This window comes from Chthoniobacter flavus Ellin428 (genome assembly GCF_000173075.1).
Taxonomy (GTDB): domain Bacteria; phylum Verrucomicrobiota; class Verrucomicrobiia; order Chthoniobacterales; family Chthoniobacteraceae; genus Chthoniobacter; species Chthoniobacter flavus.
In genome coordinates this window covers 1-57,671 of record NZ_ABVL01000016.1, presented here as the reverse complement: position 1 = coordinate 57,671, position 57,671 = coordinate 1, and the positions used below count along the sequence as shown (strand labels likewise).

Here is a 57,671-nt window from a genome sequence, read left to right as displayed (position 1 = left end):
TGGCATGATCCACGACGCGGTTCTTGTAACCGCCACACCGTGAGTACATTTCATTGGCATTCCCGGCGAATTCAGCGCTCATTTGACCGGGTTCACCGAACCCGGCTACAGCTACCCACTGCGCCACGTCCGTATTCTCGCCAATCATTCGCAATGAGTCTGCAGCTGTCTTCACATTTCTTTCACAACGGTTTGAGGAACACCGTGGCCAACAGAAAGTTGGCGCGTGACGAAGTTCCGGGGAGCGCACCCGTCCCGAGTGCTGGTTTCGGTGTCCCGCCGAAACGAACTTTTTCCCCGCAACGTACCCAAGAGAGCAGTTGAACAATTTTTCTAAGTTCGCGAAGGCGAGACGCCTTCGCCAGCACCCGGGACGGGTGCGCTCCCCGGAACTCCGCTACCACGCTTTTTACTGTGACTCCCGTTTTATCTGACCTCTCTAATGGACGCCACGCTTGATCGTATCGCCGCGATTCGCGCGGCGTTTCCGCCGGAAGGACTTTTTGCCGACAAGGACTGGCTGATCTCGCCCGAGCCGTTCGTGATCGATGCCAAACTCGCCGAGCAACTCAACAAGCTCGGGCATCGGCTGAATCTCTTCAACCGCGCCTGCAACGAACTCTACCAGCGGAGCGTCTCCGGCAAGCAACCACCGTGGATCGCCGATTACCTCGATCGCGGCAAGCCGCCGGAGCTCGTGGAGTTTTCGCGCCGCAAGCAATTCCGCGCCGACCTGCCGCGCGTCATCCGGCCCGATCTCGTTCTCACCGAGGAAGGTTTCACCATCGCCGAGCTCGACACCGTCCCCGGCGGGATCGGCCTCACAGCGTGGCTGAATACGACTTACGCGAGCTTCGGCACGCACGATCTGCTCGGTGGCGCGAACGGCATGGTGGCAGGTTTCCGCACGCTCGTCGGCGATCGCGCGGACATTCTGGTCTCGAAGGAGGCCGCAACTTACCGGCCGGAGATGGAATATCTGGCGCGGGAAATGCGGAGTGCGGAAGGCGGAGTGCGGAATGACGGAGACACTTTCCGGGTTTGCGAAGCGGAGTCCTACATTCCGAATTCCGAATTCCCAACTCCGCATTCCCTGTATCGTTTCTTCGAACACTTTGATCTGCCCAATATCCCCACCGCACCGGCGATCATGCAAGCGGTGGCCGATGGCCGGGCGCAGATCACCCCGCCCTTCAAGCCGTACCTCGAAGAGAAAATGTGGTTCGCCCTTTTCTGGCTGCGGCCGCTACGCGAATTCTGGCGGCGCGAACTGAGCGAGCAGCACTTCCTCGAGCTGCAAAAGGTCATTCCCTACACGTGGATCCTCGATCCGCAGGCGCTGCCGCAACACGCGGTCATTCCCGGCCTGGAGATCCAGTCCTTCGAAGAGCTGAAACATTTCTCGCAGAAACAACGCGAGCTCATCCTCAAGATCAGCGGCTTTCACGAAACCGCCTGGGGCAGCCGCAGCGTGGTCCTCGGTTCGGACGCCTCGCAGCATGAGTGGGAGACGGCGCTCACCGAAGCGCTCACCGAATTTTCCGCGCATCCCTACATCCTCCAGCGTTTCCACAAGGGCCGCCTCGTGGACCAGCGTTTCCTCAACGCCTCAGGGCAGATCGAGACGATGCGGGGCCGCGTGCGGTTGTGTCCGTACTATTTCGTCATCGATGGCAAAGCCGCATTGCGCGGCGCCCTCGCCACCGTCTGTCCTCCCGACAAAAAACTGCTCCACGGGATGAAAGACGCGATCATGGTGCCGACAGCGGTGATGCCGTAGGGGGAATGCGGAATGCTGGAATGGCGGAATGCGGAATGAAAGCGGCGGCGTCCAGATGCGGAGCGCTCGATATTCCGAATTCAGCACTCCACACTCCGCATTCCGCACTCCGCATTCCCCCATTCCGCATTCCGCATCCCGGAATTCCCCCAATTGCCATAGTTACACTCAAAATGTGATTGCCGGGTAGGAGGCGAAAGACCACGCTTTCGATTATTCCGTTCCGCGCCTCCCGTCCCCCCAGACTTGGGAGTAACCCGCTTAAAGGGATTACTGACATGAAATTCCATTTGCCGCTCCCCACGGCCGCTTTCTTCACCTGTACTTTCGCGCTCCTGATCGTTTCGGGCCAACTCCACGCCGAAAGCGGGAAGGCCTTAAAGCCAGCGCGGAAGACCGACCTCAACGCCGATTCCACGATGCTCCCCCAACCCGGTCCATGGCTGCTCGCGGCGGGTGCGCTGGCCCTGTGCGCCTCCAACGTGCGCTGGCGCGGGAAGCGGCACGCGGAGTAGCGGGGAGGCGGTGCGAAGCCTCCCCTCTCCAAAACGACAAAACGCCGGACCGCTGCGGAAGAGCGGCCCGGCGAGAGTCGAGGAACGAGTAACTTTCCTAGTTATCCGTCCGGTAATAACCGTCCGGATTGAAGAGGTAATAGCAATCGATCGGGTTCAGATGCGGGAGCACCATGTAAGGGTGGCCCTTGGCGTCGACCTTTTCCGAACTCGTCGCGCTGTGATCCGCGGTGGCTACCTGCTGGCCGGTGCTGGCAGTTGCGCTGTCCGGGTTCTTGCGCCACGCGGTCTCGCGGCAACGGCCCACGACCATGTCGATCCACTTCAGCTTCACCGCTTCGTCGCCAAACTCCTGCCAGTCGCCCGAGGCGGCGTGCGTATACATCTGCTTCACAAAATCGTCGGTGGAGATGCCCATCTTGGCCGCAATCGGCGTGGCCATCCGCTTCCACCATTGCTCGAGGTTCTTCAGGCCTTCGCGCTGCTCGGTGAGATTGCCCATCATGCCGTTCGAGATCTGGTGATGGAGGATGACCGCATTCGGATACGCATAGGAACGCGGGGCTAGCGTAGCGATGGTCGCCGCCATGCTCGCGGCAAAGGTCTTCACCACCACATACACCGGCGCGGTGCTGCTGTGCATCGACTCGAGAATCTTATTCCCGGCCATCACGGAGCCGCCCGGCGAGTCGTCGATGACGATGAAGATCGGCCAATCTTTGTTCTTGTTGTTGAAATAATCGATGCGCGAGCAAACGAAATCCGCGGTCGCGGGTGAGATGAGCCCATTGAGTGGAATGCGCCGATCGGTCAGCACCAACTCGCCATCGTCCGTGACCGGGTTCTTGAGATAGACGGGCTTTTCGTCGGCGTAGGAATCGGCTTCCTCTTCCTTCTCGCGTTGCGCGAGCTTGGCGCGCAATTCCGAAGTCTTGGCGTTCCATTCGAGCTCGGTAGCCTTGAAGGCGCTCTGGCGTTTGGTGAGTTCCGCGGTGGCGAGTTCGGCCTCGATTTCCGCGCGGTCGCGCTGGGCGCGCAGGGCGATGAGTTGGGCCTGCGTTTCGGCCTGCTTGCGCGCGTTCTCCAGCGCGGCATTGCTGCTCAGCACTTCCATTTCGACCTTGGCGGCGTCGATCTCGATCTTCCTCTTCGCGAGCACCTGGTCGGCCTTCGCTTTCTGCAGATCGTTCTGCATTTTCAGCCGCGCCAATTCTTCCTGGGAAGAGGCGAGCTCCTCATGCAGTTTCTCATCGCGCAACGAGTTTTCCAGCTGCAGGTGATCGCGTTGCCGCGTCAATTCAGCAGTATCGTCCGTCTTGTCGGTGGTGCTGGGTGGGGGCGGCTCAGCGTGGCCGGAGATGATCAAGGTGGCGAGCAATGTGACCACCGAGAATCCCATGTGCGGTTTGCGAATCATGGGACCGAATAGAAAGCAGGTTTGCTGCCATGCAACTGAAAGTCCGTGTTTACGCAGATCGCACAATACCCTGCAACGTGGCGCGAATCATAACATCGTATTTATTACAAACTGCTGTGCGTTTCTCTGTGGTGCGGGCCGCTCTACGTAGTTAGCTCCAGGCGACAAGCGGGAGGTCCGTCCGCAAAAAAAATTCGGTTCCCGGTTCCTCGATACCCACGAGGCCAGCATTTTTCTCCTGCGCTGCTAATACCCGAACAGGATGGGCAATTTGCGCCACCCCATCGCATCGGTTGTTAGCTTAAAAGTTAACGCTCGGTGCAGATAAGCAGGCGATTGCTATCCGCACCGAGCGTCACCACCTAACTAAACCGAACAGCAAGAGTAAACGGTGTTCCTCGTTACGCGGTATCCGACATCCTTTCAGCGACCCTTTCAACCGGAGAATGCGTCGAGAGCTCAGACTTCTCTGGTGGCGAGCGTCGAGGGCGTCGTCGCCATGGCGGACGCTACCTTGTGGATGTTTGGGAAACAGGACCATGGCCGATAGGCGCGGCGAATCCTTGGTATGAAGATGCGCCATCTCACCACCGTGGCGTTTGGGCTCGCCGTCATCACCACGCCGATCTGTCAGGCTTCCACCGGCCACTCCGGGACGCCCGGCAAGTGGCTCCCGCAAGCCGACGCCAATCCGCCGCCGCCACCTCCGCCTCCGCCGCCACCCAAGCCACCCGAACCGCCTAAACCACAGCCGCCCGATCCTCCAAAGCCGCCACCCCCCATCCCACCCGCTCCACCGCAGCCACCAAAGGCCCCCGACCCTCCCACTCCACCCGCTCCTCCTTTACAGCCCGCTCCAGAACCAATTCCTCCCAAACCACCATCCGCCCCCCCGCCAGCGCCAATGTCCGTCGGCGATTAAGCCGGGCCATCGACAGCCGGCATACCCATGCGTTTGGGCCGCCGTCTCGTGGCGCCCCGTGAAAGGATGAGCTTGCCCACTTTGCCGAGGCCAAAGGGTGGCATGTTGGCGTAGATGCTTTCGTATTGCCCCTCCGAGACAGGATAGGTCTCGTGCCAGATCCCCACATCGCCACTGGTGCCGACTCGCTGACGAAATCGTCCCCACGCCGGCAGGTGTTGCAAATCCGGCCGCCGCGCGTACGCGGTGAGCGCTTCGAACGAGCGCCAGTACTGCAGCAGGATGATCGTGCGCCCAAACCATAAGTGCCCGCCGAGCATCCCCAGTTCGGGCTGGCGCTTGAGCTCGGCCAGCATTCGCGGCATCTCGAAAAATACCGGCAGCCATCGATGCACTTTCCACGGCCGATTGATCCGCATCCCAATGAGGAAAACACAAAACGGCCCATCCATCTGCGCGCTCATGCGATCGGTGATGATCATACGCGAACTAAAAACGCGGTGGCGCCGCGGGGCAATGCACAAACTTGTCACAACTCGACGCACCACGAGGGAAGCGGCAACGTCGCGACGCCAGCCTTGGTTCAATCAATCGCGTAGCGATGCCTGCCGGTAGCCAGGGCTTTCAAGCCCTGGAACTCCTCCCTCTACGGAAATCGTCGCGTAGCGACGTTTGCCAGGATCGGCGCTGTTCCAAGCAAACGTCGCTACGCGACGGACTTCCTTCAAACAAATCCAGGGCTTGAAAGCCCTGGCTACCGGCACGGATCGCTACGCGATCAAAGGAGGGGCCTCACGAAAGCCATGCGAATCCTGACGATCCGGTTTCCATTTCGTTGCGGCAAAAAGCCGCCCCGGTTTCCCGAGGCGGCTTTGTTGATTTGTTGCGTTGCGCGGCGGACACAGACCGCCGCTACGAGTAGCGCCTTACTTCTTCTTCGAAGCAGCGGCGGCGCGCTTTTCCTCGATCGCGGCCTGGGCGGCAGCGAGGCGCGCGACCGGCACGCGGCGCGGGGAGCAGCTCACGTAGTTCAGGCCCACCTTGTGGAAGAACTTCACGCTGTCCGGATCGCCACCGTGCTCACCGCAGATGCCGAGCTTGATGTCGGGACGCGTGCTGCGGCCCTTCTCCACGGCGATCTTCACGAGCTGGCCGACGCCCGTCTGGTCGAGACTGGCGAAGGGGTTCTTCTTGAAGATTTCGTTCTCGGTGTAGGCGTTGAGGAAGTTGCCCATGTCGTCACGGCTGATGCCGAGGCCGGTCTGGGTGAGGTCGTTCGTGCCGAAGCTGAAGAACTCCGCGGTCTGCGCGATCTCGTCAGCGGTCAAAGCGCCACGCGGCACTTCGATCATCGTGCCGACCTGGTAGTTCAGCTTCACCTTCTTCTCCTTCTGCACTTCCGCCGCGACCTGATGGACGATGGCGACTTGCAGATCGAGCTCCTTCTTGAAGCCGACGAGCGGGATCATGACTTCGGGCTTCACTTTGATGCCCTTCTTCTGGACCTCCGCGGCGGCCTCGAAGATGGCGCGCGCCTGGGTCTCGGTGATTTCGGGATAGGCGATGCCGAGGCGGCAGCCACGGTGACCGAGCATCGGGTTGAACTCATGCAACGCGTGCACGCGAGCGGCGACCTTCTCGGCGCTGATGCCGAGCTTCTTGGCGAGGTCGGCCTGCGCGGCGGGCTCGTGCGGGACGAACTCGTGGAGCGGCGGGTCGAGCAGGCGGATGGTGGCCGGGAAGCCCTTGAGGGCCTTGAAGATGCCGATGAAGTCTTCCTTCTGGTAAGGCAGGATTTTCTTCAGCGCGGCGCGGCGGCCTTCTTCGGTCTCGGCGAGGATCATTTCGCGGACGGCGTCGATGCGGTCGCCCTCGAAGAACATGTGCTCGGTGCGGGTCAGGCCGATGCCGGTGGCGCCAAAGGCGACGGCTTCTTCGGTCTGCTCCGGATTATCGGCATTCGTGCGCACCGCGAGGCGGGTGGCCTGCGAGCACCACTTCATGAGCTGCTGGAAACTCTTGAACTTTTCCGTCTTCTGCGCGGCTTTGTCGCCGTTGACCATGCCAGTGATGATCTCGCTGGGCGAGGTCTTGAGCTGGCCGCCGTAAACGGTGCCGCTGGTGCCGTCGATGGAGAGGTAATCGCCTTCGTTGAAGACTTCGCCGGAGATGGTCACGGTCTTCTTGTCGTAGTCGATGAGCACCGCGGAAGCACCGCAGATGCAGACCTTGCCCATTTGGCGGGCGACGAGTGCGGCGTGCGAGGAGACGCCACCCTTGGCCGTGAGGATGCCTTCGGCGGCGATCATGCCGCGGAGGTCTTCGGGCGAAGTTTCATTGCGGACGAGCAACACGCGCTCGCCCTTGTCGGCGGCGGCGGCGGCACGGTCGGCATTGAGATAAATCTTGCCGGAAGCGGCGCCGGGGCCGGCGGGCAGGCCCTTGGCGAGTTCCTTGGCCTTCTTCATCTCGGCGAGGTCGAAGATCGGGGCGAGGAGCTGCTCGAGCTGATCGGCCGGGTTGCGCAGGATGGCAGTTTCCCAGTCGATGAGCTTCTCCTTGTGCATGTCCATGGAGAACTTCAGAGCGGCGGCGGCGGTGCGCTTGCCGTTCCGCGTCTGGAGCATGAACAGCTTGCCGTCCTGAATGGTGAACTCGACGTCCTGCACATCCTTGAAGTGCTTCTCGAGGGTCGCGCGAACCTTCAGCAACTCGGCGTAGCTCTTCGGCATCTCCTTCTTGAGATTGGCCACGGGCTCGGGCGTGCGAACGCCGGCGACGACGTCTTCACCCTGCGCGTTGATGAGGAATTCGCCGTAGAATTCGTTGGCGCCGTTCGCCGGGTTGCGGGTGAAGGCCACGCCGGAACCAGAGTTCTCGCCGGTGTTGCCGTAGACCATCGCCTGGACGTTCACAGCCGTGCCCCACTCGCTGGGAATGTTGTACTTGCGGCGATAGACGATCGCGCGATCATTCATCCACGAACCGAACACCGCACCCGCGGCGCCGCGGAGCTGGTCCCACGGATCGTTCGGGAAGCTCTTGCCGGTGCGCTCCTTGACGAGCTTCTTGAAACGCGAGACGAGCTCCTTGTAGTCCTCCACGGTGAGGTGGGCGTCATCGACGTTTTCCTCGTGGTGCTCGTGTTTGACCTCTTCGATAACGACTTCGAAGGGTTCGTGCTCTTCACCGGCGCGCTTCTGCACACCCATGACGACATCGCCATACATCTGGATGAAGCGGCGATAGCAGTCCCACGCGAAACGCTCATTCTTGGTGGCGTTGACCAGGGCGATAACGGTCTGGTCGTTGAGGCCGAGGTTGAGAATCGTGTCCATCATGCCCGGCATGGAGTCGCGGGCGCCCGAGCGGACGGCCACGAGGAGGGGCATGCCCTTGGCGTCGCCGAACTTGCAGCCCATGATCTTTTCCATGTTGCGGATGCCCGCTTCCATCTGGCTCTGGAGCTCGGTCGGATAGGACCGCTTGTGCGCGTAGAAGTAGGTGCAGACGTCGGTCGTGATGGTGAAGCCGGGAGGCACGGGCAGGCCGATGCGGGTCATTTCCGCGAGGTTCGCGCCCTTGCCGCCGAGGAGCGGCTTCATGCTGCCGTCGCCATCCGCCTTTCCGGCGCCCCAGGTGTAGACGTACTTGGCGGCTTTGCCGGCTCCTTTACCGGCCGATTTGGCGGCCGAGCCGTTGCTGCTGACTTTGGCCCGCGAGGGCGGGAGTTTTGCGGATTTGGTTTTGGTAGGCATGTAGAGGTGGTGGTGAAGTGTGCTCGCGCCGCAATTTTAGTTGGCGGGCGTGGCGTTGTTCGATGCGTTGGCCGCGACGATCACCGCGTCGACGGCTGCGTTAAATTCGTTCAGGCCCGTGCTCGGCACGATCACCGTATTGCGCCGGCCGTGGGCTTCCTCGGTGATGCGCAAGAACCGCCCGCGCTCATTTTCGCGGAACTCAATATAGTAATGCTTGCGCTCCACCTGGAGCTCTCGACTGGCAATGATGTTATCCATAGGGGCCCTTGGACTGGGTAAAATTTGGTCTGGGGAAAAGAGCCGCGTTTTATGCCACACCCGACGCGTGGGCGAAAGCGATTTTTTGGCACGGTGGAAAAAGGAAGCCACCGGGCGGCAGCGAGACCCAAAAACACCGTCTCAGCGAGGCCGCCAACCCATGGGTCCCATGCGCCTCATAGACCCTATTCCCCGCTCACTTCATGAACTTCCAAAGCACCAACCCAACGATGACGAGGACCAGCAGGATCACGAGCAACACGACCCGCAACCCGCCTCGGGATTTTTTTCCTCGCGGCACGGGAGATTGCGGCGGCGGCGCCGTCTCCTGTGGTTTTTCCACGGCGCTGCCTGGCCCATTCGCCCCGCTCACCGGCGGGGGTGTCACCTTCGGCATAAAGGAATAATGGCTGATCTCGCTCGTGCCGTGTGCCGAGAGCATGAGCGAGGTCTTCCGGATCCGGTCGACCTCGCTCTTCATCTCCGAGGTCCGTTGAAAACGGCGTTCCGGTAGTTGCTGCATCGCTTTCTTGACCACTTCATCGATGCTCGGATCGACGCCGATCCGTTTGCTCGGCGGCTCGAAAAAGCCGCGCGGCACTTCCTTGCAAAGCATCTCGTACAACACCACGCCGAGACTGTAGACATCCGCGCGATGGTCCACCCCGATGCCCCGCATCTGCTCCGGCGCCATGTAGTCCGGCGTGCCCAGCACGGTGCCGACCGTGGTATGTCCGTGCGCATTCGACGCCGCATCGAGCCGGCGCGCCAGCCCGAAATCGGCGACCTTCACGCAGCCCTCGGTATTCACCATCACATTGGCCGGCTTGATATCGCGGTGCACCACGCCCTTGCTGTGCGCATACTCCAGCGCGTCGCATACTCCGGCGATGATCTCCAGCGCCTGCGTCGGCGAGATGCCCGGCCCGTGGATCATCTGGTGGAGGTTGACTCCATCGACGAATTCCATGGCGAAATACAGGTGCCCCTCCATGGTCTTGCCGAAATCGTAGACTGCGATGATGTGCGGATGATTGAGCCGCGCCATCGTCTGCGCCTCGCGCACGAAACGATCCGAGAACTCGCGATCCACACTCACCTCCAGCGGCAGGAGCTTGATCGCCACAAAGCGATCCAGCGAGATCTGTCGCGCCTTGTAAACCGCGCCCATCCCGCCACGTCCGATCATGCCCAGCATCTCGTATTGCGGGAAGAGGCGCGCGACTTCTTCGTCCGTCGGAGGAACCCACAGGCCCCCTCCGCTGCCGGTCATGCGCACGCTGCGCATGGCGCGCACGAGCATTTCATCCGGCTTGAGCTCGCCAATCTGCGTCGGGAGCGGACCCGCGGCCACGCCAGCGGCGCCGGTCTCGTCGCAGGCACAAAGCATCGCGGTGATTTCCGTATCGATGGAAGCCGGATCGAGCACGGTGTCCGCCACCAGGCCAAGCAGGATCTCGCGGTGACGGTAGCGAAAATCGAAGACCGCCTTGCGAGCCGCCCCGGTGGTGACTTTCAAGCGCATGGCGAGATCGCTGTAACGCTCCTCCTCGCCGCGATCAAAGCCGACAAAGGGCGCGAGTTCGTCAAACAACGCCTGGCTCGCCGACGCCGCATATTCCGTCCGCAGCGTCTCCAGCGTGAATTCGATCATCGTCAGGGCCCAGCGCCGCTGGAAGATCGCTTCCGCTGACCCTTCGGGCTCCTTCGCATAGCGTTCCTCGGCCCACGCCGCGTCCACTTCGATCGCCGGTTGCCCCTCGAATTCCACGCCCCGCTCGGCCATCCCCGCAAGATGCGCGAGCAACCATTCCCGCATGCGGGCGGCCTTCGGATGCGAAGCATCCAGCGCCGGAGCACCAGCGCTACGCGTAAACGCGGCAATCGTCGCGGCTGCGGCCTGAGCCGATTCGAGTCCAGAGCGCCGCCACCAGGCATACGCGGGATACCAATAGCTGCCACCCAGTTCGCTGTAGGCCACGTTGTCCCCCTGGATCGCCCGAGCCCAGCGGCTCGGCGGAGCCACAATGGTAATGGGTTCGGTTGATCGGGCGTTGCTCATTGCAGATGGTGGAGGGATTCCGGACCAGCACAGCAAGCCCGAAGGCCACGGTCAAGGTTACGCCGTGGAACCATTGAGTAAAAACGCGGGCCTGGGAATAGCCACAAAAAGGCACAAGAGGCACAAAAGAAATATGTTCCTCGGGCAAGTGGGGGGGCGCTCATCGCCCCCCGCGAGTGAAACTGCCGTGTCTGCAAGGCCTGTTTTTGCGCCTTTTGTGCCTCTTTGCGGCCATTCCTACTCCCGCTTTTGAGGTAAACTGAAGTTTATCGCCAGTTAACACGCCTCTCAAAAAATTCTCCAAAAACCCGTTGCAGACCTCTCGGCGTCGGCGACAATGCAAGTAAGCACTTGCATGCAAGCCGAACTCACCAGCCCTACCCGTCAGCGTCTTCTCGATGCCGCCTTCCGTGTCTGCTCCGAACAGGGAATTCACGGTGCTACCACTCGGGAAATCGCCGACGTCGCCGGGGTCAATGAGGTCACCCTCTTCCGCCACTTCGGCAACAAGGAGAAGCTCATCGCCGCCCTCTTCGAGCATGTCCTGGCCAACCTTACCGAATCGCTGAACATCACCGAAGTCGACGCCCACGATCTCGAGCGCGACATCTTCCGCTATGCGCTGCGTTACCATGAAATGCTCACGGCCAACGAGGCCTTGATTCGCACCATTCTCGGGGAAGCCAAGCGCCATCCCGAGCAGGCACGGCAGGTCATGTGCGAAGCCGGACGTTCCCTGCGCGAACGCCTGATCGACTATCTGCGCGCCGCACAAAATGCCGGCTCTGTCCGCGAAGACGTCGACCTCGGCCCCGCTCTCGATGCCTTCACCGGCATGTTGCTCGCCGGGATGCTGCGCCGCACCAGCTTCAAGAGCTACATCGACTACTCCGCCGACGAATATCTTCACACCGTCGTCGACCTCTTTCTCCGCGGCATCGCCGCCACCCCCTCCCCGGACAAGCCGCTTTCCAAGGCCCAGTCCGCATGAGCTCCGCCCTCGCCCATCTTCGTTACAGTTCACCGCTCGCCGAGCGCGCCGCCCAGCAGGGTTGGATCAAATGGGCCATCGCCATCACCGTGGCGCTGGGCGCGATCCTCGAAGTCATCGACGTGAGCATCGTAAACGTCGCGCTGCCGCACATGCAGGGCAACCTCGGCGCCACGCTCTCGGAAATCGGCTGGGTCATCACCGGCTACAGCATGGCGAACGTCGTCATCATCCCGCTCACCGCATGGCTCGACGATCGTTTCGGCCGGAAGAACTACTTCATCTTCTCCCTCATCGCCTTCGTCCTCGCGTCGATCCTCTGCGGTCTGGCGACCAGCCTGCCCATGCTCATCTTTGCCCGCGTGCTCCAGGGTCTCGGCGGCGGCAGTATGCTTGGCAAGGCGCAGTCCATTCTCTTCCAAACCTTCTCCAAGGCGGAGCAAGGCGCCGCGCAAGCCGCCTTCGGTCTCGCCGTCATCATGGGCCCGGCTATCGGCCCCACGCTCGGTGGCTATCTCACCGACGCGCTGAACTGGCGCTGGATTTTCTTCATCAATATCCCCTTCGGCATCATTGCCGTGATCCTCGCGGTGACCTTTCTGCCGCTCGACGATCAGACTCCGCACCAGCACAAGTCCGTGGACTGGATCGGTATCGCGCTCATGACCGCCGGCCTCGCCTCACTGCAGGTCATCCTCGAGGAAGGCCAGCAGGACGATTGGTTCGCGTCGCGTTTCATCTGCATCATGGCGGCGACCAGCGTGCTCTCGCTCATCGCCTTCACCTTCTGGGAATTACATATCGAGCACCCGGCGGTCGACTTGCGCGTGCTCCGCTATCAATCCGTCGCCGCGGGCAGCGCCTACTCCATCATCCTCGGCGCCGGCCTTTACGGCGCGCTCTTTGCCATCCCGATCTTTGCGCAGAACAATCTGCGTTTTACCGCCCAACAAACCGGCGAGCTCATGATTCCCAGCGCCATCGCCTCCGGCGTGGCCATGATCCTGACCGGCAAGTTGATCGGTCGCTTTGGCCCTCGCCTGCTCATCGCCGCCGGCAGCGTCGTCACCGCCGGGGTGATGTTTTCGCTCGCCACGATCAATCCCGATACCGGCGCGGGCGATCTTTTCTGGCCACTCGTTTTCCGCGGACTCGGCAGCGCCATGATGTTCCTGCCGCTGAGTATCGCCACGCTGGGTTCGGTGCCGAAACACGAAGTGCCCGCGGCTTCCGGCTTCTACAATCTCACCCGCCAACTCGGGCGGCAGCCTCGGCATCGCCATTCTCACCACCATGCTTTTCACGTCGCGAGGCCGTCCACCGCGCGTCTCTCGTCGAGCGCGTCTCGCCGCTCAGCAACGAAGCCATGCACCGCATCGATGCGCTCACCGGCTTTTTCCAGCGGCTCGGCGCCAGCGCCCACGATGCCAAGTATCGCGCCTTCAGCGCCATCGACATGATTCTCACGGCCAGGCCGCGTTGAAAATCGTTCGACGATCTCTTCGCCTACGTGGGCATCGCTTTCCTCATCACCCTGCCTCTCATCCTCTTCCTCGGTCGCGGCGAAAACAAAGCCGCCGCCGCTGAGGCGCACTGAGGGGAGTTACGGCCATTAGTAATCAGTAATCAGTTATCAGTAATCAGTTATCAGTAATCAGTTATCAGTAATTAGTTTTCAGGAATTAGTTTTCAGTCTTCACAGCCATGAGTTCAGCCGCCAAAACCGCCACCATTGATAGTGACACCGCTTCCGCGCTCGACCCCGATGCGCTGGTGGACCTTCCCACGACCAGGACGCCCCGGCGCAACCCGCTGCGCATGATCATCGTCATCCTGCTGCTCATCGCCGGCGCAGTGTGGGCCGTGCGCTATGCCTCGCACATGCTTACCCACGCCGAGACCGATGATGCCTACATCACCGGTTACGTCCACCAGGTCACCCCCCACATCGGTGGCACCATCTCCGAAGTGCTCGCAGAGGAAAACAAAGACGTGAAAGCCGGCGACGTGCTCTTCAAGCTCGATCCGCGCGACAACCAGGCCAAGGTCGACCAGGCCGAGGCGCAGCTCGCGCAGTCGAATGCCCTGATGGATTACGCTACCGCCGAGATTGCCGACGCGAAGGCGAAAATCGACCAGGCCCAGGCGCAATACACCAAGGCCGAAGCGGACTTCACCCGCGTGCAGGAACTGACCAAGACCAAGGTGGTATCGAAACAGGAATTCGACAGCTCCAGGGCGGCGTATGAATCCGCCAAGGCGAGTCTCGTTTCGGCCAGGGCTTCGGCAGAAGCCATGCGCTCCGGCATGCTCGTCGCCGAGGCACAGCGCCAGAATTCCAGGACCCAGCTCGACAACGCGAAGCTGCAGCTCTCCTACGCCACGATCGTGGCTCCATCCACCGGCCACACCAGTAAGCGCACCGCGGAAAAAGGCGCCTATGTGCAGCCTGGCCAGACGCTGATTTCGGTGGTCGAACCGGATGTGTGGATCGAGGCAAACTTCAAGGAAACGCAGCTGGCGAAGATGAAAGTCGGCCAGACCGCCGAGATCACCGTCGACGCGTTGCCCGGCCACGTTTTCACCGGCACCGTCGAGAGTTTTTCGCCGGCGAGCGGCGCGCAATTCGCCATGCTGCCCGCCGACAACGCGACGGGCAATTTCACCAAGGTCGTGCAACGCCTGCCGGTGAAGATCCACCTCGACCCGGAAAGCATCCGCGGATTTGAAGACCGCCTGCGTCCGGGGTTGAGCACGGTAGTTTCCGTCCGGCTGAAGTAAAATCGCGCTCGCCGGTTCGAATTCGTAAGCACGGCCTGGAGGGGACCCGTGGGGAGACAAACATTCCCATAACCTTCCGCCATGAGCGGGGTTGTCTGGGTTACCCCCAGTATGAATCGCCAATTCCTTCTCGCGCTCGTCCCACTCGTCTGCTCGGCGACCCTCCTCCGCGCCGCCGACTCCAACCTGAAGCACGAAAACTTCGACCACGATCCGGGCTGGGAGGAGATCGGCAATCGCGTGGTCCTCGAGCATCCGCGCACCACAGTGCAGGATTTCGGCTTCAGCCCCACGACCAGTTTCGCCGGCGGCAAGCCGGGTGAAATCGGCGGCAAGATCACCCGCACCAGCCGCCTCGCCTACTACGGCGCGAAGATCCCCACCCACACGCTGAACGAGCCCTTCTCCGCCTCGGGGGCGTTTACCTTCACCGAGACCATGGCCAGCGCGGGCGTCTTCATCGGCTTCTTCAACGACACGCAAAACGATACCGCGCGCCCGATGAATTCCCTCGGCATGGATTTCGACTGCGAGAAATCCGGCGCCCGACTGGCCGTGCGGATGATCAACGCCAAGAACGAAAGCTGCGGCCATTTCGTCACGCACTTCATCCCCGGAAAATTCCGCCCGACGCCCCTGGTCAAAGGCAAGCGCTACGAATGGACGCTGAAATACGATCCGCAGGCGAACAACGGCGGCGGACAATTCACCTACGCGCTGTCCGGCTACGATCGCGAAAAGGATCCGATCGACAGCCCGATCACCGTCGATCTCCCGCCGGGCTTCAAACAAACGGGCGCCACGTTTAATCGCTTCGGCATGATGAACATGCGCAAAGCCGGCGGCACCCTCGCCGTCTATATGGATGACCTGGCCGTCGACGCCCAGAAATGGGATTTCTCCTCCGACCCGCAATGGGACGGCGTCGGCAATCGCACGACTTTCACCGAAACCGAGGGCCGCGGCGCACAGGATTTCGGCTACACGCGGACCAACTTCGCCGGCGGCCAGAATGGCGAGATCGGGGGGATTGTCTGGCGCTCGCCTTTCGCCAGTTACGCCGATCGAATCGGCCCGGTCACGCTCAAGCAACCATTGATCGCGAAAGGAAAAGTCGTCTTCACCGGAGCCGATCCGGATTCGGACGCCTGCATCGGCTGGTTCCGCAGCGGCGCGCAGGAAGGTGAGAAAAGGGCGGCACGGGATTTCATCGGCGTGTCGATCGGCGGACCGACACGCGTGGGTCATTACTTCCGTCCGATGGTGAATGCCGCCGGCCGGCGCGCCCTGGCCAAGCAAGGTCCCGTGCTGCATCCCGACAGCAAGCCACACAACTGGAGCTGCACCTACGATCCCGCGGCGAACGGCGGCCTCGGCGCGGTCACCGTGACCCTCGACGCCGAAACAGTGACGCTGAATCTGACTGAAAAGCTGGATACCGGCAGCGTGCAGTTCGACCGTTTCGGGCTGTTTTCGCCCGGCGTCGGTGGTTCGAAAGTGAAGATCTATTTCGACGATCTGGAATACACCGCGAAATAGCGGCAGCGCCCGACACACATAGAGAGATGCGCTCCCGCGCGTCCCAAATTTCGGTACGCTTAATCGTCCTGCAGCAACTTCCGCATCCCCTCCGTCAACACCGTCTCCACACCCGGTGCGGTGTGCGAGGCGGCGTGACTGGTCTCGTAGCCGCCCTGATCATAGCCGATCGTCGTCCCGATATAACCAGGCCCGTAGTCCCCGTAAGCCGCCATCGTCACAAAAAGATCCGGCCGCATTTTCTTCGCCGCGAGCTGATACTCGACAAACAATTCTCCCGGCATGTGTAGAATCCGCGCTTTGCCCAGCCGCAGGCAACTGAGCTCGATCTTGTGCCCCGCCTGGCAACGCTGCACCCAAGCCAGCGTCGCCGCGGTGCCGTTGACGGTATCGGCATTGGCCGCGTGCAACATCGTCTCCAATTCCTGTTCACTCAGAAATGTCGCCGGCGGGACGGCCACCGGCTCGATTTTCCAACCCACATCCTGCGCGGTGATCGGAAATTTCTCCGTCGCATCCCAGGCCCGCTTCATTCCATCGGCCAGCCGCTGCGCGAGCACCCCGCGCATGGCGTGCGAGCCATCGTTGTATTTGCCCGCGCCGATATTGCCCCCGGCGCCATTGAAATGAACGTGCAGCGCGTCGGGCACTTCCAGGTGGCGCAGGTAACGCGCAACGCCGGGAAAGTCGGGATTGGCGACACCGGTGCGATAGTAACTCTGCGGATGGCAGGCGTAATAGCTGAGCACCGCCACGGGCGCTTCGCCGTTCCAAAAGCTGATGAGCGAGACCTCCGGGTCGATGGTGCCTTCCGGCTCGGCGCGCACGGCGGGATCCTTCGTCGCGGTGTAGCGTGTCACGCGCACCTTGCCGTTCGGCCCGAGGATGCGCCGGTTCGACGCCACTTCCTTGACCTCAGCATGGCCGAGGCCGATCTGCGTGACCGGTTTTGCCGCCGGCAGCGCGGCCTGGATTGCCGCCCGAAGCCGGTCGAGCACCACGCGGGCAAAAGCGCCATCGTAACGATTCAGCGGAGCGTTAACGTCCTTGAGCAAACGCTCCGCCGAAAAGTCGCAGGCCGGCGCATCGTGTTGATGCAGGGTATGCACCGCGACCCGCGAAGCCGTCGTTCCCGCCGCTTCTGCGAGGGTCTGTCGGAAGACGTCATTGCCTTCATTGCCGATCCCGAGCCAATCCACCGCACAGAGAACAATCGGCTCGCCAGCACCGAGCAATACGAGGCCCCGCGCGCGCAGCCCCAGTTCGCCCTGCACCCTCACCGGATCGTAAGCCATCATCGACCCCACCGGCGGCGTGGCGTCGACATCGAAGACCGCCACCTTGAGTTCATCGGCCTGCAGTTGGGCGCACAGCAATGCACAGGCGAGAAAGAGTATGCAGCGGAAAATAGAGATCATGGGGGGCCGGGACGCTAGTATGACCAATCCTTTTCCCGGCCTCCTCTTAGCCGCCTGCGGCGGAATCGAAAACGATTCGAGTTGATGTCTACGATTACGTTGGGTCAGGTAAGGCGCGACCGCGTTTTAGTGCGCCAGTCCCCTCTAAGCATTCCCCGCATCTTTGCTCGGTGTTTGGACGTCGATACGGATAACGCCACTGGGAGCGGCGACTTCCTAGTCGCTGACCGAAAAACCGACGCGCGCAGCGCCTCTCTTTGAGGGCGTCGCTCCGCAACGCAGGGCGACTAGGAAGTCGCCCTTCCCAGTGAGCCGCAGCCGAATTTCCGCTGTCCCTAAACCGAGCAAAGATGTGGGTAATGCTTAGAGTCCCCTACCGCTTTCGAGAATCGGCTCTCAGAGCGCCAGAGGACTGGCGCACTCCAAAACGCTGTCGCGAAATACCCCGCCCGGCTCAATTCGTAAACACGATCTAATCGCGATGATACGGCAGGCCGGCTTTGATCGAATAGGCGCGGTAGAGCTGTTCGAGCGTGACGACGAGGGCGAGTTCGTGCTGCAGGGTGAGTTTGCTCAGGGACCATGTCCAACCGGCGGCCTTGCGGAGTTCGTCCGTGTGGCCGTCGGCTCCGCCGATGATCACGGCGAAATCGCGCGGGCCGTGCTGCTCCCAGGTCTCAATTTTCTTCGCCAGTTCGCGGCTGGTGACATGGTCGCCACGTTCGTCGAGCACCACCCGAAACATGCTCTTGCTGCGCTCGAGCAAGGACCGGCTTTCGTCCTCCCGATCGCCCACTTTGAGATATTCGAGGCGAATCTGGGCAAATGGCTTCATTCGCGCCGCGTACTCGTCAATGCCAAGACGGGCGAAATCGAGCTTGGGTTTGCCAATGGCGAAGATGGTCCAGCGCATGGAGAAAAGGATGAGGGATGAAGGATGAAGGATGAAGTCATTTACGCTTTGCGGTTCGGAAAGACGCCCAACCTCGGAGATCACGCGCAACGTCTCTTCATCCTTCATCCTTCCGCCTTCATCCTTTTCCTCAGTCCAACGTCTGCCGGTATCGCTTCACTCCCACCGTGAGCATGATCGCCGCGAAGAGCGCGATCGGCCAGAGCTCGCGCGAGACGTCATATAGGCCGTTGCCCTTGAGCAGAATGCCGCGGACGATGCGCAGGAAATGCGTGAGCGGAAAAACTTCGCCGATCGTTTGCGCCCACACCGGCATGCCGCGGAACGGGAACATGAAACCGGAAAGCAGGATCGACGGCAGGAAGACGAAGAAGGTCATCTGCATCGCCTGGAGCTGATTCTTGGCCACGGTGGAAAACGTGATGCCCATGGCGAGATTGGCCGCGATGAAGATGAGCGCAACAACGAGGAGCAGTGGGATGCTGCCGTGGATCGGCACGTGAAAGAGGAAGTACGCCGCTATGAGAATGACGGCGACCTGGATGTAGCCGACGAGAATGTAGGGGACGATTTTGCCGATGAGCACCTCGCTCGGGCGCGTGGGCATGGAGAGGAGGTTTTCCATGGTGCCGCGCTCGCGCTCGCGGGTGATGGCCAGACCGGTGATCATGATCATCGTCATCGTCAGGATCACGCCCATGAGGCCGGGGACGATGTTGTACTGCGTATTGATCTCCGGATTGTAGAGCGAGTGCACCCGGAGATCGATGGGGCTGTCGGTCTGATTGAGATAATCGAGCGGGCCCTTGAGGTCGTTTTTCAGGGCGCCGTTCATGAGCGTGCCCAGCGCTCCGAGGGCGAAGCCGGTGGCCGCGGGATCGGTGGCGTCGGCTTCCACGAGAAGCTGCGGGCGGTCGCCGCGGAGCAGATCACGCGAGAAATTTTCCGGGATATTGACGACGAACTGCACCCGCCCCTGGGCAAGCAGATCGTGTCCTTCCTGCTCGGTCTTAACCTCACGAGTGAAATCGAAATAGGTGCTGTTCTTGAAAGCGTAGAGCAGCGTGCGGCCTTGCGGGCCGCGGTCGGCTTGCAGGATCGCCGCGGGCAAATGGCGCGGATCGGAATTAATGGCGTAGCCGAAAAGCGTGAGCTGAAGGAGCGGGATGCCGAGCATCATGGCAAAGGTCAGCCGATCCCGCCGCATCTGCGTGAACTCTTTCACGATGATGCCAACCAAGCGCGAGAAGGAGAATTTCGGATGGCGGCTCATGACGGCTCGCGATGGTGAGACGCTGCAGGCGCGTGCTCGTCGGCGGCAAAGTTATCCTGGGCGCTATCCATGAGGTGGATGAAGACGTCCTCCAACCCGGAGGGAATCTGCCGCCACGTGTAAGGTTCCTTGCGAAACGGCTCGATGGCCCGCTCCAGTGCCGCGGCGTCCTCTCCGCTGACATGCAGCGCGGTGCCGAAAGCCACGGCCTGTTGCACGCCGGACGCGTGGCGAAGCTGATCCGCGAGCGACAGCAGATCGGGGCCGCTGACCGCCCACGTGACGAGGCCAACCTGGTCGATCACGTCCTTCACCGTGCCGTTGGCCAGCAAGTTGCCGTAGGCGATGTACGGCGAGGCGATGGCAGCGCTCGGCTTCATCCATGTAGTGCGTGGTGGATGAGAAAGGTCAGTCCTTCCCCGGCGAGGATGTGAATCTGCTCCCAAAAGTCGCGCCGCGCCTTCGGATCGACGCCGGCGGTTGGCTCGTCGAGCAGGAGCAACTTCGGCTGATGAATGAGACAGGCCGCGAGCGCGAGGCGTTGCTTCCAGCCGCCGGAGAGTTCGCCCGCGAGTTGTTTCTGCCGGCCGGCGAGGCCGAGTTGTTCGAGGCTGCGCTGCACGGCTTCGCGCCGATTTTTCACGTCATACATGCGGGCGACGAAATCGAGATTCTCCGCAATGCTCAGATCCTCCCAGAAGCTGAAGCGCTGGGTCATGTAGCCGACCTGCCGCTTGATGATCTCGCTCTCGGTAATGACATCGTGCCCGAGACAGGTGCCGCTGCCCGCATCGGCGCGCAGCAATCCGCAGAGCATGCGAATGAAGGTGGTCTTGCCGCTGCCGTTCGGGCCAAGGAAGCCGTAGATCTCGCCGGTCCGGACTTGCAGCGCGATGTCATTGACGACGGTGCGATCGCCGAAGCGTTTCGTCATCCCACGTACGTCGATGGCTAGTTCGCCGTTCATAGGTCACTGAAACGTTACGTCCACCGGTTGTCCGGGATTCAGCTTCGCGGCGGTCGGCGTGTCGAAGCGAACCTCGATCATGAAAACGAGTTTCTCGCGGCTCTCCTGGCTGTAGATGACGGGCGGTGTGTACTCCGCCTGCGGCGAAATATAGGTCACCTTCCCCGCGTAAGTTTCGCCGACGCCATCCACGAAAACGTGCACCGGTTCTCCCGGGTGAACCGCGCCCACTTTCACCTCGGGCACGAACACCCGCACCTTTACATTCTCCGGCGGCAGCAACGCGACGATCGGCTTGCCCGCGCCGACCCACTCGCCTTGCTGATACAATAGATCGTACACCAGGCCATTCCCCGGGGCGTCCTGGCGTTTCTGCGAGAGGTTCCAATCCGCCTGCGCGAGCGCAGCCTGGAGAGCGCGCACATTGGCTTCGGCGGCGGCGACTTGATCCTCGCGTTCACCGAGGTGCGCGGTCGTCAGATCGGCCTCGAGTTGCGCGACACGGTGCTGGTCCTGATCGCGCGCTGAACGGGCGCGATCGAAATCCTCGGCCGAGGTGACGCCACGGGTATGGAGATCGTCCTGACGTTTGTATTCCTTTTCCGAGAGCACCAGGGCGGCGCGCGCCTGCTTCAATTGAGATTCGGCGGATTCAATCTCCGGAGGCCGTTTGCCTTTCTTCGCGTCCTCCAGATTCGCCTTTCCCTGCACCAATTTGCGCTCCGCTTCATCGCGCGCGGCCGTTTCCAAACCGCACTCCAGGGCGAAAAGCCGGTCACCGGTTTTCACCCGCATCCCGCGCTTCACCGAGAGCGTTTCGAGCTGTCCGGCGAAAGGCGACGCGACGTAGACGTATTCGCCTTCCACATAGCCTTGGAAGCGATTGGATGATTGCCGATGACAACCGGTGAAAGCGGCCAGGCAAGAGCCAGCGCGCACGTGCGTAAAATGGAAAAGCGCCATCTTTCATTTTCTTTCTCCCCTTCATCGGTCAGCGCGCCTTCGAGGAAAAACGGTGATGATTTTGAATGAACGCCTCGCGAGGTGTCGTCTGGAGCTCATCCATTTTTTGTGGGGGATAACGACCGAATCGACCGCGCCGAGCAGCATCTCGATCAACATCACCGCGGGGGATATCCTTGCGGATCATGCCGGGCCTTGCGACCATCCTGGATGAGCTTGCCGAAGAAGCGCTGGATCAATTCGCGCCGCCGTTGCTGCACCTGGGCGAAGAGCTCAGGGGCTTCGCGGCGGACATCGCGGACATAAGCGGCGCCGATTTCCTCGGTGTGCATGCGCATGCAGGAGAGCAGCGCTTGTAAACGTTCGGGAAAACTGCCACCCGCTTCCTGCAGGGCCTGTTCCAGATCGGCCTCAACGGCGCTCAACTTGTCGTCCATCACTGCCCGCAGGAGAGCCATCTTGCTCTCAAAATGAGCGTAGAGCGTTTTCTTGCTCATGCCGAGTTCGGCGGCGAGGTCGTCCATCGTCACGCCACGGAAGCCGTGGGAAAAGAAGTAGCGGCGGGCGCCGGCGATGATCCGGCGGGCGGCTTCCGCCGGTGGGCGGACGTCGGTGCCGGCTTTGAGGATGGATGGATGAGCGGGCATAACCTCTGGAAACTAAAACAGTATTCTAAGTTTCCATGGTCAATGCAAGGGAATTTTTAAACGCAGAGACGCGGAGACGCAGAGGGGAGAAGGAAAGTTACTACGATACGCTCCTACGCGTGTCAGAGAGCGTGTCGCTTTGCTGAAGACAGAGACCTCCACCCAACACCCAACACCCAGCACCCAACATAAGAAGCGCGATCGCACACGCTTGCGCCATTGGATGTTGGATGTTCTGCTCTTCCTTCCCCTTACTTCACGGGCACGAAATCGATCTGCCGTTTGTAGGCGTCGACGCGGGAGACGATGACCTGCAACACGTCGCCGATCTGGTAGGTTTTGTTCTTGCGGCGGCCGACGAAACGCAGCCGCGTGCTGTCGAATTGATAGAAGTCATCCGGCAACGAGCTCACGTGAATGAGGCCGGTGATGAGGCAATCGGGTAATTCCACGACCAGCCCGTAGCTACGCACATCGACCACGATGGCCCGCATTTCCTCCGGACGACGCGCGGTGAGCTGGCGCTGGAAGAACTCCATCTTCTTGAGCATCGTGCTGTCCCGCTCCGCATCTGCGGAAGTGCGTTCGGTGGTGGAAATGTGCGCGGCGATTTCGCCCACGGCGCCAACGCCGCCGAGCTTCTCCCCGGCCAGGGCGCGATGCACGAGCAAGTCGGCATACCGGCGGATGGGACTGGTGAAGTGCGTGTAATTCACCTTGGCGAGACCGTAGTGCCCGACCGGGTCGGTGGCATAACGGGCGCGCTTCAGACTCTTCAGCAAGCCCAGCTTGAGCGCATATTCCTCCGGCTTGCCACGCGTGGCGGCGAGCAGGCGCTGCAATTCACGCCGTTGGGTGAGGTCGCCGGCGCGGAAGCCATAGCTGATGGCGAGTTCGCGGTAATCCGCGAGACGATCCGGGTCCGGGTCTTCGTGGATGCGGTAGACCGTCGGGATCTTGCGATCCTTGAGCGCCTTGGCCACGACTTCATTCGCCGCGAGCATGAATTCCTCGACGAGCTGATGCGAAATGTCGTTGTCCATTTTCTCCAGCCGCACGGCGCGGCCCTGGTCGTCGAGCCACACTTTCACTTCGGGGAAATCGAGATCGAGCGAACCTGCGGCGAATCGGTTCTTGCGCAGCAGCGAGGCGAGTTCCCAGGCGAGCTTCACGCGTTCACGCAATTCCGGCGTGACATTGAGCGGCACGGGTTTGGCATCGAGATGCACTTTTCCGCCGCGCTCGTAGTTCGGCGTGGCCGGCACGGGCCGATCTTCGAGAATGGCCAGCGCCTGGCGATAGGTCAGCCGCGCCGCGCTCTTGATCACGCTCCTGGCGAAACGCGCTTTGCGGATCTTGCCGCTCTCGTCGAAATCGATGAAGGCGCCAAAGGTGAGCCGCTCGACGCCCGGTTTGAGCGAGCAAATGCCATTGCTCAAGCGCTCGGGCAGCATCGGGATCACGCGATCGGCGAGATAGGTCGAGTTACCACGTTTGCGCGCTTCGCGATCCAGCGGATGCCCAGGGCGCACGTAGTGCGAGACATCGGCGATGTGCACGCCGAGCCGCCAGCCGCGCGCCAATCGTTCGACGTGAATGGCATCGTCGAAATCCTTGGCATCATCGGGATCGATGGTGACGATGAATTGTCCGCGGCAGTCCTCGCGGCGCGCGATTTCATCCGGATGAACGGTCTCGAAAATCTTCTCGGCCTCGCGTTCGACGGCATCCGGGAACGCCATCGGAAGCTGGTATTTCCGGATGATCGAAAGCATGTCCACACCCGGCGCGTGGGCCGGACCGAGGACCTCGATGACTTCGCCTTCGGGGTTGACGTGGCGCGACTCCCATTCCTCAAAACGCACCACCACCTTGTCACCGACCTGCGCCCCCTTGGGTTCGGGTTTGACGTAGATATTGTGCTGCAGCCTCGGGTCATCGGGGATGACATAGAAGAAGTTCTTCGAGGACTGGAGCGTGCCGACGATGGTGTCGTTGGCCCGTTCGAGAATCTTGATCACCCGTGCTTCCTGGGCGCCACCACGGCGCTGCTCGCGGCCTTCGTGCATCAAGCGCGCGACGACCTTGTCGCTGTGCATGGCGGTCCCGAGATTGGGCGCAGAAATGAAGACGTCCTTCACGCCCGGCGTTTCGCTGAGCAGATGCGCGTGGCCATTCGCATGGACCTGCAGGATGCCGGTCACGAGATCGGCGGTCTGCGGCAGGACGTAGCGGTCCTTGCGAATGCGCGCGATCTCACCGGCGGTTTCGAGTTCGCGGAGGGCTTCGCGTAATTCGGCGCGCTGGTCGCTCGGCCAGCGCAGCGCTTTGGAAAGCTCGACCTTGTCAAGCGGACGGTAGTTCGGGTTACGGAGGAGCTGCCGAATGCGCTCCTTCAGACCACCTTGGTCTGGTTGTTTCTTATTACGTTTCATGTGAAAAATGGGGAATGAGGGATGAGGGTAATGCGCGCGGAAGGAGAATCGTGCGAGCCGATCCTAACAACTCTGCTTGCTGCCGTCGAAGCCCATGCCATGGGAACAAACTCCATCCAAAAAGCAGCAGAGCGCGGATATATGATAAAAGACTGAACTTACAAATTAGGCGCGATTCGGAAGCCACCACTCATACCGACCCAGCGCCTTGATGCCGCCGACAATACATCGACATATTTAATATGCCAGCACTTTTCGCGAAACCACCGACGCTGAGGATAGCGCCGCTACAATTTTGCCGCGTGCACTGCTTTCACAAAAGTCGCGGCGCGGTTCTTCAACTCCACCCAATCGCGCTTTTGCAGGATCTCTTTCGAGACGAGCGAGGAACCAGCGCCGAGCGCCACGCTGCCGGCCTTGAGGAAGGCCGCGGCGGTGTCGGGCGTCACGCCGCCGGTCGGCACGATGCGAAGCATCGGCAGCGGGGCGAGGACGTTCTTGATATAAGTCGGGCCGCCGAGATCAGCGGGAAAGAGCTTCACGAAATCCGCACCACTCTCGTGGGCGAGCAGGCATTCCGTGGGCGTGAAGGCGCCGCTGGCGATGGGCTTGCCGAGATGCTGCGCGGCGGCGATGACCTGCGGCTTCGTCACCGGCGTGACGATGAATTCCGCGCCCGCGGCCACCGCGGCATAGACCGTGCGCGGGTCGATCACACTGCCCACGCCCATGAGGATCGCCTCGCCAAATTTCTGCGTCACCGCAGTAATGACCTCGAGCGCATTCGGCGTCGTCATCGTCACTTCCATGGCCGTGACCCCGCCGGCGAGCAGAGCGCCCGCGGCTTCGAGGAGTTGTTCCGAAGAATCCGCACGGATGATCGCGATGATGCCGGGATCGAGGAGCCGTTGAATGATTTCGGATTTGGTCATGGAATGAAGCGCCCTTTTTAGGCAGGTTATTGGCGATGAACAGGAATTTGCGTGTGGTCCATGTCCTAGTCCCTCTCTGCATTGCCGCCGTTCTGGCGTTTGGCGCCACCCCTCCTCCCAAAGCTCCGGTCAATGAAGCCGCCAAGGCGGCACGGGAAAAACTCGCGGTATTCCAAGGCCGCGTCGATGCCCGGGCGCTTGACATCGCGTGGCCCTACCTGGACTCCACGGATTGTGCGGTGCGCGAAGTCGCGCGCCAGGCCATCGAGGCGCAACCCTTCGAGAACTGGAAGCAACGCGCCCTCGAAGAAAAGAAACCGTGGGCCTCGCTGGAAGCGCTTCGCGCGCTCATCGAAGCGTGTCCTCAACCGCAGGCCGCCGCCCTGTCGCCGCACCTCTGCGAGCAGATCACCACGCTGGGCATCGAGCAAATGAACGAACCGCAGCAACTCGCCGCCTTGCAATTGACGCGCTCCATCTTCGCCCGCCTCGGTCCGGTTTCCGCGGATGAACGTACGCAGATGCTCGATCTGTGGGCCCATTTCCCCGAACCGCTTACCGGCCGCGCGAAGGCGGAAGTCGTCCGCCTCGTCGCCTTCCTCGAAAAGACGCCGACCCGCTGAACGAATCGCTCGTCACCCCGTTTTGGGCAAAATGGATGCTTCCGTGGATTCGATTTCTGCTTCAAGAATCCTCGGCTTGAAGTCCGACATCTCCCCTCCCTCACCGTCCGGTCCCTCCACCGGCGCGATCATCTGGCTTACCGGTCTCAGCGGGTCGGGAAAGACGACCATCGCGACCGCCCTGGAAAGAGCGCTTCGCCAGGCTTGCCGCGGAGTCTGCGTGCTCGATGGCGATGAACTCCGGCGCAGCGTGAACTCCGATCTCGGGTTTTCTCCGGAAGATCGAGCCGAAAATGTTCGCCGCGTGGCGGAAATCGCCCGGCTGATGGCCCAGGCTGGCCTGATGGTCGTCGTCGCACTCATCAGCCCATTCCACAAAGACCGTCACCAGGCCCGGAGCGTCGCCGCGGCAAGCGGCATCGATTTCATCGAGGTCTATCTGGACTGCCCGCTGGAAATCTGCGAGCGGCGCGACCCGAAGGGATTGTATAAGAAAGCGCGGACCGGCAATCTGGCAGCATTCACCGGCATTGATTCCGGCTATGAAACGCCGCAACACGCAGAAATCGTGCTTTCCACCGGCACGCAACTCGAGAGCGAAAGCATTCGGACGTTGCTTGAATTCCTCGGCGCACGTTTCTCACCTGATAGTGCGCAGGGCTAGTCGGTAAATATAATTTTCATAATCTACGTGCGATTACGCTTGTCGCACAGAGAAATGAAGACTACAGGCTTCGCGCCATATGGCTATGGCATCGTCTTTCGAGAAACTGAGACTCCCCCCTTCAGCGCGTCGCACGGCGGCAGCTTGCCTTCTAGGAGGTATCGGCCTGGCGGCGCGGGCGCTGGGCGGCGTGTTCACACTGACTAATAGAAATACCCTCGCCGTCACTGCCGGGAATGCGAAGTGGTGGATCCGCCAATCCACCGGCAGCCTTCGAACCCACGCCGGCCGCCCTTCTTCGGGATACGGCATTTCGGAAGCGCACCTCATTTCTCCGTCCCGAACTGACGGCTTTGACGGAGCGGTCGGGATCTCGGTGAACGGCAAAGTATTCATCCCTCCCGCCGGCAAGGTAGACCTCACGACCACCGCGGCAGGCACTTTCGTCAATATCGTCACCCCGCAAAACATCGGTGGGGTCAACACCAGCCTGAATTACTTCTTCACCGGCACGGGATCTACAGTCCGCGCCGTGGGCGTGTTCACTAACACCACCGGCACCACCCTCACGATCAATGTCGGCGTCGGAGGCAATCTCGGCTCGGATCGCAACACCGAAGTACTCCGCTACGCCAGCGGGGGATCGACGCTGAGTCTCACTCAGGACAATTACGTGATCAGCCACCAAAAGGGTCAAACAGGCGACCTGGGTGACGACCCGCATGAGACGTGGGTCTTTTTCGGCCCCGGAGGTAAGACTCCATTCTTCGGTGCATACCAAAACGGAAATGACATCATCGGCGAGGAATGGAGCCTCACGCTCGCACCCGGCCAGACCGAGGAGCTGATGTGGTTCGTTCAATTGAATCCGGACTTGGCCAGTGCTCTATCGGGTAGCTCGACGTTTGCCAGCCTGAGCGCGTTGACCTCCGCCGGCTTGCTCTCAGGATTGTCCGCGTCCGATCTGGCAGAGATTGAGAACTGGCTGGCCATCTCGACCGGTCCGATTCTCCAGAACTCGGCCCCCGTGAACATCCCGACCACGGCCGACTTCCTCGTCGGCGGCCCAGTCGTCACCGGTGGCGGGAACAACACGGTGAATTCTCTCACCTTCCTGTCCGGCAGTTCCCTGAAGATCTTCAATACGCTTACCGTCACGACGGGTCCCGTGGAGCTCGTCAATGGATCGAGCATCGACTTGGAAAACGCCACGTTCAAGGTCAACCAACTGAACATCGATTTCGGCGGCTTCCTCGGCGGCAACGGCACCATCTTCGGCAATCTCTTCAACGCCGGCACCATCAGCCCGGGCCATTCTCCCGGTCAGATTCACCTCACGGGTAACTTCGTTCAGGGGCCCACGGGCACGCTGGTCATCCAGTTCGCCGGCCATAGCAAAGGCCAATTCGATGTCTTTTCCGTGGATGGATCGGCGAAGCTCAACGGTACGCTGCAATTGCAAGCCCTCGACAAGTTCAAGTTGCGCCGCGGCGATAACTTCCAGTTCCTCACCGCCGGCGGCGGGATCTCCGGGAAGTTCGCCGATGTCGTTAACCCCTTCGTCACGGATACGATCCTGAATCCCCGACTCGTCTACCGCGGCCAGAGCGTCAGCCTCGAGGTGCGAACCTTCCAGGACTTCGCCAACGCCTGGGACCTCACGCCGAATCAAAAGTCGGTGGCCCGCGCACTGGACAGCATCAATTACGACAGCCGCGCCGACAAGCTGACCAATTACGTCGACAACCGCCCGCTGCCCAAGCTGCCCGGCGATTTTGTGAAGATCGCTCCCGAGGAACTCACCTCGATGTACACCATCGGCGTGGCCTTGGAAAAAGTGCAGTCGCTGAACATCCAGCGCCGCACCGATGACATCCGCAGCGGCTTGAGCGGCTTCAGTGCCGCCGGTTTCGCCATCAATGGCGACGGTCCCAGCTTCAGCGGACCGATGAACCGCGGCGGCGTCGCCGGCCCGAACGGCAGTGACGACAAAGACAGCAAGATGCGGGCGGTGCCGCTGACCGACGAACGCTGGGGCGCCTTCCTTTCCGGCACCGGCGAATGGGTCAGCGTGGGCGACACCGACAACGCGCGTGGCTACGACTTGGAAAGCGGAGGATTCACTCTCGGCGCGGATTACAAGGTGACGCCGAATTTCGCCATCGGTCTGGCGGCTGGTTACACCGGCACGACCGCCGATCTGGTGGATGGCGGCCGGATTCACGTCAACGGCGGCAAGCTGGGGCTCTACGGCACCTTCTACCAAAACCAGCCGGTGGCCGCGGCGCCGACGATGTCGAAAGATTCGTCCAAGGACTCCAAGGAAGTGCAAGCGCCGGCCGCCAGCGTCGCCAAGGGGCTCTACGCCGACTTTGCGGCCTTCGGCGGCTACAATAGCTACGATACCCACCGCAGCGGACTTCAGGGCACGGCCCGTGGAGATACCGATGGCGGCGAACTCAACGTGCTCTTCGGCACCGGTTACGACTTCAAGAAAGGCAACCTGACCTTCGGTCCCACCGCGACCTTCAACTACACCTACCTCGGTACCAGCGAATTCACCGAGCATGGCTCCCTCGCTCCGCTGAACGTCCACGGCGGCAAAGGCGAATCCCTGCGCTCGGCGTTTGGTTTCAAGGCCAGCTACGACTGGAAAGTCGGCGGCGTGCTGATCAAACCCGAGCTCAGCGCCTCCTGGCAGCACGAATACGGCGACTCCGCTTATGCCATCGATTCCAGCTTTGCCAATGGCGCGGGCAATTCCTTCCTCGTCAATGGCCCCAAACTGGGACGCGACAGCGCGCTGCTCGGCGCCGGCTTTGCCGTGCAGTTCAACGAGCGCATGTCCACCTACTTCTATTACGATGGCGAGCTGGGCCGGACGAATTACCAGTCGAGCAGCGTGACCGGCGGATTCCGCATCGCGTTCTAGGGTGGATCGCACCCCGCAGTGGTGGTAGGGACGAATGCATCTCCACCGTCCCTGACTGCCTCTTCGAGTGACACACCCTACTCCTGACCCGCGCCAGCGTCTCGAAGCAGCCTTCGAGGATTTGCGCGCGGGGCGAACCAAGGAGGCCCAGCAGGCAGCCGATGGGTTGCGGCGCACGTTTCCGGACCATGCCGGCGTGCGCAACCTGCTGGCCTTGATCGCGCTGGATCAGCAGGCTCCCCAGCGAGCCGCCCAGCATCTCGAGCACGCGATTCGCCTCGATCCCCGGGAGCCGATTTACCACTGCAATCTCGGCGAGGCGCGGAGGGCCTTGCAGGAGATGGACAAAGCCATCGAGAGCTTCCGCCAGGCGCTCGCGCTCAAGCCGGATTACCTCACCGCAGCGCTTAATCTCGGCAGCGCTTATTTCGCCACCAAGAACTATGCGGCGGCTCTCGCCGCTTTCGATCGCGCCATCGAAATCTCTCCCGCCAACGCGCTTGCCCCAGCCTACCGGGCAGACGCCCTGCGTGAGCTTGGCCAACTGCGGGAGGCGATTCACGGGTACGAAGAGGCGCTGGAGATCGATCCCGATCTTCCTCACGCCGTCGGCAATCTTGGTCTCCTCCTGTTGGGCGTGGGCCAGCCTGAGCGCGCCGTGGAACTGGCCCGCCGGGCGACGGAATTGGAACCGCACTCGGGAACTGCCTGGATGAATCTGGGGAACGTCCTCAGGTCGCTGGACCGGCTGGAGGAAGCGATGGACGCCTTTGCGCAAGCGCAGGAAAAAATGCCGGATTCCGCCGAGCTCTGCACCCTTATTGGTGGCATCTGGCAGGAAACGGACGATCTGATCCAGGCGGAGAGCTGGTACGAAAAAGCGCTCGAAGCGGAACCGGGCCGCCTGGAAACCCGCTGTGCGCTCGCCTCCACCGTTGCCGCGGCCGGCGACAGCACCGCAGCCGTGGAAGAGTTTCGCCAGATCGTCGCCGAGCATCCCGAGAGCTTCGAGGCGCAACTGGGATTGGGCAATGCGCTGTGGGAGGAAGGCGAAGCCGAAGGGGCCGTCGCCGCCATGCGCGCGGCCGCCGCTCTGCGCCCGGAAAACGCAGGCGCGCTGGCCAGTCTAGCTTCGATCCAGGCCTCCGCGGGCGACGTGGAGGAAGCCAATGCCAGCAACCGCGCGGCGCTGGCGATCAATCCCCGATGCATCCCGGCGCTTTCCAATCTCGCGCTCAATCTACGCGGCAAGTTGCCCGAGGCCGATGCGCACACCATGGAGGATCTGCTGGCCGCCAAGTGGCCACGGCAAGGCGCGCGCGCCTCCGTGCATTTCGGGCTCGCCCACTACTGGGATGGACGCAAGGAATACGTCCGGGCCGGTGAGCATGCGGTGGCGGCCAATGCCTTGCATAGTGAATTCAAGCGCGAGCGCGGCTGGCATTACGAGCCCGTGGAGTACGAACAACATATCGGCCAACTCATCAGCGCCTTTAGCCCGGAGTTCTTCCGGCGCACGCAAGGAATGGGCCGTGATTCCGAGGCGCCCGTTTTTATCGTCGGCATGCCGCGCAGCGGCACCACGCTGACCGAACAAATTCTCGCCAGCCATCCGCATGTCTTTGGAGCCGGGGAGCGCAATTTTGCCGGCCGGGTTTTTCACAGCCTGCCCGCGCTGCTGGACCGCACCACGGAGTCTGCCGAGTGCCTCACTGACGTCGGCGCCGCAGAAATCCGCGCATTGGCCGACTGGCATCTCGAACAATTGCAGACGCTGGTGGAAAAAGCCGGAGGCTCGAAAAGCGTGGAGCGGATTGTCGACAAAATGCCCGATAACTACAGCCTGCTCGGCTGGATCGTGACGGCGTTTCCGAAAGCCCGCATCATTCACTGCCGGCGCGACGTGCGCGATGTCGCCGTCTCGTGCTGGATGACGCCGTTCAAGGAAATCCGCTGGGCTTTCGATCTGCGGCACATCGGCCAGCGGATCTTGCAATACGAGCGCATCATGGAGCACTGGCGAAAGGTTTTGCCGGTGCCCATGCTGGAGATCGATTACGAGGAAACGGTCGCGGACCAGGCGGGACAGACGCGGCGCCTGCTCGATTTTGTCGGCCTGCCTTGGGACGACGCCTGCCTGGAGTTTCACCGCACGGAGCGCCTGGTGCGCACGGCCAGCGTGACGCAAGTGCGCCAGCCGATTTACAAGCGCTCGCTGGAGCGCTGGCGGCATTACGAGCCCGTGCTGGGGCCATTGCTGGAGATTCTCGGCACTGGACGTTAAACCGTCCGGTATTCGGAAATTGCTTTCGCGAGACGGGCTACTCGCGAATAGGAAAAAGGCATCCTCCGTGCCTTGAACAAGAAGCAAGGCACGGAGGATTGTAAGTGCAAATACAGTGTTTGGTGTTGAGCATGTCACGACAAAACCGTCTCGAGCGATTTTCTTCCTGCGTGCCAACGGCGCCCCCGAGCAAACGGCCATTGGCAATCCCCACCCGCTCCGCTAGCGTCCCCGGACAGGAGCATCCTTATGAGCGACATTTCCCCGCAGGCTGTGAAGGACGTCTATGCGCGTATCACCGCCGAGCTCGGCAAGATCATGGTGGGGCAGGAGTCGATCATCCGCCTGTTGCTGGTCAGTTTGTTTGCGCGCGGGCATTGCCTGCTCATTGGTGTCCCGGGGCTGGCCAAAACGCTCCTCGTCCGCAGCCTTGCCGAAACGCTCACGCTCAGTTTCAAGCGCATCCAGTTCACGCCCGATCTCATGCCGAGCGACATCCTCGGCTCGGAACTGCTGCAAGAGCGCGATCGCAAACTGGAATTCGAGTACTTCGCCGGCCCGATTTTCGCCAATTTGCTGCTCGCCGATGAAGTGAATCGCACGCCGCCGAAGACGCAATCCGCGCTGCTCGAGGCGATGCAGGAGCACAAGGTCACCGTGGCCGGTGCCTCGCGCGCGTTGCCCGATCCATTCCTTGTCGTCGCCACGCAAAACCCCATCGAACAGGAGGGCACCTATCCCCTGCCCGAGGCGCAGCTCGATCGCTTCATGTTTTCGCTGAATCTCGACTACCCCGCGCACGAAGAAGAAATGGAGATCGTCCGCCGCACGACCTTGCGCATGGCCGAAAAACTCACCGCCGTCGTATCGCTCGAACAAATCCTCGCCGCGCAACAACTCGTCATCGCCGCGCCAGTGAGCGATCACGTCATCGACTACGCCGTGCGACTCGCCGCGGCGACGCGACCGGGTAATGGGCAAGCGCCACAGATCACCCGCGATTTCGTGGAATGGGGCGCCGGCCCGCGCGCTTCGCAATATCTCATCCTCGGTGCCAAGGCGCTCGCCCTGCTGGCCGGCCGGATCGCCGCGGAAACCTCCGACGTGCGCGAAGTCGCGCTGCCAGTATTGCAGCATCGGGTGATTACTAATTACCGAGCCACTGGCGCGGGGAAGAAGTCGCGGGATATTATCCACGAACTTCTCACCCAAGTGCAGGAAAAAAACTACTAGCGTTCGCCATGTCTTCCTCGACGCCGCCTCCGCTGCCAAAACCGACCGGCACCGGCGCGGCGCTGAGCCTGTTGCAATTGCGCCGGCAGGCTCGGGCCAAAGAGCCGTCGCCGTCGCTGCTCAATGTGCAGGAGCTGGAACGATTCGAGAACCTGCTGCTCTTCGCCAGGGCGGTGGTGGAAGGTTATTTCTCCGGCAAGCACAAGTCACCCTATCGCGGCTCGGCGGCGGAGTTTGCGGATTACAAGGAATACACTCCAGGCGACGAACTCTCCCGGCTCGACTGGCGCGTGTATGGACGCACGCGGCGATTGTATCTGCGGCAATTCGAGGAGGAAACGGATATGACCGTCTATCTGATGGTCGATATCAGCGGTTCGATGCGCTACGCGGGCGAGAAGCGGCCTTCGAAATACCTTCTCGCGGCCAAGATCGCTGCGGCACTCGCTTATCTCATGATGGCCCAGAGCGACAAAGCCGCGCTGGTACTTTTCGCGCAAAGGGTCATGCAATTCCTCGCTCCCGGCGGAACGCGGCGGCATCTGCACCGCCTCGTCACCGAGCTCGAGCGAGTGCGGCCGGCGCTGACCACCGGCATCGCCGGCGCGGTGCAGGAATGCAACGCGCTTTTCAAAAAGCGTGGGCGCATCGTCATCCTGTCCGATTTTCTCGACGACACGACAGCGCTCTTCGATGCGCTGGCCCAATTCGTCCATCGCAAATTCGAAATCCTGCTTCTGCAGATCGTCGATCCCGACGAACTAAACCTGCCGGCCTTCAACGCCGCCAAATTCATCGATCTCGAAACCGCGGAAACCGTGCAGGTCGACCCGGACGAAATCCGCGCGAGCTATCGGGCTCACATCCAGCAGCACATTGATACTCTGGCCCACGAGGCCGACCTGCGTCGAATTCAGCACCGCTTGGTGGACACCCAGCGACCGTATCTGGATGCCATCGAAGCCTATCTCGGCTTCCGAGGCAGAAATGAGCGCCAGCGGTAACTCTCCGAGGACCTGCCATGAGCTTTCTCAATCTAGCCCTGCTCCCCGGGTTGGTCCTGCTTGCGTTCCTGCCGCTGGTCATCCACCTACTGAATTTACGTTTCCCACGAGTCTTCGAATTCTCGTCGGTGAAACACATCCGCGAGACCATCGCCCAGCGGTCGCGCATCTTTCGCCTTCGTCACTGGCTTTTGATCCTGCTGCGCACGGCATTGATCGCCCTGTTGCTGCTGGCCTTTTTGAAACCGCTCCTGCGGCGCTTCAATTCGAATGCCGACCGGAAAGCACCACGGGCGGTGCTCATCGTCATCGATCATTCGCTGAGCATGGAACACCAGGGTGGCGGCCTCAGCAGCCGGCAGCGGGCGCAAAACGAAGCGGAAAAAATCCTCGCCACGCTCGGCGCGGAGGACAGCGTGAATATCGTCACCGCCGGACAGACCGCGCAGTCGTGCTTTTTCGAAATGTCGCGCAATCATCCCGACGCGAAGCATTTCCTCGCGGCCATCAAGCCCGGCTACAGCCGCGCCGATTTCAGCCGGGCCAATACCGTCGCCGCCCGACTCCTGGCGCAGAGTAGCGGTCGGCCGGAGATCTACTATTTGTCCGATTTCCAGCGCCGAAATTGGGCGAACGTCGACTTCACCGCATTGCCGCCATCGGCGCGGCTGTTCTTTGTCGATTGCGCGCCACCGCATCCGGACAATCGCGCCATCCTCGGCGCCACGCTCAGTCAGTCACAGGTCCTCGCCGGCGACACGGTGACGCTGGAAGTGGAGGTGGGTAATTTCCGCAATCAGCCCATGCAGGAACCGGTGAAGGTGATGATCGATGGAAGTAGCAGCTTCGAAAAGGAAGTCTCCGTGGCCCCATGGAGTACGGCGAAAATTACGCTGCCCGTGCCGCCGGGCGGACCGGGCCTGCACCAGTGCGAGATCCGCATCCCGCCGGATGACCTCCCGCTGGATGACCATTATTTCCTCACCATCCCCGTTTTGGAAAAGGAGGGCATTCTTATCGTCTCCGACGCACCCGACCCGAAACGCGATGCGGTCCTCTTCCTCAAGACGGCCCTAAATCCTTATGAAGACCATGCGGGCTCGCTGCTGCCGGAACAGATTCCCGCCGCCGGTCTCACGAGCGCGAAACTGGCCGCGGTGCGGAAGATTTTCTTCACCCACACCGGCCCGCTAAACGAGGCCACGTGCAAGCTATTAGCCGACTTCGTCTTCCACGGCGGAGGCATCTGCTATTTCCTCGACGGCGAGAACGACGTGGCCAATTTCGCCGCGCTGGAACGCGCGACCGGCCCCGGAACCCTGCCGCTGCAACTCGGCGCTCGCCGTATCGCGAAAAATGTCGGCGCCGCGGCGCAGCAGATCATTCGCGGTGATTTCAAATCGCGCTATCTCCGGCTCTTTCGCGAGGCCAATCGGCAGAATCTCGCGTTGCTCGAGTTCTACGACATCGACGATGCCGCTGCGACCGGTGCGGGAAAGGTCCTGCTCACCTACGCCGACGACACCCCGGCCATGGCCAGCGCCAATCACGGGCTCGGCACCATGCTGTTCATGAATTTCTCGGTCAGCGAATTTTCCAGCAACCTCGCGCGGCAACGCATCTTCCCCGCATGGATGCAGGAGATCGTGAAAAACCTCACCAGCGACGAGCCGCTGCCCCTCTCCACGCAAGTGGGCGAAACCGTTTCGGACGAGATATGGAAGAGCGAACTGGCGGAGAATGCGCTGCGCAAGCCGGGCGGCGAGCTGGCGGATGTGAAAACGGAACCGCTCGGCGAGCGGATCGGCATCACTTTCACGCCGGACGAACCGGGCTTCTACACCATGCGCGGGCCGAAGCTGCTGCACTCCTACGCGGTTAACCCGCCGCCGGACGAAAGCGACCTGCGCCCGATCGACCGCGCGCTATTGCCGGAGCAATTGAGCGAGAAAGGCCAGGCCGGTTTCTTCGTGCAGGGTCACGAGGACTTCGAGAATCTCATTCTCGGGAAGCCGATTTTTCATTGGTTCGTGCTCGCCGCGGTAGCCCTGCTGCTGATTGAACTTCTCTTTCAACTCTTTCTCCTCCGCACCGCGAATAAACAATCATGACGAGCATGCAATGGCCCCAGTTACTTTGTGCCGACCGCCTTGGCAGCAGCCGCCCCGCCGGTGCAGAACCGCAACGCTCGCCCTTCCAGCGTGACTCGGACCGCATCATCTTCTCGTCCGCCTTCCGGCGCCTCCAGGACAAGACCCAGGTTTTCCCGCTGGCCGACAACGACTATGTGCGCACGCGCCTCACGCACAGCCTGGAAGTGGCCAGCGTCGCCCGATCGCTCGGCACCATCGTTGGCACGGCGATTGGCGAGCGCGGGGAGTTGCCTGGCATTCACGCCTCGGACTTCGGCGCGATCGTCTCCGCCGCGGCGCTGGCTCATGACCTCGGCAATCCGCCCTTCGGTCATTCGGGCGAAGACGCCATCCGCGTGTGGTTCGAGACTTCGAAGGTCGCGCAGGACGCCCGCACGATGCTGAAGAAGAACGAACAGGAGGACCTGGCCCGCTTTGAAGGTAATGCGCAGGGGTTCCGGCTCATCACGCGGTTACAGATGCCGGACAATCCCGGCCTGCGGCTCACCTGCGCCACGCTCGGGGCTTTTACGAAGTATCCCATCGAATCACTCGTCCCGGACAAGGCGCGCGTCCACGAAGGCGCGAGCACCAAGAAATTCGGCTTCTTCCAAAGCGAACGTGAGTTCTTCGCCGACGTCGCCACTCGCTGCGGACTGATCCGCCGCTCGCCGCTGCACTCGTGGTGGGCGCGGCATCCCCTCGCCTTCCTCGTCGAAGCGGCGGATGACATCTGCTACCGGTTGGTTGATTTCGAGGACGGCTTCCGGCTCGGTTATCTCGATTATGAAGAAGTGCGCGACCGTTTTCTGAGTGTCATCGGCGACGCCTCTTTGCGAGAGCGGTCGGAAGCGATGCGGGAGGAAAAGGAGCGTATCGAGTTCCTCCGCGCGCTGGCCATCGGCACCGCCGTGCAGCAGGCTGCCGGGCTTTTTCTCGAAAAGGAAGACGCCATCCTGGCGGGTGATTTCGATGCACCGCTCATCGATCACATCGCCGCCGGCGACGAACTGGAGACGATCAAGCAGCGCTCCGTGGAGACGATCTATTCGACCACCCGCGGGGTCGAAATCGAGGCCGCCGGCTTTTCCGTCCTGGGCGGGTTGCTGGATGACTTTGTCTCCGCCGTAAGCGACGTCGCCCGCCGTGGCGCCAGGCACGCCAGCCCCCGCAGCCGCAAGCTTCTGCGCCTCGTCCCGGAACAATCCCTCGGCCCCGGCAAGGAACCCGACGGCAACCCCTACCAGCGGCTCCTGCGAATGATCGACTTTGTCTCCGGAATGACCGATACTTACGCCGTGTCCCTCTTTAAGAAAATCCGGGGCATTTCCCTGCCAGGACAATGAAATGAGTGCCAAGAGCCAAGATACGAGAGCCAAGTGTTCGGGGCCACTCGCCAGATAGTGCCCCACTTGGATCTCGTTACCTGGCTCTTGGCACTCGCTCAGGCACGGAATCTGCATCCTTCAACCGAGAATCCTTTGCCAACTATGAAAAACACCCTCCTCCTCCTTAGCGCTGCGGGCGCTGCTTGCGTCCTTTCCGGCTGCGCCGGGGCTGTCATCACCCACACCGATATCGCGTCCGGCGCGTATAAGCCGAAGGCCATCTACATTCGCTCCTATATTGCCGAGAATGCGCCGTTCAAAGGCCACCATGGCGATAGCGTAGGCGAACACGCGATCCGGCGTTCGCTGGCTCCGGCCGCGTTCTCGACCGCGCTCAAGGAAGAGATGGAGAAGCTGGCGCCGGCGATGGTGCTGGACAACAACGACAAGCCGACGACCGGCTGGCTCGTGGAAAGCGATATCGAATATGCCAACGCCGGCAGCCCGGTGCTGCGGGCGTTGTTTGGCAACTTTGAGGCTGGTCATTCTTGCGTGAAAATCCACGTGCGCATCACCGATGTCGGTGGCCACTACGTCGCGATGGGCGACAAGGATATGAGCAAGGGCGGCGTCGGCGCCGGCAATGTGATTTACGAATTCGATGTCAAAGCCAGCAGCGGCGACACCGGCGCGCTCGGTTCGACCTACGCTCCCGGCCTCGGCAGCGCCGAAGAGTTTGACTACAAGAATGCCGCCGAACGCATCGCGTATGCTCTGACGATCGATCCGCAACGGTACGGCACGCGGACGACCCCGAGCATCACCGAGTAAGCGCCAACCGAAACTTTGTTGGTGGTTCCGGGAGGGCGGGCTTCCGCCGGGCGATGGTGACCTGAGAGTCGCCGCCCGGCCGAATTCCGCCCTCCCGATTTTTTTGTGGAAAGGACAGGGCCGGGGCGGCAGTTCGATCACTATTGAGGCCGCCCGTTACAAGATTGTTACTTTCCGTGCGGGGACTGGCTGGCTAGCCTCGGCGCCCCGATGAAGACTTTCGCGACCTCGCACTTCCTCAGCCGCGAGCTGAGCTGGCTGGCTTTTAATCAACGCGTCCTGGAAGAAGCGCTCAATCCAGCCAATCCGCTCCTGGAGCGGGTGAAATTTTTCACCATCACCTCATCCAACCTGGATGAATTCTTTGAGGTGCGCGTAGCCGGTCTTAAGCAACAGGTGGAAAGCGATATCGTGGAGCGAAGCTTCGATGGGAAAACGGCCACCGAAACGTTGCGGGCCATTCATAAGAAGGTCCGGGGAATGATCGATCAGCAGTACGCCTGCTGGCGGGAGGAGTTACTGCCGGCGCTGGCGAAAAACGGCATTCACATCCTGGACTACGAACACCTGAGCGATGCCGACCGCACCTGGGTGGAGCAATACTACCGCGCCAATGTGCGGCCGGTACTGACCCCGCTGGGAATCGATCCTTCGCACCCTTTCCCGCAGCTCCTCAATAAGTCCCTGAACATCGTGGTGCAGGTCGAGATCGAGCGCGAAGGCGAGATCGAGCGACGCCTGGCCGTAGTGCAGGTGCCGCGCGTGCTGCCCCGCCTGGTGCGCTTGCCGCGCGAAGACGAGCGCTTGGATTTCATCTATCTCGGCCACCTCGTCGGGCACTATCTGGCGGATCTTTTCCCGGGGACGAAAATCCTCGGCTTCTGGCACTTCCGCGTCACGCGCAACAGCGAACTCTACATCGACGAGGAAGATATCGGCAACCTCCTCAAGGCGGTGGAGAATGAATTGCATAATCGCCGGCGCGGCGCCGCGGTACGCCTCGAAGTGGACGCGACTTGCCCGGCGGAGATCTATCAGTATCTCCTCGAGACCCTCGAACTCACTGAGGAAGACCTCTATCTCATCGACGGGCCGCTCAATCCCACGCGGCTGATGGTCATCTACGCCGGCGACCACTCCCCGGAGTTGCGCGACAAGCCGTTCTTCGCCCCGACCGCGCCCGCCTTCCGCAGCGCCCAGGACATCTTCTCGGTCGTCCGCCAGCGGGATGTGCTCGTCCATCATCCCTACGAAAGCTTTGGCAGCGTCGTTGATTTCCTCGAGCAAGCGGCACAAGACCCCAACGTCCTCGCCATCAAGCAGACGCTCTATCGTACCGGTGGCGACCCGCGAATCGTCGGCGCGCTCATGGACGCAGTGAAGAACGGCAAGCAAGTCACCGCCGTCACGGAACTGAAGGCCCGCTTCGACGAAGCCAATAACATCCTCTGGGCGCGACGCCTCGAGGAAGCCGGCGTGCACGTCGTCTATGGCATCGTCCACCACAAGGTGCACAGCAAGATCGCGCTCGTCGTCCGCCGTGACGAAGACGGATTGCGCCGCTACGTGCATCTCGGCACCGGCAACTACAATCCCAGCACCGCCAAGCTTTACACCGATCTCTCTTTCTTCACCGCCCAGCCCGACTTCGGTGAAGACGCGACCAATTTCTTCAACCTGCTCACCGGCATCTCCCATTTCCAAGGTGCGAAGAAGTTCATCATCTCGCCTTTCACCACCCATGACACCGTCATGGCACTGATCAGAAAGGAGACGGAAAACGCCCAGGCGAAAAAGCCGTCGCGGATCATCGCCAAGATGAACTCGCTGGTGGATACCGAGGTCATCGAGGCTCTCTACGAGGCATCGAGCGCCGGGGTGAAAATCGACCTGATCATCCGTGGCATCTGCTGCCTGAAACCGGGCGTTGCCGGACTGAGCGAAAACATCACCGTCCGCAGCATCATTGGCCGTTTCCTCGAGCATTCGCGCGTCTTCTATTTCGAGAATGGTGGCACGCCGAAACTTTTTCTCGGCAGCGCCGATTGGATGCAACGCAACTTCTTCCGCCGCATCGAGATCGTCTTCCCCATCGAGGAACCCGCCCTGCGTGATCGCGTCGTGAATACCATTCTCGCCACGCAGCTCGCGGATAACACCAAGGCGAGCATTTTGGGCAGTGATGGTTCCTATTCACGCCCCACGGTGAAAAAAGAAGCCTCTCAGCGGAACAGCCAGGCGGAATTCATGGCCATGGCCGCAGGAGAAGCGAAATCCCGCCGTTCCACGCGCGCGACGAAAAAGAAATACCACAAAATCGAAATCGCCCAGGGGCCGCGGTAGGTCAGTGCATCTCGCTGGACGCCATGCCCACCAGGTCCTGCCCCTGGAATACCTCCACCCGGTAGCCGTAGTAGGCGTGCCCCGAAGCGGGAATCATGGACGAAACCGCATTTCTTCCACCCGCCCCCGCTCCACCACTCCCTTTCTTGATCGCCGCGTGGTGAGCGGTGGTGTGGGTGAAGCTCACTTCCTCCGTGGTAAAATCCTGCGCTTTCCTCGGTTGGAGCGTCACCTTGTTTTCGACGGTCTTTTCCTCGACCACTTCGTGTTTGCCGGCTTCGTCCCTCCCCAGGAATGTCGTCTTCACGTTGACGTCCATATTCGCCCCGGTGACATCCACGAGCGTCACGGTGAGCGTCTTCTTCGTCGTTCGCGTGAACTTCTCCGCGTCCAGGGCAGTCGCGGCCGCTTGCGCCGGGTTGGGCGTTTGTCCTTTTCCACCACCCTTGGCGCCACCTGGGGCTGGGGTGGCCGCGCTCGATCCACCGACGGCCGTGGCCACACTATTCTCCCGCACGAGCACCTGCACCTTGGGCGGCCCGGAAAGTTTCGGCGGCGCCGGCGTGGCGGGCGCTTCGGCGCGGAGGGCGGAGACTGAGGCCAGGCAGAGGGTCATTAGGCCAGCGAGATGACAGCGAGGAAGGATGATTTTGTGGTTCATGGGAAGAAGGAGTTGAGAGAGAAACCCCGTAAAACAACGGATGGCTCGCGCAGATTTTCTCTTTTCCGTCCCGGACCTCCCTCTTGCCAAGCGGAGGCTGCCCGCTAGTATGCCTCCGCACTCATGGTACCTTCAAAATTCGCGCTCGTTGCGCTTCTGTTCACGTTGCTCGCAGTCGCCGTTCCTGGCCGGGCGGAAGAGGCCGCCGCCTATGCCGTCACGGACAGCACCACCGGTTTCGTGCTCGATCAGTATCGCGGTGACAAGAAGCTGCCCATCGGCAGCCTGACCAAAGTCGCCACCGCCATGGTGGTGCTCGACTGGAGTGCGGCCAGTAATTCCAACCTGGACCAAGTCGCCACCGTCCCGGGGAGACGCCGCCCAGATCGCCTCCAGCCAGGGCACCAATCTCCAACCGGGTGACCGCGTGACCCTGCGCGACCTGTTCTACGCCGCGCTCATGCAGGTCCGACAATGTGGGCCGCCCTCACCCCTGGGGAGACCACGTGGGGACAAGCCATCGGCGGCGGCGGCAGGCGCGGTGGAAAAACTTTGTCGCGCAGATGAACGCCCTCGCTCGAACCAAGGGCATGCGGAATACCAAGTTCCTCAACCCTCACGGCCTCGACAACCTCGAGCGCTCGGTCCCCTATTCCACGGCTGATGATCTTGCCAAGCTCACCGCCTACGCCATGGCGAACTCCGCCTTCCGCTTCTATGTGTCGCAGCGCGAGCGCAAGATCACCATCTTCAGCTTCAGCACCGGTGGCCAGAGCGCCTATCTCCTGCGCAACACCAACGAGTTGCTCGGCATCAATTCCATCGATGGCGTGAAGACCGGCACCACGGCTCGCGCCGGCCAGTGCGTCATCATCTCGGCCGCCAGGACGCCGGAGAGCCGGCAGGAAGGCGAGACCCACGTCATCACACCTCGCCGCCTGAATGTGGTGGTGCTCGGCGCCACCAATCGCTTCGCCAACGCACAGGCTTTGCTGGCGCGCGGGTGGCAACTTTACGACGCCTGGGCCGCCGCCGGTCGCCCGGCTAAATGGAAGGCGCCTCGCTAAGCCTATGGAAATGCCCAAACGCATCGGTGTATTAACCAGCGGGGGCGATTGTCCCGGGCTCAATGCCGTCCTGCGCGGAGTCGTTCGCGCCGCGGCCAATCGAAACTGGAAAGTCTTCGGCTTCATCGACGGTTTCGAGGGGTTGCTCCCCCCCGGTGATTTCATTCCGCTCACGACGGCCCGCACGGCGGGGATCATGCAACTCGGCGGGACGATCATCGGCACGACCAATCGCGGGCATTTCGTCGCAAAGGTGGGCGAAGGCACCAAGGCGGTCATCCCGCAGGAGATCATCGAGCAGGCACGGGAAACACTGCGGCGGCTACAGATCGATGCGGTCATCGCCATCGGCGGCGACGGGTCGCTGACCACCGCGCAGCAAATGTGGGAAGCGGGTATACCGATGATCGGCGTGCCGAAGACGATCGATAACGATCTCGAGGCCACCTCGATGACTTTCGGCTTCGACAGCGCCGTCGCCTGCGTGGCCGATGCGCTCGATCGTCTGCACACCACCGCCTCCAGCCACAAGCGCGCCATGGTCATCGAAGTCATGGGCCGTCACGCCGGCTGGATCGCGCTTTACGGCGGCCTCGCCGGCGGCGCGGATATCATTCTCATTCCAGAGATCCCGTTCGATCACGAGAAAGTGGCGGAAGCCGTCCGGAAACGGGATGCCAACTCGTGTCTGAGCACGCTGGTCGTGGTCGCCGAGGGGGCCATCGAGAGAGATGGTCACCTGCACGCGCGCACCGTGACATCGGGTGAAGTCAAGCTCGGTGGCGTCGGCGAAATCGTCGCCCACGAAATCAGCCAGCGGACGGGCAAAGAGACGCGGACCTGTGTGCTCGGCCATCTGCAGCGTGGTGGCGCGCCGACTACTCTCGATCGCATTCTCGGCACGCGCTTCGGCGTCAAAGCCGTGGAATTGATCGCCGAAGGCAAATTTGGCGAGATGGTCAGCTACCAGAATTACCAGGTACTGAGTGTGCCGATTGCCGATGCGGTGCATCGGATCAAGGTGGTCCAACCCGACAGCCAGATGGTGAAGACCTGCCGCGACGTCGGGATTAGCTTCGGCGACTAAGAAGCTGCGAACCAACTGCCCGCGAATCACGCGGATGACACGAATGGGAGTCCTTCTATTCGTGTCATTTGCGTGATTCGCGGGCACTTCTTTACCGCCTTTTAGGAACACTCGGTTAATCGCCGCTTCACACGCGGCTTGCCCGGGCGCCGGCAGGGCTTATCCTGTTCGACATGAGCGCGGCCGCACCCGTTTCCTCGCCCCGCCCCCAAACAGGGCTCGATCCGCTCGGCCTGCTGGCGGCACGGCTGAATGCGGCGGATCGCATTTTGCAAAAAGAGCGCGGGGCGATCCTTTTCTTTCGCAGTTGGCCGTGGGCGCTCGGCGCCGTGGTCGCTGCCATCATTGCCGATGTCGTGCTCCATCTTTCCGGCAGCGCGCGATTCGGCATCGATCTCGCCTTCGCCTTCCTCGCCCTCCTCGACGCGGCATGGTGCGGATGGCTGGCTTGGGGCAAACACAATTCCTTCGAGCACATCGCGCGCACGCTCGAGGCCCGGCATCCGCGCCTCGGCTCCAAGCTCATCAATCTTCTCCAGCTCCGCTCGCAGACGCAGGATCCGACGCTGGCACCGCTGACCCGCGAACTCGCCGGCCTGGCCATCGGCAGCTACGCCGAGGAACTGCGCAACGAACCCATCGAGCAACTGGCCCGAACCGCGCGCGTGGAATCCGAGGCCAAATACGCCCTCTTCGGATTCTTCGGCTTCGTTGTCTTGCTCGCGATTTCTTTCGACATCACGCGCACGGAGCTTCCACGCTTTCTCGATCCGTTCGGCGATCATCCGCCCTATTCGTTCACGCGATTGGAGATCACCGATCCCGGTTACGATGGCGCCCAGGTCGTCTATCACGAAAACCTCGTCGTCACCGCCAGGTCGTCCGGTCATCGGCCGGCGGAGCTGTATCTGAGCTGGTTCCCGGCCGGGCACCCGGAACAGACGTCGACGTTGCCGATGTTCGACCGCGGCGAGCACGGGTTCGCCCAGCAAGTGGAGAATGTCCAAAGCGACCTGGTGGTTTTCGTGCACACGAAGAATCAGCACGCCATCAGCAAACAGCGCCGGGTGAGTGTCGTCCTCACCCCGCGGCTGGAGAAGGCGTGGGTGAAAATCACACCGCCGGCTTACACCGGGCTCGCGGCCACCGAAAAGCTCTTCGATTTCAAGACGGTAAAAGCGCTGGAGGGAAGCACCATCGCCTTTCGCCTCGCCTCGAATCGTCCGCTGGCCAGTGGACGCATTTCCGTTTCGACGGACAGCGGTAATGAGTCGGTGACCATGACCCGAGGCGAACAAAACCAGGTCGTCGGTCAGCTCGAGGCGAAGAAACCGGCGCAGTTGAAATTCTCCTTCGTCGACCGCGATGGCTACTCCTCGCAAGATACGTTGGAAGCGACGCTTACCGTGACGCACGATCTGCCACCCGATGTGCAAGTCGCCAATCCAGGCAGCGACGCCTTCGTGGCCATGGACTACCAGGCCGAGCCGGCAATCGAAGCCAGCGACGACTACGGGCTCAAAACCCTGCGCATTCACACCGCTCATAATGGCGTTTTCGGCGAACCGAAGATCATCAGTTACGACCACATCACCCTGCATGCGCACGAGGTGGTGCCGCTTGATTTCCAATCGCTGAACCTGCAATCCGGCGACACCGTTTCGCTCTTCGCCGAGGCGATTGACAACGCGCCGCAACCGCATCTCGCCCGCAGCAAGACCGTCACGCTGACCGTGATCAGCACTCAGGAATACAACGACTTCCTGCGCCAGCAGACGGACATCAGCGATATCGAGGCCAAATACACGAAGCTGCTGAACGACATGCGCGATCTCGTCGAGCAGCAGAAAAAACTCAGTGACGAGACAGCCGCGCTCAAACAGCAACTCGATGCGGCCAAGTCCGATGCCGAAAAAGCCGCAGTGCAGAAAAAGCTCAATGACTTGCTGGCCAAACAAAATGCGCTGAACGCCCAGCTCAACCAACTGGCCAAGACGATGGAGCATCTTGTGCGCGACCAGCCGCTTTACGACATCGAATCGGACTTGAAAGACACGCTCGCCGAAAAGGCGCAGCAGATTCGCGATTCCACACAGACGAACGCGGAAGATCTCAAGAAGATCGCCCAGCCCGGAGCGAACGCGCCACAGGCGCCGAGCCAGGCGATGCTGGACGATTTCAAACGCGCCTCCGACGATCAATTGCAGCGACTTGGTGCCACGGAACAGCAGGTCGCCGACGAAGTCATCCAACCGCTCGAGGACATGAGCCTCATGCAGGAGATCATCAAGGACCTGAACCGCTACGAAGACCTCTACGCCGCGCAGCAGGAACTCGCCAGGCAAGCACAGGCTTACAATCGGCCGGCGCCCTTGAGCCGCGAGGACCAGCTCGCGCTCAAGAACCTCGCCGCACAGCAGAAAGCCATCGGCGACGATCTCGATGCGCTCGAGCAGAAGCTATGGGAAGACGGCAAGGCCACTAAGGAGAAATTCCCCAAGGCTGCGGAAAGCGCCCAATCAATTGCGGACAAGATGGGCGATCTCAAGCTGCAGATGCTCGCCAACCAAACCAGTCGCGAGATGGTCAATGGCAATGGCGGCGGCGCCGCCGCGCTGGCGGAAAATTTGCGTTCCGAGATGGCCAGGCTCTTCTCCCAATGTCAGGCCCAGGACGGACCGATGAGCAACGAACTCGACCAGTATCTCGGCTTCCAGCATGGCATGAAACCGGGGATGAACTTCCGCCAGATGATGCAGTGCCACAAATTCGGCAGCGGCCTCACCGGCAGCATGGGACAGGGCTATAGTGGGCGCAATGGGTTCGCAATCATCAGCGGGCAGAATCCCCATGTCCTCGGCAACGAAGCGCTGCCGGGCAACGCCGCCAAGGTGCAGAAAAATGGCGATACCAAAGGCCGGATGCCCCAGAACGCCGGGCAATCGGTCACGCTCGACAAGAGCGACGTGGTGCACGACTTGAACTCCGTCAATCGCGAATCGGAGGCCGTGCAGAGCGAGACGATCATCCAGCAATATCGCGGCCTCGTGGAGGAATACTTCAAAGCCCTCACCAAGGACCCGAAGAAAGAAACGAAACCGAAGGCCAGGCCATGAAACAATTCGCATTGAAACTCCTTCGCACCGTCGCGTTCACCGTCGGCATCTCGAGCCTCATTTCCATCTCTGCATTTGGTGTGGGCGCAGGCGTTTCCGATGAGCAAAAACAGAAAGAAATGGAAGCAGCCGTCGTGAAATCAGCGGACGCTCCGAAGGCCGATCTGACGAAGCTGCAATGCGGCAATCTCGTCTACGCCGGGGACAAGAGTTCCATTTGTTTCGCGGACAAATTCCTCAGCGATGTCGCCACGCAGACCAATCTGGACGTGGGCAAAACTTTCGTCCCGGTGCGTCTCGGCGCAGACAATGTCTTCGACTTCCCGTTCTGTGTCTGGTCCGGAGAGGATGATTTCACGCTGACCAAGAAGGAGCGCGAGAATCTGCGCAAGTATCTGCTCAACGGCGGCTTCATTTTGAGCAGCCCGGGGTGCTCCGATCCCCGCTGGGACACCGCGCTGCGCCGCGAGCTGAAACTCATCTTTCCCGAGTCCAAGCTCGTGAAGCTTCCGATGTCGCACCCCGTCTTTTCCATCGTGAATCAAATTCCGCGGCTCACCGACAAACACGGCGGGTCGGCTTTCATCGAGGGCATGGAAGTCAATGGCCGCCTCGTAATGGTCTATTCGAAGGATGGCCTGAACGACGTCTCGAACGCGCGGGGCTGCTGCTGTTGCGGCGGCAACATGATCGCTGAAGCCGTGCTCGTGAACGTCAACGTCTTCACCTACGCCCTGCTCTACTAGATGCGGCGCGCGTGGTGGCTTTCGTTCACTCTGCTCGTGGCTCTGGCCGCGGGAGCGTGGCTGACTTTGAAGCCCGCGCACCCGAAGGCGCCGGGCCAGCCGCTGACCCTCCTGCTCACTTGTGACGTGGATGGACGACTCGTTCCCTGCGGTTGTTTCTCCGGACAACTGGGCGGAGTCACCCGCATCGCCACGCTCTTCGGACCGGCTTCGCCCGACCAGATCCGGGTCGATGCCGGCAACGCCCTCTCCGGCACCGCAGACTACGAGCGCATACTTTACAGTTACATTCAGCAGGCATTCGGAAAGCTCGGCTACGACGCCCTCAATGTAGGCGAACGCGAAGCGCGCTTGAGCGCCACGCAATTGCGCGAACTCAAGGCGCACTCTCCGGTCCCGATGCTCAGCGCCAATCTCATCGACCGATCCACCGGTGCACCGCTCTTCGACACGCACCGGATCATCGAGCGCAACGGCTGGCGCGTCGCGCTCGTCGGCGTGCTCGATGGCCGCGGCCTCGGCGACACATTGGGCGAAGGGCTCGCCATCGAAGACATGGATGTCGCGCTCGGCCGCCTGCTTCCACAACTCAAGGGGCGCGCCGATTTCATCATCCTCCTCGCCTTCGCGGATGAAGCCGCGCTGACCAATCTAGCGCGACAATTCTATGAACTCGACGTGATCCTCGGCGGCAAGGTCCGCCAACCTTCGCAGGAACTCCTGAAGGAAAACCGCAGTCTCATTCTCGCCACGACGAACGAAGCGCGCGCCGTCGGCATGCTGCAAGTCGCCTGGCGCGCACCGCACCTGCTGGGCCCGCTGAAAGGAGAAGTGCAACTCGTGAGTGACCAGGTCGCACAGGATCCAAACATCGCCGCGCTGGCGACTGCCTATCGCGAAGAAATACGTCGCACCAAGCTGGCGATCGATGACCCAGCCACGTTACGGGAAGACATGGTGCCCGGCGTGCAACCGCATAACAGCTATGCCGGCACGCAAAGCTGTACGCAGTGTCATCCCAACGCCGCGAAGATTTGGCTCAAGAGCGGCCATGCTCAGGCGTTTGCCTCGCTGGTCAACCGCCAGGCGGACGCTGATCCGAACTGCATTTCCTGTCACACCGTGGGCTTTGGTACGGCGACCGGATATCGGCGCGAAGCCGGTGCGAAGAGCCCTTTCATCGATGTTGGCTGCGAAAGTTGCCACGGACCCGGCGGAGAGCATGTGAAATTGCGTAGCGCCGGCGGCGCGGTTGACGTGCACTTTCGCCCGGTTGGCGCCGGCGATTGCCAGAAATGTCATCACGGCGAATTCAGCCGGCCTTTTGACTACGCCAGTTTCTGGCCGGAGATCGCGCATGGCAAAGAACCCGCCGCCGTGAAGAGCGCCAAACCTCCGTCGCCGGAGTAGAGCCGCTGTCAAAACGCGCTCTCGAATTGGAACTGGGGGGCGCCGATCCGTCCTGAGCATTACCCACATCTTTTTGTCGGTCCAGGGGACAGCGGTGAATTCGGCTGCGGCTCACTGAGAGGGGCGACTTTCCAGTCGCCCTGCGTCGCGGAGCGACGCCCCAAAGATGGCGCTCCGTGCGTTTGTTCCGGTCGGCGACTGGAAAGTCGCCGCTCCCAAGTCGCTATGTATCGACGTCCAAACACCGAGCAAAGATGTGGGTAATGCTTAGGATCCGTCCGTGCCGGGGAAACGCGTTAACAAGGAAGCGACGGAGCGCTTCCCTCCAGCTCTCATTCGGAAGCCAAATCCGAAAATCGCCGCATCCCCTAAAAGCAAAACCTCCGCCGGACACATCCGGCGGAGGTTTTCAAATCACTGGGTCAGACTTACTTCGCCGGCTTGGCGGCGGGAGTTGCTTTGTCCGCAGCCTTGGCGGCTTTCTTGTCTTCCTTCACTTCGACGGTTTGCGCGGTCATGCTGTACTGGATGATGACCTTGGCGCCGACCTTCAGTTCGCCGGTTACCTTGGTGTCGGCGTTACGCGCGAGTTCCCACTTATCCTTGCCTTTTTGCACCACGATCTTCGTGTCCGTGAGCTCGAGGATCGGGCCGGTCACTTGATAAGTATTGGCGTCCGCGGCGAAGGCGGCGGCGCTGAGGGTCAGGGCAGAAACAATAGCGAGGAGGGACGTCTTGTTCATAGGCTTTGAAGATACGTCTGTATTACAGATGTATGCAAGTCGTCGGCCGGCACAAATGGGGAGCGCGCAGGAGCGCATCCCTCCGACAAGCGCCGCCAGGACGTCGCGCTACTTGCTCAGCAACTCGCGCAATTTGGCTACGTCGCCCGTCGGTAACTGGCAGACGAAATCCTGGCAGACATAGGCGGCGGGCTTGCCATCCAGCGGGCCGACGGTCTTGAGGAACTCGAGGCGGTCGGAGAGCCATCGCTGGCTGGCGGCACCATCGGCGAGGAGCACGATTTTATTCGGAATGAAATGGGCATGCACTTCGCGCAAGAGCGCGTGGGTGGCCTCGGACGAAGCCGGGCCGGCGATGACGATCTGCCGCGGCTTGGCGAGCGACGCGTCGAGCGCCACGAGCATCTGCGGCAGCGCGGTGGGGGCGCGGGAAAGCTGATCGGCAAAGGCCGCGAGCGTGGCGCTTGCCCGAGCGGCGTATTCCTTTTGCCCGGTGATTTGCGCGAGGCGCAGGAGGTTACCCGCCGCCACTGAGTTCGGCGATGGCTCGGCGCCATCGTAATCCTCTTTCATGCGCAGCAGAATATTCGGCGCATCCTTGGTCACGCTGAAGTAACCGCCGTGCTCGACATCGAGGAAGAGACTGTCCTGCTTCGCCTGCAACTCAACGGCCCACTGCAGCCACGCAATGTCGAAGTCCGCCTCGTAAAGATCCAACAACCCCTGGATCAATGCCGCGTAGTCATCGCAAAAGCCGCTCACGTCGCTCGCACCCTGACGGTAGCTGCGCAGGAGTTGCCCGTTCTTCCATAGATTTTCGCGAATGAAGTGCGCGGCCTTTTGCGCGGAAGCGAGATACTCCGGCGAATCGAGAACCTGCGCGCCGCGGGCGAAGGCCGAGATCATCAGCCCATTCCATGAAGTGATGATCTTGTCATCGAGATGCGGACGCGGACGTTGGTCGCGCACGGCGAGCAACTTCTTCCGCGAGTCGGCGAGCGAAGCGTTGAAATCGTTTTCACTTTTGCGGAAGAACTTTCGCGGCATCGGCGATGGCCAGCCGTTGGATGAGGATATTTTTGCCGCGGAATTCTCCCTGCGGATCGCTGCCCTCCGGGGCGTTGCCCTCGGCATCGACGCCATAGACGCGATCGAACACCGCCGCCGCATCCTCCCCCAGCACGTGGACGATTTCGTCCTTCGTCCAGACGTAGAACGCGCCTTCGGAATGCTCGGGTTTGCCTTTCTCGAGCAAGCTGTCGGCATCTTCCGCGGAATAGAAACCACCGCCGGCATCTGTCATGTCGCGGCGGACGTAATCGAAGATATCCCGCGCCGTCCGTTCGTACACCGTATCGTGCGTGACTTGAAACGCATCGAGATACGAGCTGGCGAGCTGCGCCTGATCGTAGAGCATTTTCTCGAAGTGCGGCACGTGCCAGAACTTGTCCACCGAGTAGCGATGGAAGCCGCCGCCGAGATGATCGTGCATGCCGCCGTCGGCCATCTTTTGCAAGGTGATCAACGCCATGCCGAGGGCCGCCTTGCCATCGCGGCTCTCGTGACCTTCCCGCGCGAAGACGTGGAAAAGAAAATTCAGCGTCACCGGCCGGGGAAATTTCGGCGCGCCGCCGAAGCCGCCGAGTTCATCATCGAAGGAACGCGTAAGCTGATTGAGCGCCAACGCGATTGCTTCCTTGCCCACGGCGGTGCTCTGCGCCGGGCCGCTGGCGGTGTAATCGTTGAGCGCGCGAATTGCATCGTTCGCCGCGCCGAGGACTTTTTCGTGATCATCCTTCCACGCCTCAGCGAGACGCTGGAGAATGGTCGGAAACCCGGGCCGGCCGTAACGATCCTCCGGCGGGAAATAAGTACCGCCGTAGAAAGGCTTGAGGTCCGGGGTGAGGAAGACACTCATCGGCCAGCCCCCGCTGCCCGTCGTGGCCTGCACATAGGTCATGTAAACGCGATCCACATCGGGCCGCTCTTCGCGATCCACTTTGATGTTCACGAAATTCTCATTCATGAGCTTCGCGGTCGCGGGATTCTCGAAACTCTCGTGGGCCATCACGTGACACCAGTGGCACGTGGAATAGCCGATGGAGAGAAAGATCGGCTTGTGCTCACGGCGCGCCTTTTCAAAGGCCTCCTCGCCCCACGGATACCAGTCCACGGGATTGTGCTGATGCTGCAGCAGATACGGCGATTTTTCGTGCGCGAGACGGTTGGTAAATTCGGAAGGAGTCACGGGAGAATTGGGTTCAGCGGCTTGACAGAAGATCGCTGCTGCGTTGAGAAAAGCCATGACAGTCCACCTCTGGAGTTTTTTCATGAGCAGCATCACACGCAGCTTCGACAACGCTTCCGCGGAAAGCAAGCGGGCACCACACGCCCTGCGTCCGCTCTGGCTCGCCCTACCCCTCGCCACGCTCTTCGTGCTCGCGGGTTGCGAAACGCCGTCGGCAACGGTGAAGAACACGAGCCACACCTATCGCACCGTGGTCGTCGATGCCGGCCATGGCGGACAGGATAACGGCACGCGCTCGCGTTGGGGCGGAACGGAAAAAGCCGCGGCGCTGGATACAGCGTTGCGCATCGCCCCAAAGCTGCGCGCCGCGGGCTTCAATACCGTGTTGACGCGCAACGGAGACTACTTTGTCCCGCTCGACGGGCGGACGCACATCTCCAACAGCCAGGAAAACGCCATCTTCGTAAGCGTGCATTTCAACGAAGGCCCGAATCGCAAGGCCCACGGCGTCGAAACATACTATCACTCCCCCTTCGCCCAAGAGCTGGCCGATCGCATCGAGAGCACGGTCACGTCCCTCCCGGGCGTGGCCTCGCGCGGGGTCAAGACCGCGAACTACCGGGTGCTGCGCAACAACGAATACCCCGCCGTCCTCATCGAAGGCGGCTTCTTCAGCAATCCCAAGGAAGCCGCGCGCTGCGCCACGGCGACCTATCGCGAAGCCCTGGCCAATGCGATTGCCAACGCGATCATCTCGGAACGCGGGCCATTGCAGCCCGCGCAGCCGTCGTCATCGCCAGCGACCGTCGCGGCCGCGGCGGACCGGTGATCGGAGCGCGCTCCCCATTCTTAAGAAAAGCAAGCCATCGACGCTTGCGTTTTGGTGCGGCGCTGCCGCGCCGCTTTGGGAAAGCGCAGAGCGATGCAGGCATTGCGTTGCGCGAGCAACACGAACTGTTGAGGGCACGGCGAGATGCGGGAATCGCCCTGCACTTATCGAAAAGCGGCGCAGCAGCGCCGCACTCCAAAACGCTGTCGCGAATGCCTTGCACAAGCAGTTCGTAAACGCCGAAGTGAGGGAGCGCGTCCCTCCGATGTTTGTCGACTACTCGTTGAGCCGCTTTATGATCGCGGCTTCCATCCGATCGGACCACTCGCTCACGCTGGGATCGATCTTCTTGATCTTCTCGAAAAGCGCCTTGTTGTAAGCGCGCAGGGTGGTCTTGGAATCCGCCTCGGTGGTCGCTTCGTCGGCTTTCGCCTTGAGCGCCTTGATGCGCTCGTCGGCCTCGGCCTTCGTCTTGGCGGCTTCGAAATGGTTTCTTTCCTTCGTCTCGGGATCCACATCGGCTCCCGGTTGGGAAGACTGGTTGCTCGCACTCGGCGCGGGCGTGGAAGACTTACGGCCCTTGCGGCCAGACGGCGTCGCCGCGGGAGCGGTCTCTCCTGACGTCGTTCCGGAAGTCTTTTCCGGCTTCTCCTTCTCCGACTTTTCCGTTTTCTCCGGTTTGGGCGTCGATGGCTTTTCAGATTTCTCAACCCTCTCCGGCTTGGGCGTCGAGCCCGGCTTTTCCGCTTTCGGAGTCGGTTTCGGCGTGGGCGTAGCCTTGCCGCTTGCGGCATGCTCCGCCTCGGGCTCCGACGTGCCCGAAGGTTTGTGCGTCGTGTGATGGGCCGGCGTCGGCGTCGGCGTGGTCTTCGTTTCGGCGGAAGGTGTCGGAGTCGGCGTCTCCTTTTTCTTGTGTGGTTTCAGCCAGCCCCAGAACCCACGCTTCGGCTTGGGCGTCGACGCTGCGTCGGTTTCCGAACTGACCGCGGCCCCAGGAGCAGGCGTGGAACTGGTGGAAGCCGCCGCCAGCTTGGGCCCGCTTTGCACATCGATGGACTTGGTGGCGGATTCCGCTTTCTTCTCACCTGCGGTGGTCGGCGTAGACACCGTGGGCGACGCTTCCTCGGCGGAGACCAGCGCAACGCAGGCGCTCATGGCAACGACCGTGGACAGGATGGAGAAAGGTTTTGGCATGGTTCGGAACAAAGGTAAGCCGGGGACTTTGCCGTCTCGGGCAAAATCTGTCGAGCGGGAAGGGCGGAGGGGAATGTGGAATGACGAATGGCGAATGACGAATGAAAGGCAGAACACCCAACACCCAACATCCAATGGCGCAAGCGCGGTGGCGTTCGCACTATCTCGATGGGAATGGATGTTGGATGGCGCCACTGGCTCTTGGCTCTTGGCTCTTGGCTCTTGGCTCTTTCCGCATTCCGCATTCCGCATTCCGCATTCCGCATTCCACATTCCACATTCCACATTCCACATTCCACATTCCACATTCCGCATTCCGCATTCCACATTCCGCATTCCACATTCCGCATTCCGCATTCGGCATTTCGTTCGACAGCTCCGCCTTCCACACGTAAATCAACCATCCACACCCTGTGCGCTCGTGAAATCCTTTCGCTCCCGCCTGTTCGTCCTCGCCACGTTTTTTCTCGTGTTTCCATTTTTTCTGCGCCGCCGGCCGCGGGTCGAGCAGCGGATCACGATCCTCGCCAGGCCTTCCTCCATCTTCCCTTTTCTCAATGATCTCCGGAATTGGCCCCTATGGACGGTGTGGGGCCAGCGCGAGGAGATCGACTACGAGTATGGTGACGTTACGGCCGGTGAAGGTGCGGTGCAGTGCTGGGCCAATAGCCGCATGAGCGGTCTGTTGCGTATCACGAAAAGTGAGAGCGACGAACGGATCGACTATGAATTGGAAATCGGCGATGGCGCCTATCAACTCGTTGGCCGCATCGAGTTGCAACCCGACGGCGCCTGCACGCGGCTGGTGTGGAAGTGCGCGTGGGATCTCGCGCAGAATCCTTACCGGCGGTATTTCGATCTGCTGATGCGCTGGATGATGCGCCGCGACTACGCCGCCGGGCTCGAAAATCTCAAAACGCTGGTCGAATCGTCGGACAAACCCCAGGAAGTCGCCGCGTGAGTCTCGAATGGACAGCGCGCCGTTGCTGGGCGGAGATCGACCTCGGAGCATTGCGGCACAACGTAGCCGCGGCGCGGGGACAACTCGCACCCGGCGGAAAAGTCATGGCCGTGGTGAAGGCAAACGCTTACGGCCACGGCCTCGGCCCGGTCGCGAAAGCACTCGTGGGACATGCGGAAATGTTTGGCGTCGCCACGGTCGGCGAGGCGGAGGAATTGCGCAGTCACGTCCCGGATGCGCCGATTTTCATTCTCGGCCCGGCGCTTCCCGATGAGCGGCTGCCCGTCGTGACCGGATGCTTCATCCCGGCGATTTCCACCGTGGAAGAAGCCCGCGCTTATGCAGCGCTCACGGGGGCGAAGCCGCTCCCCGTGCATTTGCTCATCGACACCGGCATGGGCCGCGTCGGCATCCTGCAAGATGATGCGGTAGCCACGGCTCGCGAGATTCTCTCCCTACGCGGTCTGACAGTCACCGGCCTCGCTTCGCACCTCCCCGTGGCGGATGAAGATGATGCTTTCACCCGCGAACAACTCGCCCAATTTCACCAAGTCGTCGGCCAATTGCGCTCGCTCGGCATTTCCCAACCCGTCGTGCATGTCGAGAATAGTGCGGGCATCATCTCCTATCCTACACAGGCAGGCGACATGGTGCGCGCTGGGCTCATGATCTATGGCAGCTCACCAGTCCCGGAATTTCAGCCCAAGCTGCGCGCAGTGATGACGTGGAAGACACGCGTCACCCTCGTCCGCGAGATGCCAGCCGGCCACGGCATTAGCTACGGCCGCACCTTCATCACCCCGCGCCCGATGCGCATCGCCACTCTCGGCGTGGGCTATGCGGATGGCTACCAACGCCACCTTTCCAATCGTAGCGCGGATGTCCTCATCGGCGGCCAGCGCTGCCCGGTGCTGGGTCGCGTGACGATGGATCAAATCCTCGCCGACGTCTCTGCCCTGCCGCAAGTAACCGCCGGCGACGAAGCCGTCCTCATCGGCAGCCAGGGCGGCGAGGAAATCTCCGCCGCCGAACTCGCGCAAAAATCCGGAACCATCCCGTGGGAGATTTTCACCGGCGTGGGCCGCCGCGTGGAGCGGGCGTATCACGGCTAATTCACCGCGCTACGCAAGAAAACCGGTTTTGTCGCCAGGCCATGAATCTCACGCCGACGTTGAAAATTACCGCGGTCGGAGACACTTCTGCCGCCGGATGCAGCCTCGTGCGGCAATGGCTGCGCGACCACAATTGGATCGCCAATCGAGACTTCATGGAGGATCTGCAACGCACGGAAAATGCCGCACAGTCGTTGATCCTGCTAGCGAGAGATTACAAGGGGGTAGTCGGCGGACTCTTTGCGGAGACGCGATTGGCGTGGCTTCGCATCGCCATCATGGCGGTGCGGCCCGATAGCCGTTCGCGAGGCGTCGGCACCGCGCTCCTCGCCGAGGCGGAGCGGCAGGCCATCACCCGCGGCTGCCGGCATTCCCATGTGGATACGATGGAATATCAGGCGCCACGCTTTTATACGAATCGCGGCTATCGCATTTCTGGGGAAATTCCCGACTGGGATTCGCGCGGACATCGAAAGCTCTTTCTCACGAAAAGCCTCACGGACTCCGCATCGGAGGATTCGCCAGCAGTGTCATTGAACCATCGAATCGCGACGGTAGACGACTGTCCGAGCCTCGCGGAACTGAATCACCAGTTGATCCGCGACGAGGGGCATCGCAACCGCATGACCCTGCCGGAACTCGAGGAGCGAATGCGTAGTTGGATCGCCCATGAATATCGCGCGGTCATTTTCGAAGAGGGCGACCAGATCGTGGCTTACGTGCTCTATCGCGAAGAGGCGCAGGAGGTCTACCTTCGCCAGCTCTTTGTCGTTCCCTGCCATCGAGGCCGCGGTATCGGCCGACGCGCCGTGGAGATTCTGCGCTCTCAACTGTGGCCGAAAAACAAGCGACTGACCGTCGCCGCCCTCATCGCCAACAAGCGGGCCATCCACTTCTGGCGTTCGATCGGTTATACCGACTACGCCCTCTCCTTCGAAATACAGCCGCAGCAACTCGAGGAATGACCGGAGATGACCGGGTGTGATTGAAAGTGGTGCCAGCTGGTTGGGCATCCTGACAATGATGTGTACTTTTGCGTGCAGGTGCTTAAATGTGATCGTCCATGCAAACAACTCATGGCCAGTCGTCCGATCCCCAGCGGGAGAAACAATTGTTGGAGAAACTGCGCAGTCACCCTGAATTGCTGGAGCGATTTGAAGCGATTCTGGACCTGACGGAATCCCCGAGCGGCACGGCGGACCAGATTGAGGAGTGGTTGGTCGCCGAAGTGCGGCGCTTGGGGAACAAGGCGATGCAGGCTTGGGCGCAGAGCGCCGAAGAGCAAGCGGCGGAGGATCTTCGGCAAAAGACGCCAAGGGCGAGAGTGCGAAAAAAAAGACCCTGAGTTGGTGGTGCAGCTTTGGAGCGGTCTGCCTGCAGGAGCGGATTTGGCAGGCTCCAGGGCAGAGCTATCTGCGACCCTTTTTGGGCCGGACGGCCATCACGGCCCGTGGCAAGTCCCGACGTTTACAGCGGGTCTTGAGCGATTTTGGCGCGGAGCATTCCTTTCGGCAATGCGGCCAGCGCCTCAAGGAACATTACGGGTTCG

45 protein-coding genes and 1 pseudogene (1 of these 46 running past the window's edge) are annotated in these 57,671 nt (G+C 61.4%); 28 read left to right on the top strand and 18 right to left on the bottom strand.

The window, feature by feature from the left end:
• The 3 genes from CFE428DRAFT_RS22160 to CFE428DRAFT_RS22150 all read left to right on the top strand — a co-directional run.
• Window positions 1-43, top strand: the final stretch of a protein-coding gene (locus CFE428DRAFT_RS22160) for a hypothetical protein (protein ID WP_006981890.1). Its footprint begins 236 nt before the window's first position; only the last 43 of its 279 coding nucleotides appear in the window; its start codon lies beyond the left edge, outside the window; it ends in the stop codon at window positions 41-43.
• A gap of 399 nt (window positions 44-442) precedes the next feature.
• On the top strand, window positions 443-1,780 hold the full coding sequence (locus CFE428DRAFT_RS22155) for a hypothetical protein (RefSeq protein ID WP_006981889.1): 1,338 nt from the start codon (window positions 443-445) through the stop codon (window positions 1,778-1,780).
• A 278-nt stretch (window positions 1,781-2,058) separates the two neighbouring features.
• Entirely contained in the window at window positions 2,059-2,295 is a 237-nt protein-coding gene (locus CFE428DRAFT_RS22150) for a hypothetical protein (RefSeq protein ID WP_006981888.1), read from the top strand.
• 97 nt (window positions 2,296-2,392) lie between these two features.
• On the opposite strand, the gene CFE428DRAFT_RS34230 is transcribed toward CFE428DRAFT_RS22150, so the two are convergent.
• The 5 genes from CFE428DRAFT_RS34230 to CFE428DRAFT_RS34225 all read right to left on the bottom strand — a co-directional run bounded on the left by CFE428DRAFT_RS34230 (window position 2,393) and on the right by CFE428DRAFT_RS34225 (window position 10,715).
• Window positions 2,393-3,712, bottom strand: a complete 1,320-nt coding sequence (locus tag CFE428DRAFT_RS34230; RefSeq protein WP_006981887.1) for a ClpP family protease — start codon at window positions 3,710-3,712, stop codon at window positions 2,393-2,395.
• A 918-nt stretch (window positions 3,713-4,630) separates the two neighbouring features.
• Window positions 4,631-5,116, bottom strand: a complete 486-nt coding sequence (locus CFE428DRAFT_RS22135) for a DUF4188 domain-containing protein (RefSeq protein ID WP_006981886.1) — start codon at window positions 5,114-5,116, stop codon at window positions 4,631-4,633.
• A 444-nt stretch (window positions 5,117-5,560) separates the two neighbouring features.
• Window positions 5,561-8,392 (bottom strand): pyruvate, phosphate dikinase, encoded by a 2,832-nt coding sequence (ppdK, locus tag CFE428DRAFT_RS22130; RefSeq protein WP_006981885.1) that lies wholly within the window; start codon window positions 8,390-8,392, stop codon window positions 5,561-5,563.
• A gap of 36 nt (window positions 8,393-8,428) precedes the next feature.
• The gene (locus CFE428DRAFT_RS22125) at window positions 8,429-8,653 is read right to left on the bottom strand and encodes a DNA-binding protein (protein ID WP_006981884.1); all 225 of its coding nucleotides are present in this window, start codon (window positions 8,651-8,653) and stop codon (window positions 8,429-8,431) included.
• 196 nt (window positions 8,654-8,849) lie between these two features.
• Window positions 8,850-10,715 (bottom strand): serine/threonine-protein kinase, encoded by a 1,866-nt coding sequence (locus CFE428DRAFT_RS34225; protein ID WP_006981883.1) that lies wholly within the window; start codon window positions 10,713-10,715, stop codon window positions 8,850-8,852.
• Window positions 10,716-11,070: 355 nt separating this feature from the next.
• Here CFE428DRAFT_RS34225 and CFE428DRAFT_RS22115 point away from each other — a divergent pair, with 355 nt between their 5' ends.
• The 4 genes from CFE428DRAFT_RS22115 (at window position 11,071) to CFE428DRAFT_RS22100 (ending at window position 16,026) form a co-directional block, all read left to right on the top strand.
• On the top strand, window positions 11,071-11,706 hold the full coding sequence (locus tag CFE428DRAFT_RS22115) for a TetR/AcrR family transcriptional regulator (RefSeq protein WP_006981882.1): 636 nt from the start codon (window positions 11,071-11,073) through the stop codon (window positions 11,704-11,706).
• Window positions 11,703-13,166 (top strand): DHA2 family efflux MFS transporter permease subunit, encoded by a 1,464-nt coding sequence (locus tag CFE428DRAFT_RS22110; protein ID WP_006981881.1) that lies wholly within the window; start codon window positions 11,703-11,705, stop codon window positions 13,164-13,166. The genes CFE428DRAFT_RS22115 and CFE428DRAFT_RS22110 overlap by 4 nt, the downstream gene beginning before the upstream one ends.
• 244 nt (window positions 13,167-13,410) lie before the next feature.
• Window positions 13,411-14,487, top strand: a complete 1,077-nt coding sequence (locus tag CFE428DRAFT_RS22105; RefSeq protein WP_006981880.1) for an HlyD family secretion protein — start codon at window positions 13,411-13,413, stop codon at window positions 14,485-14,487.
• A gap of 111 nt (window positions 14,488-14,598) precedes the next feature.
• Window positions 14,599-16,026, top strand: coding sequence for a hypothetical protein (locus tag CFE428DRAFT_RS22100; protein WP_042725537.1), 1,428 nt, complete (start codon window positions 14,599-14,601; stop codon window positions 16,024-16,026).
• Window positions 16,027-16,085: 59 nt separating this feature from the next.
• Here CFE428DRAFT_RS22100 and CFE428DRAFT_RS22095 read toward each other — a convergent pair whose 3' ends face one another.
• From CFE428DRAFT_RS22095 to CFE428DRAFT_RS22060, 8 genes and pseudogenes are all read right to left on the bottom strand, one after another.
• Window positions 16,086-17,444 carry a hypothetical protein gene (locus CFE428DRAFT_RS22095; protein WP_006981878.1) on the bottom strand — a complete coding sequence of 453 codons (1,359 nt, stop codon included), beginning with the start codon at window positions 17,442-17,444 and terminating at the stop codon, window positions 16,086-16,088.
• 472 nt (window positions 17,445-17,916) lie between these two features.
• Window positions 17,917-18,357 (bottom strand): 23S rRNA (pseudouridine(1915)-N(3))-methyltransferase RlmH, encoded by a 441-nt coding sequence (locus tag CFE428DRAFT_RS22090; protein ID WP_042725567.1) that lies wholly within the window; start codon window positions 18,355-18,357, stop codon window positions 17,917-17,919.
• 130 nt (window positions 18,358-18,487) lie between these two features.
• Window positions 18,488-19,630 carry an ABC transporter permease gene (locus tag CFE428DRAFT_RS22085; RefSeq protein WP_006981876.1) on the bottom strand — a complete coding sequence of 381 codons (1,143 nt, stop codon included), beginning with the start codon at window positions 19,628-19,630 and terminating at the stop codon, window positions 18,488-18,490.
• Window positions 19,627-20,597 (bottom strand): annotated as a pseudogene (locus CFE428DRAFT_RS41260) (ABC transporter ATP-binding protein). The gene CFE428DRAFT_RS22085 and the pseudogene CFE428DRAFT_RS41260 overlap by 4 nt, the downstream one beginning before the upstream one ends.
• A 3-nt stretch (window positions 20,598-20,600) precedes the next feature.
• On the bottom strand, window positions 20,601-21,536 hold the full coding sequence (locus CFE428DRAFT_RS22075; RefSeq protein ID WP_202797483.1) for an HlyD family secretion protein: 936 nt from the start codon (window positions 21,534-21,536) through the stop codon (window positions 20,601-20,603).
• A gap of 182 nt (window positions 21,537-21,718) precedes the next feature.
• The gene (locus tag CFE428DRAFT_RS22070) at window positions 21,719-22,207 is read right to left on the bottom strand and encodes a TetR/AcrR family transcriptional regulator (RefSeq protein ID WP_006981872.1); all 489 of its coding nucleotides are present in this window, start codon (window positions 22,205-22,207) and stop codon (window positions 21,719-21,721) included.
• A 251-nt stretch (window positions 22,208-22,458) separates the two neighbouring features.
• The gene (rnr, locus tag CFE428DRAFT_RS22065) at window positions 22,459-24,642 is read right to left on the bottom strand and encodes a ribonuclease R (RefSeq protein ID WP_006981871.1); all 2,184 of its coding nucleotides are present in this window, start codon (window positions 24,640-24,642) and stop codon (window positions 22,459-22,461) included.
• Between the two features lie 287 nt (window positions 24,643-24,929).
• The gene (locus CFE428DRAFT_RS22060; protein WP_006981870.1) at window positions 24,930-25,574 is read right to left on the bottom strand and encodes a bifunctional 4-hydroxy-2-oxoglutarate aldolase/2-dehydro-3-deoxy-phosphogluconate aldolase; all 645 of its coding nucleotides are present in this window, start codon (window positions 25,572-25,574) and stop codon (window positions 24,930-24,932) included.
• Between the two features lie 53 nt (window positions 25,575-25,627).
• Here CFE428DRAFT_RS22060 and CFE428DRAFT_RS22055 point away from each other — a divergent pair, with 53 nt between their 5' ends.
• The 10 genes from CFE428DRAFT_RS22055 (at window position 25,628) to ppk1 (ending at window position 40,948) form a co-directional block, all read left to right on the top strand.
• Window positions 25,628-26,197, top strand: a complete 570-nt coding sequence (locus tag CFE428DRAFT_RS22055; RefSeq protein WP_131989778.1) for a hypothetical protein — start codon at window positions 25,628-25,630, stop codon at window positions 26,195-26,197.
• A gap of 76 nt (window positions 26,198-26,273) precedes the next feature.
• Window positions 26,274-26,861: an adenylyl-sulfate kinase gene (gene cysC, locus CFE428DRAFT_RS22050; RefSeq protein WP_202797482.1), complete on the top strand. Its 588-nt coding sequence runs from the start codon at window positions 26,274-26,276 to the stop codon at window positions 26,859-26,861.
• 190 nt (window positions 26,862-27,051) lie between these two features.
• The gene (locus CFE428DRAFT_RS22045; RefSeq protein WP_237705543.1) at window positions 27,052-29,793 is read left to right on the top strand and encodes an autotransporter family protein; all 2,742 of its coding nucleotides are present in this window, start codon (window positions 27,052-27,054) and stop codon (window positions 29,791-29,793) included.
• Between the two features lie 67 nt (window positions 29,794-29,860).
• Window positions 29,861-32,077, top strand: a complete 2,217-nt coding sequence (locus CFE428DRAFT_RS22040) for a tetratricopeptide repeat-containing sulfotransferase family protein (RefSeq protein ID WP_006981866.1) — start codon at window positions 29,861-29,863, stop codon at window positions 32,075-32,077.
• A gap of 249 nt (window positions 32,078-32,326) precedes the next feature.
• Window positions 32,327-33,310, top strand: a complete 984-nt coding sequence (locus CFE428DRAFT_RS22035; protein WP_006981865.1) for an AAA family ATPase — start codon at window positions 32,327-32,329, stop codon at window positions 33,308-33,310.
• A gap of 8 nt (window positions 33,311-33,318) precedes the next feature.
• A complete protein-coding gene (locus CFE428DRAFT_RS22030; protein ID WP_006981864.1) occupies window positions 33,319-34,314 on the top strand; it encodes a DUF58 domain-containing protein in 996 nt (331 codons plus the stop codon).
• A 17-nt stretch (window positions 34,315-34,331) separates the two neighbouring features.
• Window positions 34,332-36,425: a vWA domain-containing protein gene (locus CFE428DRAFT_RS22025; protein ID WP_006981863.1), complete on the top strand. Its 2,094-nt coding sequence runs from the start codon at window positions 34,332-34,334 to the stop codon at window positions 36,423-36,425.
• Window positions 36,422-37,792 carry a deoxyguanosinetriphosphate triphosphohydrolase gene (locus tag CFE428DRAFT_RS22020; protein WP_006981862.1) on the top strand — a complete coding sequence of 457 codons (1,371 nt, stop codon included), beginning with the start codon at window positions 36,422-36,424 and terminating at the stop codon, window positions 37,790-37,792. The genes CFE428DRAFT_RS22025 and CFE428DRAFT_RS22020 overlap by 4 nt, the downstream gene beginning before the upstream one ends.
• Before the next feature lie 144 nt (window positions 37,793-37,936).
• Entirely contained in the window at window positions 37,937-38,605 is a 669-nt protein-coding gene (locus CFE428DRAFT_RS34220; protein WP_006981861.1) for a hypothetical protein, read from the top strand.
• Between the two features lie 210 nt (window positions 38,606-38,815).
• Complete coding sequence (gene ppk1 / locus CFE428DRAFT_RS22010) at window positions 38,816-40,948, top strand: polyphosphate kinase 1 (protein ID WP_006981860.1); 2,133 nt, start codon at window positions 38,816-38,818, stop codon at window positions 40,946-40,948.
• Between the two features lies 1 nt (window position 40,949).
• Here the strand turns inward: ppk1 and CFE428DRAFT_RS22005 are convergent, their stop codons facing one another.
• The gene (locus CFE428DRAFT_RS22005) at window positions 40,950-41,609 is read right to left on the bottom strand and encodes a hypothetical protein (protein WP_131989777.1); all 660 of its coding nucleotides are present in this window, start codon (window positions 41,607-41,609) and stop codon (window positions 40,950-40,952) included.
• Between the two features lie 123 nt (window positions 41,610-41,732).
• Between CFE428DRAFT_RS22005 and CFE428DRAFT_RS22000 the strand changes: the two genes are divergently transcribed.
• The 6 genes from CFE428DRAFT_RS22000 to CFE428DRAFT_RS21975 all read left to right on the top strand — a co-directional run bounded on the left by CFE428DRAFT_RS22000 (window position 41,733) and on the right by CFE428DRAFT_RS21975 (window position 49,035).
• Window positions 41,733-42,032 carry a D-alanyl-D-alanine carboxypeptidase family protein gene (locus tag CFE428DRAFT_RS22000; RefSeq protein WP_006981858.1) on the top strand — a complete coding sequence of 100 codons (300 nt, stop codon included), beginning with the start codon at window positions 41,733-41,735 and terminating at the stop codon, window positions 42,030-42,032.
• A gap of 53 nt (window positions 42,033-42,085) precedes the next feature.
• Window positions 42,086-42,676, top strand: coding sequence for a D-alanyl-D-alanine carboxypeptidase family protein (locus CFE428DRAFT_RS21995; RefSeq protein WP_337442752.1), 591 nt, complete (start codon window positions 42,086-42,088; stop codon window positions 42,674-42,676).
• A 4-nt stretch (window positions 42,677-42,680) separates the two neighbouring features.
• Window positions 42,681-43,763, top strand: coding sequence for a 6-phosphofructokinase (locus CFE428DRAFT_RS21990; RefSeq protein WP_006981856.1), 1,083 nt, complete (start codon window positions 42,681-42,683; stop codon window positions 43,761-43,763).
• Window positions 43,764-43,936: 173 nt separating this feature from the next.
• Window positions 43,937-46,879 carry a coiled-coil domain-containing protein gene (locus CFE428DRAFT_RS21985; RefSeq protein WP_006981855.1) on the top strand — a complete coding sequence of 981 codons (2,943 nt, stop codon included), beginning with the start codon at window positions 43,937-43,939 and terminating at the stop codon, window positions 46,877-46,879.
• Window positions 46,876-47,625: a DUF4159 domain-containing protein gene (locus CFE428DRAFT_RS34215; RefSeq protein ID WP_006981854.1), complete on the top strand. Its 750-nt coding sequence runs from the start codon at window positions 46,876-46,878 to the stop codon at window positions 47,623-47,625. Before CFE428DRAFT_RS21985 ends, CFE428DRAFT_RS34215 begins: the two co-directional genes overlap by 4 nt.
• Window positions 47,626-49,035, top strand: coding sequence for a multiheme c-type cytochrome (locus CFE428DRAFT_RS21975; RefSeq protein WP_006981853.1), 1,410 nt, complete (start codon window positions 47,626-47,628; stop codon window positions 49,033-49,035). It begins immediately after the preceding gene.
• A gap of 428 nt (window positions 49,036-49,463) precedes the next feature.
• On the opposite strand, the gene CFE428DRAFT_RS21970 is transcribed toward CFE428DRAFT_RS21975, so the two are convergent.
• The 3 genes from CFE428DRAFT_RS21970 to CFE428DRAFT_RS39065 form a co-directional block, all read right to left on the bottom strand.
• The gene (locus tag CFE428DRAFT_RS21970; protein WP_006981852.1) at window positions 49,464-49,778 is read right to left on the bottom strand and encodes a hypothetical protein; all 315 of its coding nucleotides are present in this window, start codon (window positions 49,776-49,778) and stop codon (window positions 49,464-49,466) included.
• 108 nt (window positions 49,779-49,886) lie between these two features.
• Complete coding sequence (locus CFE428DRAFT_RS39070; RefSeq protein ID WP_006981851.1) at window positions 49,887-50,825, bottom strand: thioredoxin domain-containing protein; 939 nt, start codon at window positions 50,823-50,825, stop codon at window positions 49,887-49,889.
• A complete protein-coding gene (locus tag CFE428DRAFT_RS39065; RefSeq protein ID WP_202797481.1) occupies window positions 50,797-52,026 on the bottom strand; it encodes a thioredoxin domain-containing protein in 1,230 nt (409 codons plus the stop codon). The genes CFE428DRAFT_RS39070 and CFE428DRAFT_RS39065 overlap by 29 nt, the downstream gene beginning before the upstream one ends.
• An 82-nt stretch (window positions 52,027-52,108) precedes the next feature.
• Between CFE428DRAFT_RS39065 and CFE428DRAFT_RS21955 the strand changes: the two genes are divergently transcribed.
• Window positions 52,109-52,855, top strand: a complete 747-nt coding sequence (locus CFE428DRAFT_RS21955; protein WP_006981849.1) for an N-acetylmuramoyl-L-alanine amidase family protein — start codon at window positions 52,109-52,111, stop codon at window positions 52,853-52,855.
• A gap of 276 nt (window positions 52,856-53,131) precedes the next feature.
• Here the strand turns inward: CFE428DRAFT_RS21955 and CFE428DRAFT_RS21950 are convergent, their stop codons facing one another.
• A complete protein-coding gene (locus CFE428DRAFT_RS21950) occupies window positions 53,132-54,049 on the bottom strand; it encodes a hypothetical protein (protein ID WP_006981848.1) in 918 nt (305 codons plus the stop codon).
• A gap of 421 nt (window positions 54,050-54,470) precedes the next feature.
• On the opposite strand from CFE428DRAFT_RS21950, the gene CFE428DRAFT_RS21945 reads away from it, so the two are divergent.
• The 4 genes from CFE428DRAFT_RS21945 (at window position 54,471) to CFE428DRAFT_RS21925 (ending at window position 57,467) form a co-directional block, all read left to right on the top strand.
• A complete protein-coding gene (locus CFE428DRAFT_RS21945) occupies window positions 54,471-55,010 on the top strand; it encodes an SRPBCC family protein (protein ID WP_006981847.1) in 540 nt (179 codons plus the stop codon).
• Window positions 55,007-56,122 (top strand): alanine racemase, encoded by a 1,116-nt coding sequence (gene alr / locus CFE428DRAFT_RS21940; protein WP_049975715.1) that lies wholly within the window; start codon window positions 55,007-55,009, stop codon window positions 56,120-56,122. Before CFE428DRAFT_RS21945 ends, alr begins: the two co-directional genes overlap by 4 nt.
• 41 nt (window positions 56,123-56,163) lie before the next feature.
• Window positions 56,164-57,087, top strand: a complete 924-nt coding sequence (locus CFE428DRAFT_RS36715; RefSeq protein ID WP_006981845.1) for a GNAT family N-acetyltransferase — start codon at window positions 56,164-56,166, stop codon at window positions 57,085-57,087.
• Window positions 57,088-57,185: 98 nt separating this feature from the next.
• A complete protein-coding gene (locus CFE428DRAFT_RS21925; protein ID WP_006978743.1) occupies window positions 57,186-57,467 on the top strand; it encodes a hypothetical protein in 282 nt (93 codons plus the stop codon).
• Window positions 57,468-57,671 lie beyond the last annotated feature (204 nt).

What these genes read in the sequence shown, in the direction of transcription:
- CFE428DRAFT_RS22155 (WP_006981889.1), top strand. Translation starts at nt 443, where the DNA reads ATGGACGCCACGCTTGATCGTATCGCCGCGATTCGCGCGGCGTTTCCG.
- CFE428DRAFT_RS22150 (WP_006981888.1), top strand. Translation starts at nt 2,059, where the DNA reads ATGAAATTCCATTTGCCGCTCCCCACGGCCGCTTTCTTCACCTGTACT.
- CFE428DRAFT_RS34230 (WP_006981887.1), bottom strand. Translation starts at nt 3,712, where the DNA reads ATGATTCGCAAACCGCACATGGGATTCTCGGTGGTCACATTGCTCGCC.
- CFE428DRAFT_RS22135 (WP_006981886.1), bottom strand. Translation starts at nt 5,116, where the DNA reads ATGATCATCACCGATCGCATGAGCGCGCAGATGGATGGGCCGTTTTGT.
- ppdK (WP_006981885.1), bottom strand. Translation starts at nt 8,392, where the DNA reads ATGCCTACCAAAACCAAATCCGCAAAACTCCCGCCCTCGCGGGCCAAA.
- CFE428DRAFT_RS22125 (WP_006981884.1), bottom strand. Translation starts at nt 8,653, where the DNA reads ATGGATAACATCATTGCCAGTCGAGAGCTCCAGGTGGAGCGCAAGCAT.
- CFE428DRAFT_RS34225 (WP_006981883.1), bottom strand. Translation starts at nt 10,715, where the DNA reads ATGAGCAACGCCCGATCAACCGAACCCATTACCATTGTGGCTCCGCCG.
- CFE428DRAFT_RS22115 (WP_006981882.1), top strand. Translation starts at nt 11,071, where the DNA reads ATGCAAGCCGAACTCACCAGCCCTACCCGTCAGCGTCTTCTCGATGCC.
- CFE428DRAFT_RS22110 (WP_006981881.1), top strand. Translation starts at nt 11,703, where the DNA reads ATGAGCTCCGCCCTCGCCCATCTTCGTTACAGTTCACCGCTCGCCGAG.
- CFE428DRAFT_RS22105 (WP_006981880.1), top strand. Translation starts at nt 13,411, where the DNA reads ATGAGTTCAGCCGCCAAAACCGCCACCATTGATAGTGACACCGCTTCC.
- CFE428DRAFT_RS22100 (WP_042725537.1), top strand. Translation starts at nt 14,599, where the DNA reads ATGAATCGCCAATTCCTTCTCGCGCTCGTCCCACTCGTCTGCTCGGCG.
- CFE428DRAFT_RS22095 (WP_006981878.1), bottom strand. Translation starts at nt 17,444, where the DNA reads ATGATCTCTATTTTCCGCTGCATACTCTTTCTCGCCTGTGCATTGCTG.
- CFE428DRAFT_RS22090 (WP_042725567.1), bottom strand. Translation starts at nt 18,357, where the DNA reads ATGCGCTGGACCATCTTCGCCATTGGCAAACCCAAGCTCGATTTCGCC.
- CFE428DRAFT_RS22085 (WP_006981876.1), bottom strand. Translation starts at nt 19,630, where the DNA reads ATGAGCCGCCATCCGAAATTCTCCTTCTCGCGCTTGGTTGGCATCATC.
- CFE428DRAFT_RS22070 (WP_006981872.1), bottom strand. Translation starts at nt 22,207, where the DNA reads ATGCCCGCTCATCCATCCATCCTCAAAGCCGGCACCGACGTCCGCCCA.
- rnr (WP_006981871.1), bottom strand. Translation starts at nt 24,642, where the DNA reads ATGAAACGTAATAAGAAACAACCAGACCAAGGTGGTCTGAAGGAGCGC.
- CFE428DRAFT_RS22060 (WP_006981870.1), bottom strand. Translation starts at nt 25,574, where the DNA reads ATGACCAAATCCGAAATCATTCAACGGCTCCTCGATCCCGGCATCATC.
- CFE428DRAFT_RS22035 (WP_006981865.1), top strand. Translation starts at nt 32,327, where the DNA reads ATGAGCGACATTTCCCCGCAGGCTGTGAAGGACGTCTATGCGCGTATC.
- CFE428DRAFT_RS22030 (WP_006981864.1), top strand. Translation starts at nt 33,319, where the DNA reads ATGTCTTCCTCGACGCCGCCTCCGCTGCCAAAACCGACCGGCACCGGC.
- CFE428DRAFT_RS22025 (WP_006981863.1), top strand. Translation starts at nt 34,332, where the DNA reads ATGAGCTTTCTCAATCTAGCCCTGCTCCCCGGGTTGGTCCTGCTTGCG.
- CFE428DRAFT_RS22020 (WP_006981862.1), top strand. Translation starts at nt 36,422, where the DNA reads ATGACGAGCATGCAATGGCCCCAGTTACTTTGTGCCGACCGCCTTGGC.
- CFE428DRAFT_RS34220 (WP_006981861.1), top strand. Translation starts at nt 37,937, where the DNA reads ATGAAAAACACCCTCCTCCTCCTTAGCGCTGCGGGCGCTGCTTGCGTC.
- ppk1 (WP_006981860.1), top strand. Translation starts at nt 38,816, where the DNA reads ATGAAGACTTTCGCGACCTCGCACTTCCTCAGCCGCGAGCTGAGCTGG.
- CFE428DRAFT_RS22005 (WP_131989777.1), bottom strand. Translation starts at nt 41,609, where the DNA reads ATGAACCACAAAATCATCCTTCCTCGCTGTCATCTCGCTGGCCTAATG.
- CFE428DRAFT_RS22000 (WP_006981858.1), top strand. Translation starts at nt 41,733, where the DNA reads ATGGTACCTTCAAAATTCGCGCTCGTTGCGCTTCTGTTCACGTTGCTC.
- CFE428DRAFT_RS21990 (WP_006981856.1), top strand. Translation starts at nt 42,681, where the DNA reads ATGGAAATGCCCAAACGCATCGGTGTATTAACCAGCGGGGGCGATTGT.
- CFE428DRAFT_RS21985 (WP_006981855.1), top strand. Translation starts at nt 43,937, where the DNA reads ATGAGCGCGGCCGCACCCGTTTCCTCGCCCCGCCCCCAAACAGGGCTC.
- CFE428DRAFT_RS34215 (WP_006981854.1), top strand. Translation starts at nt 46,876, where the DNA reads ATGAAACAATTCGCATTGAAACTCCTTCGCACCGTCGCGTTCACCGTC.
- CFE428DRAFT_RS21975 (WP_006981853.1), top strand. Translation starts at nt 47,626, where the DNA reads ATGCGGCGCGCGTGGTGGCTTTCGTTCACTCTGCTCGTGGCTCTGGCC.
- CFE428DRAFT_RS21970 (WP_006981852.1), bottom strand. Translation starts at nt 49,778, where the DNA reads ATGAACAAGACGTCCCTCCTCGCTATTGTTTCTGCCCTGACCCTCAGC.
- CFE428DRAFT_RS39070 (WP_006981851.1), bottom strand. Translation starts at nt 50,825, where the DNA reads ATGCCGCGAAAGTTCTTCCGCAAAAGTGAAAACGATTTCAACGCTTCG.
- CFE428DRAFT_RS21955 (WP_006981849.1), top strand. Translation starts at nt 52,109, where the DNA reads ATGAGCAGCATCACACGCAGCTTCGACAACGCTTCCGCGGAAAGCAAG.
- CFE428DRAFT_RS21950 (WP_006981848.1), bottom strand. Translation starts at nt 54,049, where the DNA reads ATGCCAAAACCTTTCTCCATCCTGTCCACGGTCGTTGCCATGAGCGCC.
- CFE428DRAFT_RS36715 (WP_006981845.1), top strand. Translation starts at nt 56,164, where the DNA reads ATGAATCTCACGCCGACGTTGAAAATTACCGCGGTCGGAGACACTTCT.
- CFE428DRAFT_RS21925 (WP_006978743.1), top strand. Translation starts at nt 57,186, where the DNA reads ATGCAAACAACTCATGGCCAGTCGTCCGATCCCCAGCGGGAGAAACAA.